Here is a 57671-nt window from a genome sequence, read left to right as displayed (position 1 = left end):
ATGTATTTGCTCGGGAAGGAGGAACAGCCTGTTATCGCGGAAGCGCTCAAGCAGTATTATGAGCGGTCCGTGTATTTATCCAGGAAGTGGATTGAGACCGGCCAACTGCGCGGAGTTATTCCGGAATCGGTCGATGCGGATAAAAGCGCCGAAATGTTCGTTCTTCTGACATTCGGATTGCGTGTCCGTTCCTCCATTCCATTTGCGCCGGCTGCTTTTAAGGCGCAAGATTTCTCGTCGTTTATTATCGATATTTTGAAATCCCGATAATGGGAGCGGAAGGATAGATCTATTATGAACTTGTGGATAACGCTTCATCTGATTGGAGTCGTATTATTCGTTGGAAATATCGTCACGGCAGCCTTCTGGAAAGTGCGGGCGGATTTGACGAAAAACCCGGTTGAAATACACAGTGCAGTGAAGAATGTCATGTTTGCCGATTATGTATTTACGATCCCGGGTCTCGCACTCATCATCGTCTCGGGCAGCGTAATGGCCGCACGAGCGGGATTTTCGCTGTCGGGGTTAAACTGGCTTACTTTATCGCTGATTTTACTAGCCGTTACCGGAATCATCTGGGCGGCCGTTCTTATTCCGCTGCAGCGAAGAATGATCTGGTACAGCGCCGAATGCATCGAGATCGGCAGCATCTCCATGTCATACCGTGATGCTTCCCGTTCTTGGGCTATCTTCGGTATCGCCGCTACACTGCTGCCGCTCGTCATTTTGTACCTTATGGTTATGAAAGGTTTCTAATAGCCCAATCCTAAAGGGGGAGATCCGGATGCTGCCATTCTATGTGCTTGTTGCAGCCTTTCTGCTGTTCAAGGTTCTCGGCCTAGTCGGCCTGTCCTATTTCGAAGGCTGGCATACTTCGCTTCAAGGAGCGGTCGCCGTCATGCTGCTTCTTACCGCTTCCGCTCACTGGAGAACCAGACGCCCTGACCTGATCCGCATGGTTCCGCAGGCTTTTCCAAGGCCGGATTGGATCGTGACGGCCACAGGGTTGCTTGAAATTGCCGGAGCTGCCGGCATTCTGTTCCCTGCCACCTCTAGAGTGGCTTCAATTGGTTTGGCGGTGCTGCTGATAGCTATGTTCCCCGCCAATGTTCGGGCGGCCAGGGAAAGATTAACGATCGGGGGGCGGCCGGTACCTGGGCTGTTTGTCCGGACAGTGCTGCAGCTTGTCTTTATTGCGGCGGTCCTTTTGGCGGGTTAACGACGCACAATATATGGGGAAAGTTTTTTTGCCGGATCGTTTGCGATTCGGCTTTTTTATTATTATGACATCACCTGTCACTATTAGAATTTACAATTAGAACCAAGCCAGCTAAACATAGTTGGAGAACAAAATATAATTTAAGGAGCTGTTAATCATGACATTGCAGTTGATCCCCTTTATCATGCTGGACGGAAATGCAAAGGAAGCAATCCTGTTTTATGAAGGATCGTTAGATGCAAAAGTCGCCTTTAAGCAAACATTCGGAGAAGGACCGGAAACCGTACCGGAAGAAGCTAAAGAACGTATATCCCATTCCGTCTTGAAAATAGGCGAGGCGGAGCTGTTTATTGCCGATACTTTCCCAGATGAGCCCAATCAGCCGGGACATCGAGTTCAAATCTGCATCACATCTCCCGATATGGAAAAATCAAAACAATTTTACGATGCTTTGCAGCAAGGCGGGCAAGTCATAACACCTCTTCAAGAAATTTACTTTAGCCCGGCCTACGGTGTGATAACGGATAAGTTCGGTGTTACGTTCCAAATCTTCACTCGGAGATGATAGGAGATCGAAACTTCAACGGCTCTGCTCGCACTGCTTGCGATAGAGCCGTTGGTTGTTTTTCACGAATTATTCAGCTTTACTCGGAGGTTTTTCGTACTTTCGTTTCATCGTCATCGGTGGAAGCCGCCGGAGCACGTCAGGGTCCCTGGCGAAAACCGTTCGCTCACTATTCCCTAGCCTCAGAATCACACCAGTTTTGACACCAGTTTTATGCCCGAATTAATTCCGGAGGGGAAAATACGGGTCTAATCCAGGTTTGATTAGAGGTTGATTCAAGGTTTGGCTGAAGTCGATTCTAGATTTGGTACGAGGTTGATGCGGGGGTGATGCAAAATTTGAATTTCACGTGATTATTTTCTGGTCCTGAGCGAACGGAAGAGTGAGAGAACGCTTTTTTGACAGGTCCCCTTCACTTTCTTTGATGTAGTTAGTATGTTCAATTGTTCACGAAAGTGATAGCCGGCCGGTTTCAATCAGGGTCTCCGCCTCGGTTCGCCTTACCTCGCATCCGTCCGCACTTCACCTTCGATCGGAATAACGATGACGCCCTTGTACTCTTGGTTATCGTCTCTGTTAATAAGACCCAATTGCGTTTCGACGCGATCCTCGTTGATCGTTCCATATGCCAGCGAATTCACGATAAAGCTATCCGTGAAATATACCGCTTCGCCAAACGGCTCCGGCGTAGTCCCGGTCTCCCGCTTTTCGCCGAGATTGTCCTTCTGCCACCTCACGACCAACAAACCGTCCGAATCGACCTCAGCGTACCAAGTCATCCCCTTGTAGTCTTGCTTCACGCGAAGCGCCTCGCCTTTAGGGAATGTTAGCTTGGTGGTAAACCCTTCCCCCGTCAGCGGGAGCCGCTCCACACCGTTCTCGTAGACGAAAAGCAGACCGGTGACGATTTCGCGCGCCTTCGTCAAGTCTCCGCTCATCAGTGTTTCGTAATCTTGCTGGCCGGACGGCGTGCGGATAACGGCGCGCTTCTTCATCGCATTGTACGCGACGCGACCTCCAAGCGTCTCCGAAATAAAACGCAGCGGCACGTAAGTACGGTCATGGAATGCAATCAACTGTACCATCGTTCGCCCTTTCACGAACAATACGTCTCCTCGCAAAATGGATTCCAATGGATAGAAACAAAGTTACACGAGAACATTTTTATCCTGTAGTAGCATTGTCGCTTATGTCTATTTATGATAGTTTTGTTAAAATTCGATGAAGATTTAGTCCGCTGTCTGGTACGGGAGAGTGATCTATGAGTTCCAAATGGCGTATGATCGGAAAGGTATGGATAGCTTCGGCTTGGTGCGGCGCGGCACTGTTCACCGTGTTTCTTATGGCGTCTTCTTGGCCGCGTTATTGGCTTTACATCATAGCGGAGAAGTCAACGATGGGATGGCTGCAAAGCGTTCTTTTGTTTGCATGCGCATTCGCGGCAGCAATGCTTGCTTCCCTTGCCTGCGCCGGTGAAAGCGCGAGACAGCGCCAATGGCTGTGGTCGGCGATGGCCGTTGCATTCGCAATGCTGATGCTGGATGAAAGATTGATGCTGCACGAAAGGCTGCGCGAACGATTTCTGGAGAGGAGCGGCATGAAACTTTTGCCCTGGATGGCGGCGGGGGACCTGGTAATGCCAATATATGCGCTGTGCGGATTGGCCGTCTTTTACTTTTTGTTCCGTGAAATGTCGGCGTACCGGTGGCCGCGAATTTTTTTAATGGCTGGGGTCGGATTTGCCTTGGCAGCGGTTGCGATCGATTCCTATCACACCGTCGCAGTATTGCCGCAGACCGTGGAGGAGCTGCTGGAGACGGGAGCTAACCTCTCGTTTTGGTCGGCGATGATGAAGGCGGTGTTTCACGAATTGGAAAACTGGAGCAGGACGGGGTGACATTTCCATAAGTCATCGCCTTACAATGGAAAAAGTCCGCTTAGCCTTATTGACGACTAAGCAGGCTTTTTTGTTGTTAGTTCCGGCCATTTTACTTTACACTCTTAATAGCCGAGGGTAAGAACGATTTTACCGCGGCCGTGCCGAGTCTCGATCATTCGGTGAGCGGCTTCGACTTGCTCGAGAGGGAACGTCCGGCGAATGTGAGTGCGCAGCTTTCCGCTTGCATGCAGTTCGACCAACTCTGCAAGCCGGGCCGCAGAGCGCTCACCTCGAACGAGACGGAGGCCGAGCTCTTCAATAAGGTCGTATGCGACAAATGTGCAGATACGGTTCCTATCCTTAACGAGCTCCACAGATGCACGGACGGCATCTGCTCCGGCCGTATCGAACGCGGCGTCCACGCCTTCCGGCGCAATAGCCCTCACCCGTTCGACCAGCCCTTCCCCGTACGTGACCGGTATAGCACCAAGCGAACGAACATACTCATGGTTGCTCTCGCTGGCTGTGCCGATGATTTTTTTGGCCCTCCACTCTTTTGCCAGTTGGACGGCGTAGGAGCCCAATGAACCGGCTGCGCCATGGATCAAAATCGTATCTTCCGGCCCGACTCCAATTGCCTTGAGAGCGATATAAGCGCCTTGACCGTTGCCTGTCAACCCGCCGGCTGCTTCCCAAGACATGGACGCGGGTTTGCTTACGATTTGATCGGCTGAGACTACAACATATTCCGCGTAGCATTTGAACATTGAGAAACCGAGCACTTCGCTTCCTACGGAAACACCGGTTACTCCATCCCCTACCTGGTCCACAATGCCGGCGAATTCATTCCCCGGAATTTGCGGAAGTTCAATCGTCACACCTTGCGGTTTCCAACCGCTTCGCACCGCGCAATCGTAATGTTGCACACCGGCCGCTTTTACCCGAATCCGTACTTGACCCGGTCCGGCCTGCGGATCCGGAAATTCCATCACCTTCATGACTTCCGGCCCGCCGATGGAAGCAAAGGCAGCAGCTCTCATATAATAATGCCTCCTTGAATAATGGAACAAAAATAAATTTATTGAGGAACTCTTTCACGTCTCGAGGCTTCTCTTCTCAGGAAGACTTGCTGATTTCCTCTTGTGTAATGCTATTTTATTACGATAGATTAATAAATAAAAATATATTTTTATATATTCTTATTATTCCTTTAAGTATATAAGTAAGTATCCACGCAGCCTGCTCAAGCTAGACATGATCGCAAGTTTGGCTGTGCCAAGTTTCACTACGGCACAACGTGGTTCATTCGTGCACCACCGTGTTTCACTATGAAACAAGCCGCCCGGTTTACCCTGTTCTTGTTTCACTGCGGCACAACGTGGTTCATGCGTGCACCACCGTGTTTCACTATGAAACAAGCCGCCCGGTTTACCCCGTTCTTGTTTCACCGCGGCACAACGTGGTTCATTCGTGCAGCACCGTGTTTCACTATGAAACAAGCCGCCCGGGTTACCCCGTTCTTGTTTCACCGCGGCACAACGTGGTTCTTTCGTGCATCACCGTGTTTCACTATGAACCAAGCCGCCCGGTTTACCCCGTTCTTGTTTCACTGCGGCACAACGTGGTTCATTCGTGCACCACCGTGTCTCACTATGAAACAAGCCGCCCGGTTTACCCCGTTCTTGTTTCACCGCGGCACAACGTGGTTCTTTCGTGCATCACCGTGTTTCACTATGAAACAAGCCGCCCGGTTTACCCCGTTCTTGTTTCACCGCGGCACAACGTGGTTCTTTCGTGCATCACCGTGTTTCACTATGAACCAAGCCGCCCGGTTTACCCCGTTCTTGTTTCACCGCGGCACAACGTGGTTCTTTCGTGCATCACCGTGTTTCACTATGAACCAAGCCGCCCGGTTTACCCCGTTCTTGTTTCACTGCGGCACAACGTGGTTCATGCGTGAGCGGGCGAGGGAAATCCACAATGAACCGAGTTCGGAAGCGGTCGGCGAGAGGCTTAAACAGTGCATTTTGCCAGGGGAAGATTGTGTGCTTATCCTCAACCGGACAACATGCGGCGAAATTTGCGAAGGATGACGATACCCAGTTCAACCCATATGAAAGCGTAGACGAAACAAAAGAGATAAATATATACAAGTGCGGTGAATTTTATCGAGGTGGAAACGGACGGCCCCAACAACGGGAAGCGCAAGCCGTAAAGAACTGCGGCAATTCCGGCGAATAACGACGCGGAAGCCGCCAAAATCAAACCGATCCTCTTCTCCAGTTTGATAAAGGCGGCGCCCAGCACCAGTCCCAGCAATCCCGTTGTGAAAGGAAAGACCGCCAGTTCAGAAGGCTGCAATACAAGCAGAAGAATGATCGTCAAAAAATACGCGGTTATCCCGGAGCGAATCGAATAAACCGCCGCCATAAGCATGGGGGCCGTAGCCAAGGGGCTGATGATGTAACCGATCCCCGGCAGCAAGCCTCCGGCTGATTGAAGGACGGCGGCTAAAGCGCCCAGAAAGGCGATATGGATGATCTCTCTAGCATTGGTGTTTGCACGCTGAAAGTGGCCATGAACGGCACGTGCGTCCTGAGTCACAGCTTTGAAAAGAAACATCGTCATTATTCCACAGCCTCCCGCAGCGCAAACCGAAATATATCGTTTACACCTTCTTGATCCGCCACAAAGCGCCAGTATTCGGTTGGGGAGGTTTCCCGGTGATCGGACTTCCCAATATCCCGAAATCGACGACATAGAGTACGCTGCCTCCGGGATTGAACTTCGCTTCCACCGGACGGATCGGTCCCCGCTTGTTCGCTTCGCCCAGCGGATTGACGAGAAAATCGCGGACTTGGCCCGTATCGATATTTGCCCGCACCACTTTATAACCGTATAATTTCTCATGCTCCTCGAACCCCAATCCTCCCAGCTGCGCAACGAATATTTGCCCCGCGTAACCGAAATCGCGATTCGTCGAGAAATCGAACTTATGCGAAGCGCTGTGATGCTCAAAGCGCACCTGAGGCTGGCCGGCAAGCGCCGGATGCCGCTTCAGCACGAACGTGGGCTTCGGCTGGCCTTCGACATGGAAGTGCGGCAGCGTAACCGGCAGCCCGCTGTAGAAATCCGGCCACCCGTGCCACCCGAACGCGGTTACCTCCCAGAAATTGTCCCAATCCATGCGGATTTGCCTGCTTCCGCGCGGATCCGCTCCGTTATCGGTCAAATACAGTTTGCCGTTGAACGGTGAAAATTTAAGGCCGAACGGATTGCGGAACCCGTCGGACACGATTTGCAATCCGCTTCCGTCCGGATTGCAGCAGTAGAGTACGCCGTTCGCCAGCCCCTTTCCCCGAACGATCTCCCCGTCGTAGCTTGGCGTGCCGAACGGTTTGTACACCCCGGTCACCGCGACGTCTTTCTCCGGAGTCAATGGATTGGGACTAACGAAATTTGTGCCGTTGAGCACCACATCTCTCGCCGGCGTATCATGAAACCGCGGGTGCATCTTCAGCCACTCCGCGTTGTCGGCGCCGACCACCGCCGAGTTCGTCGCGGTGCCGACCGTGAAATACAGCCTGCCGTCCGGACCGAATTCGACATCCCCCGTGAAATGATCCCCGCATGTCGGAAGCCCCGACACGATGATGTCGCGCCTGCTTCCGTCAACCGATATGCGCGTAATCTTCCCGCACCCCGGTCCGTCTCCTCCTGCGATCGCTCCCTCAGCCACATAGAAATATCCTCCGCGACAGATGATCCCGGTTACCGGTCCTTTAAATCCGCCGGCTACCGGAGTTAATTGGCCGCCTCTTCCCAATCTCAAAATTCTTCCCTCTCCCGGAGGGGCGCCGTACGCATAACCGGCCTCCACGATATATATATTGCCTTGGTCGTCGAAGGCCATCGTCGTGGGATAGGTTAATCCTCCGGCGACCTTTTCCAGCTTGTATCCTTGCTCGAGAAAATAACTTCCGTACTCTTGTTCCCGGTAGCCGGCCTGTTGTTCCGCGCCTTCCAATTGCTGCAAAGTGTTTTTCAGCGCAAGCAAAGCGTTGACTTGAGCCGTTTGGCTTTCTACAAGGAACTGCAAGCCGGAGTCAAACGCATGGGACGGGGTAAAATAAACGGAGTAGCTCATATATTCCTGAAGCAGCTGCTCTTCCCTGTGAAGCAGCTCTTCAACCGTCTTTGAAAACGGCTGATATTCAACGTGCATCGGAAATAAGTGCGGACGTATTCCGTGCGCGGAGGCGAGCCGCATCAATTGGGACAATTGCGCCTCCTGTTTTTGCAGCAAGCCGGACATCACGTTCTTCAAATTCGCGTGAGGGTTCGTTTGATTCAAATAATGGTAAAGCTGTGTGTTGACCCACTCCCAGCGGTATTGTTTTTCGATCATTCCGTGTGGAATATAACCCGCCATCGCCGTGCCTCCTTCTCTAACTTCTTTCGCGAACACCATATAATGTATATTCCGGCCTATTGCCTAATATGTAAGGACCAGAAGCAATGCAATAAAACATACTGCGAGCCCGTCCCGCCACCCCGGCTTCAACGCATTGCGACGTGTTCTCCCTTCCCCTCCCCGGAAGCAGCGGGCTTCCATAGCGGTGGAAAGATATTCTGCCCGCCGGATCAGCCGGGCAAGCAGAGGGACTATAAGACCGGACCATTCGGCCGCCAGGCGGATGATATTTCGGCTGTGGAAATCCGCCCCTCTGGATGCTCGCGACATGATCAGCTTATCGATTTCTTCAAGCAGGATTGGAATAGAACGAAGTGCGATGACAAACGTAAATGCGAAATCGTAAGGGGAAAATCCCAAACGGCGCAGCGGCTGAAGAAGCGACTCAAGTCCTCCGGCCAATTGCGCGGGCGAGGTGGTTAAACTGAATAAAGATACCGCAATGATGAGCAATACGAACCGGACCGACATGAAAAATGCTTCCCGCAATCCCGCGTCATAAATGTCCACCCATCCCCAAGACCACAACAGCCGGCCGTCGTTCGCCTGCAGCTGCACCAGACAGATGATAAGTACGAGGAACAGGACGCTTTTCACCATACGTAATACATACAAAATAGAAGTGCGGGAAACCCAAATCGCCGAAAATGCGGCCGCCGCGTGCAGACCAAGGTTCAGAGCCGTATCCGCCGCAAACAAGCCTGCGACATACAGGGGCAGGATGAACAGCTTAGTACGCGGGTCAAGCAGGTGAAGAAAAGTTTTCCCCGGAACATACAGTCCGACCGGAAATTCGCCGAATCGAGCCACTTATTCGACTCCCTTCAACATTTGCGCCAAATAGGTAATGAGCTGCCGTTCTTTAACGATGCATTCGACATTACCACGCTCGGGGAGGACCGGTTCGAGCCGATCAATGAGCTTTAACAACGGTGTGTCCTGCAGTCCCGCTTCCCTCAATTCCCGCAACCGGTGGGGCGCTTCTGCCGGGCTAAGATCCGCGTGCACCTTTCCCCCGTGCATCGCCACGATCCGGTCCGCATGCTCCAGCGCCTCTTCCAACCGATGTGTGACGTAAACAATCGTCAGTTTTTTCTTCTCATGAAGCGACCGGACCAGTGCAAGAAGCCCGGAACGGCCGGCCGGATCCAAACCCGAAGTAAGCTCATCCATTACGAGGATGCTCGGTTGTCCGATCAAAGCTCCGGCTAGAGCGACTCTGCGCATTTGCCCTCTGCTCAGGCGATAAGGGGAACAATCCGTCAGCCGGTCGGAGGACAATCCGACTTGCTCCATCGTTTCCATCACGCGCGTGCGGATGACATGCTCAGCCATCCCCCGCTTCCGCAGCGAATAGCCGATATCGTGTAAAACCGTCTCCTCGGTCAGCTGGTGTTCGGGATACTGAAACACGTACCCTACATGCTCCCGAAGCTCCCGCAAATTCGTACGATAATGTCCGGCCATCCGGTAAGCGCCTACCCGCACCTCTCCCTCTTGCGGCAAAATGAGCCCGTTGATCATCTGCGCTAATGTGCTTTTTCCCGAACCTGTGCGCCCCATGACAGCGACAAATTGCCCGGATGGAATGTGCAGAGAGATTCCGTTCAGAGCCGCCGATTCGAAAGGCGTCCCTCTCGCGTGCCGAAAGCTTACTTGCTCGAAAGCAATGTCCATAGTTCCTCCCGAAGCCGATCTTCCGTTGTCATATCCGGAGAAAGGCGGATGCCTTCGCGGAACAGCCCGTCTCTGATTCGTACGGCAAAAGGAGGCAGCAACCCGGCTTCGTACAACCAATATGAATTTTCCAGCGCCTCCCGCACCGTTCCGTTCGCGAAAACAGTTCCTTCGCGGAGAATGACAATCCGTTGGGCCCAATATATTTCCTCGGGCTCATGCGTAATATGGATGATCGCCATCCCCTGCCGGTGCAGTTTACACATTGCGCGATACACGTTCTGCGCCGCCAACGGATCGAGCATGGAACACGCTTCGTCGAAGATGACCGCTTTCGGCTCCATCGCCAACACCCCGGCAATCGCGAGCAGCTGTCTGCGCCCCGGGGATAAACGGGAAGGATCGGTGTTTTTGTAATCCGCCAGTCCGAGCTGCTTCATAACCGCTTCGGACCGTTCTCTTATTTCAGGCTCCGGAACCCCAAGATTCTCGAGCCCGAAGGCGATGTCATCCGCTGCCGTCTGCCCGACCGATTGCTCGTCGGGATTTTGGAACACCATTCCTGCTTGGCGGCGTATGTCCCATACATCTTTTTTGTTAAAGGGATTCTTGCCGAACACGGTCACTTCCCCCTCGACAGGAAAGAGCAGAGCGTTCATTAACCGTGCCAGGGTGGATTTACCGGAGCCGTTGCCGCCCGCCACCGCGACCCATTCCCCTTGGTAAATGTCAAGGTCAATTCCCTTCAGCGCCCACTTCTCTTGATTGTCATACCTGAAAAATACGTTTCTCATCGAAATAATCGGCTTATCGGCGCCCTTTTCCATCTTTCCTCCCCTTTCTCACCGCTATATATGCCTGAGGGGACGGCAAAAGAACCTCAAACAAAAAACGTTTGTCATACCGGAAATCAGGAGTTGCATGGCAAGGTCACGCCGGTATAAAATATATTTAAATTAACACTGTTTATTTATTGGAGGTTTTCGTGCCCGAGAAAGACACATCAGACGCAGAGGCCCGCCGCAATGTCACCCGGCGGAGCCGCCGCAAAGAGCAAAAAGAAGAGCTTCGAAGCCATATCCTCCGAACGGCGAGCGAAATGTTCCTGGAATCGGGATACAATCACTTTTCCATGAGGAAGCTCGCTGAACGGATCGGTTATTCCGCGGCAACGCTGTATTTGTATTTCCGCGACAAAGACGATCTGCTGTTTACAGTCGTTGACGACGGGTTCGCCCGGTTTCAACGGCAGCTTGAGGTAGCCGCGGAGAGCGGGGACCATCCTTGGGAAAGACTCGGACGGTTGGCAGAAGCGTATGTTCTCTTCGGAATAAACAATCCCGCCTATTATCAATTGATGTTCATGTGGAGAAGCGATTATTTGACCCAATCCCGCATCGGAGAGGACGCGCCTCGCGTTCAAACCTTCGAGATTCTGATCGATGCCGTGCGGGACGCTATTGACCGGGGCGTTATGCAAGAAGGCGATCCGAAAGTATACAGCGACATCCTTTGGGCCATGATGCACGGAATTGTCGCGCTTTCGATCCAGATGCCCATGTTTGATAACGAACGTACGGAGAAGCTGACAAATCAAGCGAAGCAAATGATTTACAGGGCCTTTCACAAATAGGCCCTATTATCTCGACTTTTAGTTAACACCGTTCAGTAAAATTCGATTATTTGTTAAGGAGTTGGTCAAAAATGCAGTTATTTTCGTTGTTGCTCATCGTTCATATTGCGGCCGGGACGGTTTGTCTGATTACCGGAGCGTTGGCGGCCTCGGCAAGAAAGCGAAAAGGTGCGCACACATTGGCCGGTGAAGTATACCATCTGAGTTATGTGGTCGTATTCCTCACATCCGTAGTGATGTCCGTCATGAAGTGGTCGGAGATCGCCTTTCTTTTCTACATTGCCTTGTTCTCGTACGGGTTAGCCCTCTATGGCTACCTTGCGCGGAAGATGCGATGGAGGAACTGGCTTCGGCCGCACATAAGCGGCATGCTCGGTTCCTATATAGGCATTATTACCGCGGTGCTCGTAGTAAACGGCGAGGCCGTCTCTTCGGTAACCGGCATTCCGCCGCTGTTTCTATGGTTCATTCCGACGATAATCGGATCACCGCTAATCCGCATGACGATTGCCCGTGCCACAGGCGGCCGCGCGAAGAGAGAAGTCTGAGGGCTTTTTGACAAGGGGTAGTTTAGAAAATATATTAAAGGCATGGATAAGGAAAAAGTTACATCGACCAACAAAACGAGCTGGCGGCGCGCCTGGGAATTACGAAAGGCGCGGTGACGCAGCTCATCGCGCGTCTGGAAGCGAAAGAACTCGTGATTCGTTCGCCGCACCCGCATGATTCGAGAGCGACATTGATTTCACTCACCGAAATTGGAAAGGACGCTAACGCAGCCCACGAAGAAGCGCATCTCCGATTCTATGATCAGCTTCGCTCCCAATTGGACGAACAGGAGATTCGTATATTCGAAAAGTGCATAGATAAATTAAACGAATTTTTGCGAAAGTAAATTTTTCTTGTTCGTTATAGTCAGATTGCTTCCGGTGAGCCCAGCGAAAACGGTAAAATTCACCGCTAGTTTGTTAAATCTAGGGGATTCGGGATTATTTCAGCGCCTGAATCCGGCATTCGTATCAAACGTATCCGGACATTAATTGTCCGAATATAGGTGATCTTCACGAAACTTATTTTTCAAACGTGTGATACATTTGTCCAGCGAATGATCATTATGGCAACGGAATGTACACAAATGGTCGTTGTTTCGCATTCCATCGGGTGAGTTTTTTCGTACTTCTGCGACTATGGCAATAGTCTGTACGTAATCTGTCGTCTAAACAACCGTTTATGAACAGAGTATTGCCATAATAGATCCCGATCGTCGGAATTCGCTACAATTATGGCAATCCGACGACCATTTGAATACAACCTATTTCCATAAAAGTTATCCGACTACCGCACGACTCCTTCGACATATCACTTTGGCAATGGAATGTACATAAACGGCTGCGTCGTTTCGTACCGAAAGTCTGTTTAAATGGTTATAAAAACTGAACGGAAATTTGAACACGTGCCCGAAATCCCAATCATGATGCGCAAAATCGTTATCACGGTATTCATGTTCGACTGGCGCGGTTCCGAAATGCTGCATCGCCTGTGTTGCTCTTGCATTGAAAAATAATCGACAGTCCGCCTTCGAGAACCTTTTCCATCCCCTGCTCATAGCCCCTTCAATCGCTTCCATTCCTCGTGCTTTGCCACAATCTTCTTCCATATATCGTCCCGTTCTTGGTTGCTGTAGTTGACCAGACGCTCGCCGAAAACATCACCCAAAACTTCAAGCCATTGCGATTTCGTCCGAATCTCTATCTTTTCGATGCCGCTGCCGTCCCGTTTGCTCCAAATGCAGCCTCTAAGTTCATTACTTCCGGAAGCGTGCCTATGCCGGACAAGAAACAAATTAATCCATGGCGACTCCGGCGAAAGGCTGTAATGATCATGCTTCGGCTTAAACTCATCCAATTCGTATACGGCCTCAGGAGCGTAATCCACTCCGGTGAACGAAGCGAGAGGGTCGTGCACCAAGCGCCATCCGTTCTTAGCGACGCCGGATTCCGTAACCTTGTAATTTAACGGACCCTGCTCATAATGTCCCGATTGAAGCGGCACCGGTTCATAAGGCATATCGCCAAGGCCGACATCAATGATCCATCTCTCTTCCTGTTCTTCAGGCAAGCTTACCGTTAATCCGAGATGAAAAGAATTGATCCGCGGCTCTTCTCCCAACGGCTGGACGCCGGCCCTGTGCCAACTAACGTTATACCCCAAGGAACGGAGAAGAGCGCTGAACGCTCCGTTCAGATGAAAGCAATAACCGCTTCTGCCGCTGATAATAAGCTGCACGGATTGATCAATATCGATGGAAGCCGGCCTTCCCGCAAAAATATCAACCGTTTCCCAGGGAACGTTCTCCACATGAGCTTTATGAAGCTCAAATAAATAAGCTTTGGTAGGAGGCTGAACATCTGGAACACCGATTCTATGTAAATAAGCTTTTATTTCCTCGTTCGTTAACATTGCGCATACCTCTCCCTTGAATTGGAATTGATGCTTTCCTCTGCCACCTATAATAGGTTACCTTTAGGTAACGTGTCAACAATATTTTGCCGATTATTTACACGCAATATTTTATGTTATATAATAATTACGTAATTACGTATTTAGATGAAATGCTTCGCTATTACGATTACAAAAGGAGACAACAACTCTATGACCGTAGAGGCAATTCATAATGTGCAAGATTTGTTAGATATGCTGGACTCTCTCTTTAGAGAAGAAGGGCAGTGGTGGGACACGTTTTATTCCGACAGAGGTAAAGGCATCCCCTTTTTCGTGAATGCTCCGGACGAAAACTTAGTTCAATACTTCCAGGATCAACATATTAAAGCGGGAAGGGTTCTGGAATTAGGCTGCGGCGCCGGCCGAAATGCTTTCTATATGACGGAACAAGGGTGTACCGTGGATGCCGTAGATATTTCACAAGAGGCTGTCAATTGGGGAATGGAACGTGCGAAGGCTAACAATAAGCAGGTTAATTTTCTTTGCAAAAATATTTTTGACCTTACTATTGAACCGGAATCCTACGATTTTATTTACGATTGCGGATGCTTCCATCATATTCTCCCTCACCGGAGAATCACTTATCTTGACATGTTGAACAGAGGACTGAAACCGGGCGGACACTTCGGCTTAGTATGCTTCGCATTAGGAGGCATGGGTGCGGACATGACCGATTGGGAAGTATACCGGCAGCGAAGCCTGAAAGGCGGATTAGGTTATACGGAGGAAAAAATAAAAGCGATATTTAGGGACTTCGAGGTAATCCAATTCAGACGCATGCGAAAAATCGAACAACCGGACTCATTATTTGGCGAGTCATTTCTATGGACTGCGTTATTCAGGAAGAATAAATAAAAGTCCATCCCGCAAAGGATGGACTTAAATAATAATCGCTTCTCTACAATAATTTATTTGATGCCGCGAATTCCCATTATTTCGCTGCTATCGTCAAAGGAGCGTCATAAATTTTGTTCAACTGTTGTTTGCCGCTCTCAACAATGAAAGATGCCCGCGTTGCAATCGGTGCGCCAGGACGGCTCACATAAGGAACTGTCCGGTAATCGGCCAGCCAAATTTCGGGAGTTACCGTGCAGCGCACGTACCCGCGAAAGTTGTTATGGAACTTGATATGCGGATTTTCCGCCATAACCGTCTCACTTACAGCGTTGGCTTCCGATCCGTCACCTCCTGAAGAGATGGAGGTTCCGACAAACTCAACGCCGATGCTTGAAGAGGACGGATCGGCGAAATCGGCTTTGATTTCATTCGCCCAGCTGTTATGGACGTCGCCGGTCAGAACGACAAAATTGGAAATCCCTTTCTCCTTAATGAAGTTTAGAATGCGGTCACGGTTGGCCGGGTAGCCGTCCCATGCATCCATGCTTACTTCCTCTCCGGTTCCGCCCTTAAAATCCCGCTTCGCAAAGAATACCTGTTGAGCCATCACATTCCAATGCGACTTGGAATTACCCAGTCCTTCCAGCAGCCACCGCTCCTGCTCCGCCCCCATAAGCGTTCTGTTCGGATCCATGGATTCCGGACTTGGAGGCTTGCGGCCGTCTCCGTTTGCTTGGTCATCCCGGTACTGGCGGGTATCAAGAACATGAAAATCCAGCAAATTGCCAAAAGAAAGCCGTCTGTACAATTGTATGTAGGCTCCTTGAGGCAATGAGGAGCTCCTTAGGGGCATATGCTCATAATAGGCTTGGTAGGCGGCAGCGCGGCGCTGTATAAACGGCTCGATCGGCTGGTCCTTTTCCGGAATTAAGCCGGCGAAGTTGTTCTCCACCTCATGATCGTCCGTTGTGACCACCCAAGGAAAAGCTTCATGCGCCGCACGCAAATTTTCGTCGCTTTTGTAGAGAGCATAGCGGTTGCGGTAATCTTCCAACGTGATGATTTCATCGCTGTTATGCGCTCGAACTCTCGGGTTGATGCCGCCTTCATAGATGTAATCTCCAAGATGAAACACGATATCAAGCTCTTCCTGGGCCATGTGTTTATAAGCGGTATAATACCCCTGCTGCCAATTCTGGCAAGAAGCAAAAGCAAATGACATCTTGTCCACTTGGCTTCCGAAAGCCGGCAACGTCTTTGTACGCCCTACCGGACTGATATCCGCTCCGACCTTAAACCGGTAGTAATAGACGGAGTTCGGCTCCAAGCCGTCCACCTCAACATGCACCGAATGTCCTAACTGTTGTCTGGCGAACTCAACCCCATGCTTTACGACATTGCTAAAGCCTTCATCAGCTGCGATCTCCCATCTTACCGGCACGTCGTAAAACGGCATTCCGCCTCCGTTCAGCGGCTCGGGGGCCAACCGGGTCCATAACACCACACTGTCCGGCAACGGATCTCCGGAGGCGACACCAAGGGTAAACGGATACGATCTTATTTCCTCTGCCGCCCCGAGGACAACTTTGCCCTGAAGCGAGCTGGCGATGGTTAATCCGAGCGAAAGCGCCGCATACTTACTTGTCGCACGCAAAAATTTTCGCCTGTCCATTCTCTCCGAGTTCAATTTTTCGAAAACGAATAGACCGTTTGATTTTCTCTTATCCACTATTTATCCCTCTTTCCCTGTTCAAATTGTTTTTCTAGTAGACTGTAAACGGTAACTGTTATTTGTCTGTTAAATGTATATAAAAAATTTATGAATATGGGATGCTAGCGGGACAAAAAAAAGCCTGCAGACTCTGTTCCAAACGGAACTTTGTCTACAGGCTGAGTCCTTCCCAGCGCGCGCTATTAAGGATCAAGCGACGGTATGCCGCCGGTTTGAATGACGGGGCGTGATGCCCCGGCTGCAAGTAAACCACTTTCCCAAGGCCGTAAGCGCGCTCCCATCCTGCGGGGATCCGTTTTCCTTCGAATTCGTATTCGAGGAAAATCCGAATGTTGGCGAACGGGTCGAACTCGAACATGTACGGCTCTTCATCCACTGCAAAATCCTCCACGCCCTCGAGCAGCGGATGGTCCTTCGCCGTTCCGTAGTAGTTCAGCGGTTGGTAGGGCGGATGCCCCGTAAACTTCGCGCCGATCAACTGAGCCAGTACGTCGCTGCGCTGCACCGAAATGCCGTTATGGATCGCGAGCAAGCCGCCGCCGCCCGCCACATACCGCAGCAACCCGGCAATTTGTTCCGGCGCAAGGTCGCGGTTTCAGCAGTCCGTATAGCTGATGCATAACGGAAGCTGTTCGGGGTCCAACGCTGCGAAGCGGTTATAATCTTCCGAGCTCTCCAGCCGAAACTCTCCGCCAAGTATCGCCTCAAGCTCCAACCGCGCGGGCTCCAACGGGTGCCACGGTGCGTTAGCGTTGTCGCCGATCAACAGTACGTTCGTCTTCTCGTTCATATGCTCTTCTCCTCCCGTTTCGTTCGTCCGGCTCACCATGTCAGCTCTTTGCCGGTGTCCGCTTCGATGTAAACCGGCTTTTCGCGGATCTCATCTTTGTATTCCTCGATCCGTCTCATAATGTTGGCCGCCGCTTCTTCCGGCGTATAGGTCGCGGCGGCGTCAAACGTGCCTCTCATATACGACTTGACCCAGCCGGGGTGAAGCAGGATGACCCGTCCGCCGTTCTTGCGAATTTTGTTATGGATGATTGCGGATCCCATATTCAACGCCGCCTTCGCCATGCAGTAGCCGAACCATGCTTCGCGGTAGCTTTGCCCGATGCTCCCGGCTTCCGACGAAATGTTGACGATCAACTTGCCGCCGTTCATTATCGGGCGGATGAGCGCGTTCGACATCCGGATCGCTCCGACGGCCGTCACGTTATACACGCGCTGGACTTCATCGAAGTCGATGTCGTCTTCGATCGTATTGTTCGTATCACCGAGTATCGCCGCGTTATTGATCAAGAGATCCAACCGGCCGGTCTTGCTCTTGATAAAATCGGCTGCTTCCTTCACGCTCCGGTCGCTTCCCACATCCAATACAAATGCGTGCAGCATGCCGGGGAACTGCTGTGCAAGCCGGTCCGTCTCTTCATTCTCTTTCATGATGCCGCCCGCAAAAACCGTATACCCCGCATGCAGCAAATGCTTGACAAGCGCAAGTCCGACCCCTCTGTCCGTGCCGGTTACGCACGCCGTTTTGTCCTTCGCCATGTTCATCTTCTCTCCCTTATACAAAAAACTCCCTTAGTAGGGAGGATTTCATCAACTGCTCTGTCTATGGTTGACCAACTCCATGATTCGGTTATAGATGGCTTTTGCCTCTCTCGTACTCCGCGCCCGGTTCAATTGTTTGCGAAGTTCACGGTACGTTTCCATCTCATTCGGGTTCAGCACAATCGGTTCTTGAGTCTGCGCTTCTTTTTCTTTTGATTCCCACATGGAATAACTCACTCCTTTTTTCCCTCTGAGTTTCTTCCTGCTTCCTTCAAACGTTTCTCCATATCATCCAGCCGCCGATTGTAATCTATGATTGCCGTATTCGTATGTTTTTCTGCAAGTTTGTTTAGATATGAACCGCCGCTGATTCCGGTTAGTATAGCATACAAGACGATCGTCCATATCGTCGGCTCCGAAGTCGCGATTGAAATAACGCAAGAGACGAAACCCGCTGCAGCGCCCAGGACTACTTCCCTCCAACTGCCGATCGACCATCGCTGCCGTTGGTTTTCATCTTCAAATATGTACGGAGGAAGAAAACCTTCCGACGAAAGCAGCGTGTTTAAATAACCTCCGAAAGCCCCGATAATGAGAGACAGGATAACCCAGATCACTTGATCTTGCACGCTGTTGCTCCCTTTGTTTTCTATCATTTTATCACGAATTGGCTGTATTTGGAACAAAATAAGGCTCAAAGAGCCGACAAGCGCTCTTGAGCCTTTCTCAGTATGTCTTGAGCTTTTACATAGTATCCCTTTGCTTCGGCCGATGACCGCGAGACGTTTAATTTCCTTCGAAATTCCACATAAAGCCGATACTCTTCCAGGGATAGTAATTCATAGATCTCCACATTGGCTTGATCCATTCCAAACCTCCTTTTTTATAACATAAGATTTTCAGGGCATGAAAAGGTAAATTCTTATGTATATAATTATTCATTACACGCGCTATTCTATACCCCTACTCCGAAAGTAAAATGCCTGCCGGCAAAACCATACGAATTACCGCTTCGATCTTGGTTGCGATCAAGATTCGGCCTTTCGCCATACCGTCCTTTGTTTCAATCGGACGTCTTACGATCAAGTAGTCCGAATCGTCTTGCCGGTCCAGCCACTGCAGCGTCTTGAAATCGCTGGCTCTTACGTTGGCGAATCTTCTTCCGGATGCGTTTCACCAAATCGTCGACAAGCCGGTCGTCGCCTAAATAGTCGTAACCCCATATTTTTTGCACGAGCTGCACTCTCGTGAACGGCAAATTCCGGTGCCCGGCCAAAAATTCGAACAGCTCATACTCTTTCGCCGTCAGTTTGATTTCCTGCCCGTCTTTTTGCACCACTCTGCGATCCTTGTACAGCTCTATATCTTTAATGGCGATGCTAGCGTTATTCGGATGCGTTTTTTCCAGTCTCTTAAAAATGTTCTTGAATCGCGCCAACAGCTCCCGCGGGCTGAACGGCTTCGTCAAGTAATCGTCCGCTCCCAACTCCAACCCGAGCACCCGGTCGATCTCCTCGCCTCTGGCGGTGACGAAAACAATCGGAATGTCGCTCGTTCTGCGAATTTGTTTGCACAATTCCATTCCGTCGATCCCGGGCATCATAATATCAATCACAAGAAGGTCGGGTTTAAGCCGCCCGATTTCCGGCAGCACCGTGCTGCCGTTGTCGAACATGGTCACTTTATAGCCTTAGTTTTCAATATACTTTTTCAAAATATCTCTAATACTCTTCTCGTCATCCACTACAAAAATGTGCTTCACGCCGACACTCTCCTTCTAACATCTCTATTATAGCACCGCCAAGTGGGAGTGAGGGATTGTACCGTTTACTCTTCTTTTATCGTTTCTTTCGCTCGCTCTCCCCTTCACTCAGACGCAGCTTCATGATTCATTCCGCAATTGATGCTGCCATTATATAAGCCTGTCCGGAACTCTATTACGAGAGTTTCCTGAACGAACGGGAGAGTGAGCGAACGAAAATAGGACAGGGTTACCCCTGCCCCTTGTGTTCGTGCGTTGAACTCGCGCAATCAGTTCAAGATCGCAATAATCTTATCGAGCAAGACGATCTTGTACCCGAGTTTCGCGTTAATGTCGCCGAAGATGGCGATTGCTCCGTTAATGTGAAGCTGCGCCTTTTCCTTTTTGCCGTCTTTTGCCGTTAACTGCATGCAGCTCGTCGCGGAACTCCTTTAACACTTCAAGCTTTTGGACCTGAACCGCCGTTTCGTCGACCGCCTCCACCGCGCTTTCGTTCACCGGCGGGACAGCCGGCGCCTCTTGGGCGAGCGCGCTTCCGATTCCCGCGAACATCATCACACAAGCCAACATTACTGCAACCTTTTTCTTCATTTTCCGTCTCTCCTTCAATTGGTGGATTTTGTTTACGAGTTCAGTCTAGTAGGAGAGTGTGGAATAACCCGGATAAATTTGTGGAAGAAGTGTGTGAAAAAATGTTCGCGATTGGAGAGGCAAAAGTCAAACAAATCGATGCTGCCACCGGTGCAGCGGTAAAACTTACCGCTGAACGCCGGTGGCCAAAGGCGGCAGACTTACGCCTGGCTTCTGATCCAGACGGTCATTTCGCCCGGGCCGCGGTTGCTCCATGCATAATACGGGATCGCCCGGATGGAAGCCGGGACTGTTCGCCTGGCCGCAGCTCCGGCGATATACAACGCGTCATCGTCGATGTCTTCGGGATCGGTTCGCAGCGCCTCGCCGGTTATGACGGTGACGCCGCCAAGAAGCCCCTCTTCGAAACGCGCCTCCAACCGCGCATCCGCGGGCAGAACGATGTCCTGCAAATTCGCTCCGTTATCCGCCTCCTCCAAGCAGAACACGATCGGCCCGCGCTTCAAAGCGACTTTGCCCGCGTTCTCCCGAACGTTCGGATGCGAACGCACGACCGCCACTTCCATCGCCATCGACAGCTCCACCCGGTCGCCGTCATGCCAGACCCGGCGAATATACACGTAGCCGTTCTCAGCCGGTGCAGCCGCAACATCTTCACCGTTGACGGTTACAACCGCTTTCCCGCACCACGAAGGCACCCGCAGCGCCAAAGCGAATTCGACCGGCTGCTCCATGCCGCCCAACGAAATCGAAGCGCGTCCGTCCCACGGATAGTTCGTTTCCTGAGTCAGCTGCACAGACCGGCCACCGATGTCCGCAGAAAGCTTGCTGCCGACATAGAGATGAACGTACAACTCCTGCCCCCCGCTATTTACCGAGTACGCGTATTGTCCCAGCGACGCGATAAGACGGGCGATGTTCGGCGGACAGCACGCGCAGCCGAACCATGGCTGGCGGGTCACCTTCACGCTTGACATATCGTGGCGGAAGTTTGCCGTATCGGGCCACACTTCAAGCGGATTGACGTAGAAATAGCTTTTCCCGTCCAACGAAATGCCGCTTAACACGCCGTTGTACAAAGCCAGCTCCATCACATCCGCATAATCGCGGTCCGCCTCGATTTGCAGCATCCGCTGCGCCCAAAACATCAAGCCGATCGATGCGCACGTTTCCGCGTAGGCGCGGTCGTTCGGCAAATCGAACGGAACCGTAAACCGCTCCCCGTGCGAGGACGAACCGATCCCGCCCGTCACGTACATCTTTCTTCTCGTTACGTCCTTCCAAAGCTTCTTGCAAATATCCAGCAGCTCCGGATCGTTATAATCGGCGGCCAAATCGGCCATTGCGCTGTACAAATACACCGCGCGTACGGAGTGTCCTTCGGCCGTCTCTTGTTCGCGTACCGGGAGATGCGCTTGGAAATAATCGTAGAAGCGCTTCGGACGGCTCTTCACCTGCTTCTCTTCGCGCTCCTCGGCTTCCTTGTCGAAGAAATGCGGCTGCCGCCCCCGCTCGTCGACGAAAAACTTGCTCAGCTCCAAGTATTTCTCGTTTCCGGTCGCCTGGTACAGCTTCACCAGCGCCAGCTCCACTTCGGGATGACCGTCGTAACCGGGCTTCTTGCCGGGCTCGGCGCCGAAGACGGCTCCGATGTAATCGGCGTAACGGCACATGATATCGAGAAATTGCCTTTTGCCGGTAGCTTCGAAATAAGCAACCGCCGCCTCCATCAGATGGCCGGCGCAATACAATTCATGGTTGTCGCGCAAGTTCGTCCAACGAGCGTCCGGCTCCTTCACCGTGTAATACGTGTTCAAATATCCGTCAGGCTGCTGGGCCCGGCCGAGCAGCCCGATCACTTCGTCGGCGATCGCCTCGAGCTTCTCATCCCGATCGATCGAAAGAACGAAACCGACGGTTTCCAGCCACTTCCCAAGGTCGCTGTCCTGGAACACCATCCCGTAATACTCGCCCTCGGCTTCCCCCGCGGCGATGCGGAAGTTTTCGATCGTATGGCTCGGCTCGGCGCCGGGAATCGAATCGTTCAACGCATCCCACTGATAAGGAACGACGGTGTCGATAATGTTGCGCTGCCGGGGCGACCAGAACGAGTCCTCGATTTTCACCTGCCGCAAAGACACGGGTTCCATACGCTTCTTCAACGCATTCTCTGTATTTTCCATGTTCATCTCTCCCAACTCTGATTCATTCGCCTTTGAGGCCCGACAATGTGACGCCTTTAATAAAGAAATCTTGCGCCAACAAAAAGATTACGATCAACGGAAGTATCGCGATAACGGTACCGGCCATGAGCACCGGCCAATCGGTGGAGTACATGCCCTGCATGGAGGCGAGCCCCAGCGGAAGCGTCATTTTGCTTTGCGTGTTGATGTAAACGAGAGGCGCCAGGAAATCATTCCAAGTGCCCATAAACACGAAGACGCCTAATGTAGCGACGGCCGGCTTGGACAACGGGACGAAGATGCGCCAATATACCCCGAACGGCGTGCAGCCGTCGATCTTGGCGGCGTCCTCCAGCGAAGCGGGAATCGTCAAGAAAAACTGGCGCAGCAGGAACGTGCCGAACGCAGATACGAGCGCCGGCAGCACGAGCGACCAATGCGTGTCGACCAGATTGTAATACCGCATAATGATGAAGTTCGGAATCATCGTCACTTGCGCAGGCACCATCATCGTCGCTATATATAACCCGAACAGCAGCTCCCGGTACCGGAACCGGAGCCGCGCGAACACGAATCCTGCCATCGAGCTGGTCAAAAGCTGGGCGATCGTAACGATGACGGTAATTTTCAAGCTGTTCAGAAAATAGATGTCGAACGGGAACCGGTCGGAAATGCGCAAATAATTTTCCCACCGGAACTGTTCCCCCGCGAACGTCGGCGGAAACACGAACACTTCGCCGATATGCTTCAATGACGTGCTGACCGTCCATATGAAAGGCAAAATCATCGTAACGGCGCCGGCGAGCAGTATGAGGTGCGCGGAAATTCGCAATGACACTTTCGTTCTCACTGATGAATTCCCTCCTTAATACACGCCCCATTTTTTCTGATGCCAAAATTGAACCAACGTAATGAGAAACACCATGAAGAATAAAATGTACGCCATCGCGCTCGCATAGCCCATATAGAAGTACTTGAACGCATTTTCATACAAATAGTACACAATAACCGAGGTCGAGCGGGCCGGTCCGCCTTGCGTCATCAGGAATACCGAATCGAACACCTGGAACGAGCCGATGAACGACATGACGCTGACGAAGAACGTCGTCGGAGAAAGCAGCGGAACCGTGATATAACGAAACTTCTGGTGCCATTTCGCTCCGTCGATGTCCGCCGCCTCGTAATAGCTTTCCGGGATCGACTGCAATCCGGCCAAGAAAATCAACATATTGAAGCCGAGATTTTTCCACACGCTGGTGAGGATGACCGCCGGCATCGCCCATACGGTGCTGGTCAGCCAATCCGGCCCGTCAATCCCGAACCACCCCAAGAAATAATTCAGGATGCCGTACTCAGGATTATATATCCATTGCCACACGACGGCGACCGCGACCATGGAAGAGACGACAGGCAGAAAATACGCCGCTCGGTAAAACTTCTTGAATTTGATGTTTTGATCGAGCGCAATGGCCAGAAACAATGAAATGAAGATACCTGCGGGAACGGAAACCGCCGAAAAATAAATCGTGTTCCACAACACTTTAATGAACGTTTCGTCTTTCCACAGATCGTAGTAATTTTGCAATCCGACCCACTCAATCGGCTTCAACATATCCCAAGACGTGAAACTGAGCAAAAAGGACGCGATCACCGGAAAAAACGTGAAAACGAGAAACCCGGCAATGTTGGGCAGCAGCAGGAGGAACGCCCAGGTCGCGTCTTTGTAAAACAATTTCTTGACCTGCCCTCTACTTTCCAAAATCATGTCATCCCCCCAATGAGGAAGCCCCAGAATGATCTTCCGGGGCGATTCCCGCGTTATTTTGCCAGTTCTTCGTTTGCTCTCGTTTCGATGTTTTTCACCGTATCGTCCGCGGATTGGCCGGAGTACCATAGCTTATCCGTCTCTTCCGTGATAATGGAGTTCACTTTGTTGTGGCGGATGAGTGCGAACGGATAAGGCTCGGCGTCCCGGAAGAACGGTATGAGCTCCTTGAAACCTTCGGGATGAACTTTATCGTTATACCATTTCGCAATGCCTTCTTCCGTATAAAGCGATTTGCGGTTAGGCATCCACAGGCCTGCGGAAATCAAATCGATCTGATATTCTTCAGAGGAGAGAAACTTCACGAGCTCCCACGCCTCTTTCGGATGCTTGGTTTTCGCCCATGCGGAATGCACGTGCGCTTGGCCGTGCGTCTTCGCCTCTTGGAACTTCGGAAGCGACGCAACGCCGACCGGAAACTTCATGGCCGCGAGCTCTTGGAGCGCCCAGGAGCCGTCGACCATCATGGCGACCTTGCCGGTTTGCAGCATTTGGGCCGGGCTCATGCCGATGCTTTCCAATGTTTTGGCGGTTGGGGAGGCGCCGTCTTTCAGCCTGAGATCGAGGACGGCCTGAAGCACTTCTTTCGCCTGCGGGCTATTGACGCGCATTTGCGTTCCGTCTTCGTTAAACAGCTCGGCGCCGTTGGAGAACAGCATGGCGCCCGTCATATAGAAACTCTCCAGTCCGAAGAAGCCGTATTGCGTAACTTTGCCGCCTTCCGTCACTGTCAGCTTCTTGGCGGCGTCCCGGAACTCGGACCACGTCCATGCTTTCGCCGGGTCGCTGGGCGGGTATGGAAGATTCGCCTTATCAAAGATGTCCTTGTTGTAATACAATACAGGAGAGACGGTACAGCTGCTGACACCATAAATTTTGCCGTCGATGGACATGATGGTTGCGGAGGAAGGAATGAAATCGTCGATGGACATTTCCGTTTCGAACATCGGGGTCAGATCAAGCAGCACGTCGCGTTCTTGGAATGAGCGGTAATCGGTCGCTCCGAGGAAGAACACGTCCGGAGCCGCATTGCCGGCCAACATCGTCAGCAGCTTCTGGGAGTACTGCGCTCCAGGCACCGGCTGGTATTCCACCTTGATGTTGGGGTGCTCCTTCATAAACTTGTCGAGGCCCTTCTTTACGCTTTCGGTCTCCAGCGGACTGGCTTCCCATCCCATAAACTTCAAGGTGACGGTTTTGCCGTCGCCTCCGCCGGAGCCGCCCTCATTGGTGTTCGTTGCGGTGCTTCCGCCGCCGCCGGAACATGCCGAAGCTATGAGCGCGCAGAACAAGACGGCAGCCAAAGTTCGTAATCGCTGCTTTTTCAATCCATAACCCTCCTTCGACTTTCTTGTTCAGGTTACTAATGCAAACTGCAGTTGCATGCTACTGTCAAACGCTTGCAAACGCTTGCAAAAATATCATATCATCCGGCTGTTTGCTTGTAAGTAGCCCAACCATGATATTTGGTGGATAAAACTGACTATATCTTCAGGATCGATATTCGCTTATTGGAGGGATGGAACCTTGTTATATTTGAAGACCGGCATCGAACGCCCGCTTGAATTTATTTCGTCCGGACAATTTATTTCCAATGTGCCTTGGACGCATTCCCGCAGATCGATCGACGATTTCGAAATCATTATCGGCGTGAATAAATGTCTGCACATCAGCACCGAAGATACGGATTACGAGGTGCGTCCCGGAAATGTGCTCCTGCTGCTGCCCAAACGGGTTCACGGCGGAAACAAGGTTTGCGAGAAAGAGGTGTCTTTCTTCTGGTTTCACTTCGCTCCCGCTTCGTACGAGCTGATAGACGATGCGGCGATGGAGCAGGAAGTGGCTGAGATCAAAAAACCGGACTCCGAAAGGCGCATATCCAACATATATATCCCTTTGTTTTTTACGCCGCAAGGGATTGAGAAAATCAATATCATGTTTCAACAGCTGCAGCATGTCGTCAACTCGAACTACTACACGCTGCAAAGCGCAAACTACGTAATGACTTCTCTGCTCATCGAGCTGTCGGAACAGACGATCACCGACTACTTTCTTACGCAGCAAAAATCCGAAGGAGAGCGCCATATAGCCGAAATCATCGAATGGATCAGAATTCACGCGATGAGCGACATTTCGGTTTCGGACATTGCGGAGAAATTCAATTATAACCGCGACTATTTGTCCAGGGTGTTTAAAAGACGGACAGGCATCAATCTTCAGGAGTATATTCATCTGATGAAAATATCGAAGGCGAAGGATATGTTGTCGAGAAGCAGAAAGAGCATCAAGGAAATCTCGAAGATTGTGGGCATCGACGACGAGAAGTATTTCATGAGGCTGTTTAAGAAGTACGAAAATATTACGCCGACCGAATACCGGACCGCGTTCTACCGCACTCATTTGAACAATCACTAGAATCGTCGGCGCAGGAGGACAATTTTGTACATTTGGTGGATAAAACTGATGTTATGGGGAGGCTTCGTGCGACGCGATTGCACCACGTTGTATCAATGTGAAACAAGAGCAGTGAGTTAGCTATCTGCGATCAAAAGCAAGTCGGGCCGCAAGACCCGTCAGCACGCTTGCCATAAGCCACTGCTGCATACGAAGCCACATCGGGCGTGTGCCAAACCAAGAAGCGACATTACTTGCTGCAAGAACAATCAGCAGGTTCACCGCAAAGCTGACGACAATTTGCGTGAGACCTAATGTTGCGCTTTGCAACAGCACCGATCCTCGCGAAGGATCTACAAACTGAGGCAGCAGCGACACGTACAAAACGGCAATTTTCGGGTTTAGCAGATTTGTCATGAATCCCATTAAGAATAGCTTTTTCGGAGGTTCAACTGAGAGCGTGTGAGGCTTAAAAATGGAAGCGGCACCTGGTTTCACCGAATTCCAAGCGAGCCAGAGCAAGTAGACGGCCCCCGCCCACTTTACAGTTTCATAGACGTACGGGACTATCAGGAATAGCGCAGATAGGCCGAGCATGGTTGCGATGATATAAAATACGAATCCAAGAATAACTCCTAGCAGCGAGACCACACCAGCCGCCCGTCCCTGCGAAACGGAACGGGAAAGCAGGTAAATCATATTAGGCCCCGGAGAACAAACCATGCCGAGTGAAACGATTGCAAAGGCAATCAACGTACCGGAACTCACCATTTCACATCACTCCTCTCGGCTCCGCATTTTTCCACATCGTATGCAACTCTTCCCGCAATACCAAGCTCTTTTTCCATTTCGCAAAAACTTCCCTCTGAACGTTCTACTGCATACACTGTACCAGAATCCTGGGTGCGGCGCCGCAATAGAAAAAGTTCCTTCACGTTTCGCAACCTCTTTCGCACGCTCTCCCCTTGTTTCAGATGTTCCGTTCATCCGTTCTAATATTTCCCCGACTTCACATTCGTCTCCTCCTCATGCGCACACATCCCTTAGTTTCAGATCGTTTGATCCTCGCTTTCCCCGACTTCGTGTTCCGGCTCTCCTCATGCGCACACTATCCCTTAGTTTCAGATCGTTTGATCCTCGCTTTCCCTGACTTCATGTTCCGTCTCTCCTCATGCGCACACTATCCCTTAGTTTCAGATCGTTTGATCCTCGCTTTCCCCGACTTCATGTTCCGTCTCTCCTCATGCGCACACTATCCCGACAGCTCATACATTGTTAGTTTGTCCCTGTATTGACGACCTTTGCGCATTTTCTGAACCAAAGGGACAGTGCTCGCACGAGAGTGTGAGAGTATCGGGGAGGGGAGCCATGCACATATCGGAACATAGGGATCCCGCAAGAGGGTGTGTGTGTCAAGGGAACCTCTTGGATCGTCCCTATAGTAAAAAGCCCTGTCCGATCGGAATTCACTTTATAAACGTTTGCCGGGTGATGACGATAACCTCATTCAGCTGCTTGCTGAGCTGTTCCATCTTCGACGAAAGCTCGTTGCATTGTTGAATCCACCTGATTTGTTCATCCGAGAGCGCCGATACGTTCTTTACGCTGTCTGCGACATTCCCGGATGTTTGGGTGATGTCTTCGAAGGTGGCCGTAATCTCTTGCGTGCTTGAGGAAAGCTGCTCGGATGTGGAAGCTACCGTATTCATCCCGTCGACGACCGATAGAATCGATTGCGAGATTCGTTGGAAGGCGTCTCCCGATGACAATACCGCGCGATTTCCTTGTTCGACCTCCGCCAACACTTTCTCCAGCGATTGCTTCGCCACCTGAATTTCCAGTTGAATTTCGCCGACCACTTGCGCAATTTGGTCGGTTGCCCGGTTCGACTGATCCGCCAGCTTCCGGATTTCCTGCGCAACGACCGCAAAGCCCCGCCCGTGTTCGCCCGCTTTCGCCGCTTCGATCGACGCATTCAGCGCCAACAAATTGGTTTGTGCGGCAATATCGTTATTTATGGCGGTTATGCCTTCAATCTCCGACGACCTCTGTTCCAGAATGCCGAATTTTTCCGTTGCGGATTGCATGACTTCGCTGACCTCCGCCATTACGGCAATGGCGGATTGAATCGACTGGCTGCCTTTCTTCACTTCCAACGACGATTGCACCGTCTCCTCCGTGACACGGCCGCAAGTGTCCGCTATCATGGAAATGCCGGCCGCCAACTCCCCCATCGCTCTCGAGCTTTCCCTCGTTCCCGCATCCTGTTGCTTCGATACATCCGACAGTACTTTCATAATACCCAATACTTCGGCAGACAATTGGTTCAGCCGGGTGGACGTTTCGAGCAGCTGCTTCGAGTTTCCGGTGACCTCCGCGGACGAGGCCGATATATTTTGAATGATCGTTTCAACCGTATGCCGCAGCTTCTCGTTCTGCGATTTTTCGGCTGACTCGGATACTTTTCTCCGCACTAAAATCTGATATATTACTCCGGCGTCAAACAGCACGACAAATAAAATATGTATGATTACCATGGAAAACGAATAGTCCGCGGTTCCATAAACCAACTCTCTGAACGAGAGATAGCCGATGAGGTGCTGCGCCGCAAATAGAACGGTACTTACAAGCAGCAGCGAAATTTTATCGTAGTATACAATGATGGCGAGCACCATAAAGATGGAAAAATGATACTCCACCATCCCACCGCCGCCTGCAATCATCGAAATGCTCGCCATAGTCAAAGAGAGCGTATTCAACAACGGGACGGACGGGTGGCTCGAGCTGATACGCATCAGTGCAAATGCGACGGCGGCAGTGACCGCGGGAATAATCAGAAACGAGTTTTGCAGCCACGACAAGGACCCGTCGGCCGCATGGCCCGTCCCGCTGAAAAGATGCAGCCCGCGGTGCAGCCAATGAACAATTAATGATAACGCAACCACTAATACAGAAATAATAAGCATGACTCTATTTTTCTCGCTAACCATAATACACCTCATTCAACTGGGAGACTTTTGACCTACCTGATTAATTTACAATATAAATCAATATATTTCCAGAATAATATAAACCTCACACGAAAATAAAATCTCCACTGACACGGTCTGTCATGAAAGTATTTATATAATAGGATTATTAAATATTAGAGGAGAATCACATTATAATGAGAACTGTCGGTGTCGTATTCATTCAGGGAGCAGGGTTGAAAAGCGAAATATGGGAGCAGGTTGCCGCCGGAATAAACGCCCCGTTTCTGCTGATTGATTATCCTCAGAACAGGCGCAAGCTTACACTGCAAGATTATGCCTCGCATATTAAACGGCGGCTGGAAGCGTGGGAAGTTGAAAAATTCATTATCGTGGCGCATTCATTGGGCGGTGTAGTCGCCCTTAAGGTTGCCGGCGATATGCCGGAACGGCTGGCCGGCTTTGCCGCGGTCGGCGCCGCTATTCCCAAACAGGGGGGCTCGTTTCTGTCGGTTCTGCCTTTTGCCCAGCGTATGTTAACGGGTGTCCTTATGCGCATATTCGGGACGAAACCGCCCGAATCGGCCATTCTTAAAGGATTATGCAGCGATGTTACACCGGAGCAAGCGGCGGAAGTCGCGGGAAGCTTCGTGGCGGAATCGATTCGCGTTTATACGGACCGGTCGGAAGCGACGGCTCCGAACGTGCCCAAACTATATGTAAAGTTGGCGAATGACCGGGAGATGAGCTCGTCTTTGCAAGATCAAATGATTTCCAATCTTGCTCCGCAGCATGTCGAAGCGCTGGAAACAGGACATTTGCCGATGTTGAGCAGACCGGACGAACTGGCTCTCGCTCTTAATAAGTTTCTGTCCCAATGTTAATGAAAGCGGCCGGCCGCGGTGCAGCACCGCGACCATTCCGCAGCAGTTGTTCTCGAGCTTTCACCGATCGGCAAACTTGACCAAGAACGTCTTGATTTCATACGGCGTTATATCGAATTCAGCAACCGGACCGGAAACCGGTTCGGCGATGGCGCGCTCCATCAGATCGCACTCGGTCCATGAGACGAACGGCAGCCCGCCGGAGAGCTTCACCCGACCGCTCGCTCCCGAGAATTCGTGCAGCCGGATCAGTACCGCGTCTTCGTCTTCCGCTTTCTTCACCGCATCGATCATCACGTGGTCCGCGGACACCGAGAACAACGACATTCGGCCGAAAGGACCCTCCCCTTCAACCCAGGACAACGGGTTGTTTAACGACCAAGCTTCCTGCACCGTTCGCCCGGTGAACCAATCGCCTTGATGCGGCAGCAAGGCGTATGTGAATTCGTGCTCCCCCTGATCGGCCGTTTCATCGGGTACCATGGCGGATTTAATGAGCGAAAGCCGCAGCGTGAGGTCCTTCACATCGTAACCGTACTTACAGTCGTTCAGCAGGCTTACGCCGAATCCCCGCTCGGACAAGTCCGCCCATTGATGAGCCACCGTCTCGAAACGAGCGTAATCCCAGCTCGTATTCCAATGCGTCGGGCGTTTGACGTTGCCGAACTGGATATCGAAGGTCGCTTCGGTCGCCCTGACAGCGACCGGGAATGCGACCTTGAGCAGCTGCCGCTGTTCGTGCCAGTCGACATTCGTCTCGAAGTCGATCCGCTTGCTATGCGTGTAGAGAATCATTCGCTGGCGGATGACGGAATCCCCGTAGCACCACACGAATTCGACGGCCGCCAGCAGCGGCCCCGATTCGGCCAATCGCATCTCAACCAAATCCGTTACAAGATTCATCTTTTCCGAATAAAAAATATCGATATCCCACGCTTCATGACGGCTTTTCGGCTTATCTTCGAACACCTGCAGCTCATTGCCCAAACCGCCCGCAGCCAGCACATCCCGGCGGGCTTGCTTGTCGTAGAGACGGCTGATGTGCCCGTTCCCGTCCCAGGAAATATCGTAAAACGGCGTTTGCATCGATTGTCCGCTCCAGACGAACGGCGTATCCGAGTGCTGGTCGGACGGCGCCTGCGCCTGCGCTTCATACCGGATAGCGGCGAAGCCCATCGGAGGAATGCCGCCGACCCGAACGTACCAGCCGTCGCCGCAACGCTGCGAAGGAAGCTTTGCGCCGTCCGGCGCATGCCAGCAGCCATGCTCCGCCATGTCCGGCCCCCGCTCGATGCGGACGATGTCGTCCCGCTCCCACGGAGCGCCGTTAAACACCGTATACGTCCGCATCCCTTTCCCGCCGTCCGGAGTCGGACCGGAAACCGCGAGACGCGCAGCCGCCTCGTTCCAGACGCGGCGGCCTATCCGTTCCGCCTCCCCGTACTCCCGGCGGCTGTCCTCGTACACTTCCCGAATGGACGATCCGGGAATTATATCGTGAAACTGATTGCGCAGCACAATCGTCCAACCGGAGCGGATGTCCTCGGCCGGATACGATGACCAGTCCCGGCCGAGCACGGCGCCGAAAGCGTGCAGCCATTCGCATTCCCTGTACAGCAGCTCCAGCTTGCGGTTCGCCCGCTTGTTGTATGCCTGGCTCGTATACGTGCCGCGGTGCAGCTCCAGATACAGCTCTCCGTCCCAAGTGTGAACGTAGCGGCCGGCGCTGTCCACCGTTTGCTTAAGCTCGGTGAAATACGCATCCGCCCGGCCGGCGGTCACCTTCGGCAATCCGGGCAGCCGGTCGAGCCTTCGCCGCATCTCCAGCATCTCCCGGTTCACGCCGCCGCCTCCGTCACCATAGCCGTACGCGAGAAGCAGATTGCGGTTAATCGGCTTATCCCGGTACGCCTCCCATATCCCCGTCACCGTCTCCGGTGTGATGACTCCGTTGTATGTGTAATAAAACCGCCCTTCCCGGCCGCCGGGATCGGGCGTGGTGATGAAATGCGCAAGTATCTCGGAGCCGTCGATTCCCCGCCAATAGAAAGTATCATGAGGCATGCGGTTATACTGGTTCCAGCTGATCTTCGTCGTCATGAAGGCGGTAATTCCGCTTTTCACGAGTATTTGCGGCAGCGCCCAGCTGTAGCCGAATACGTCGGGCAACCACAAATATGCGCATTCCACGCCGAACTGTTCGCGAAGGAACCGGGTGCCGTACAGCAGCTGTCTGACGAGCGACTCGCCGGAAGGTATGTTGCAGTCCGCTTCCAGCCACATGGCGCCGGAAGCCTCCCACCGGCCTTCTCTGATGCGCTCCTTGATTGCGGCGTAAATTTCCGGATAATCCGATCGCATGTAATCGTACAGTTGAGGCTGAGTTTGCAGGAACACATATTCCGGGTATTGCTCCATGAGCCTAAGCACGGTCGAGAACGAACGGGCGGCTTTCTCCCTCGTATGCCGAAGCGTCCAAAGCCAGGCCACATCGATATGCGTATGACCTACGCAGGTCACGGTGTAGGAATCCGATTTGCTCATCTGTTCGAGCTGCTCGTTCAGCACACGCCGCGCCTCCGACACGGAGGCATAAAACGTGTCCGAGCCGGGCCGGGACCAATCGATGCGCAGGAAGGAGCGGTCCAGCGCATCCAGCAGCGCATGCCGGATCGGAGCGCTGTCCCCGAGCACCTTCACCGTATCCAGCACCGCTTTGCCGGTATAATACACATCGTCGGCCGCCCGGTCCAACCAGCAGACGGAAGCATGCTGCAGCTTATGCGCGATGTCTTCCCTCTTGCCGTAACCGTTCAGTCCCGACCAAAGGCGAAACCGGAGAGCGATCGTTTGACCCGCTTTATGATCAGGCAGAAAAACTTCCGTATGATTGGAATCGACGCCCTGATAAGGGTGCCCGTCGACAAACAAGAGGGATTCGAATCCGCTGTTGTTCCCCCCGCCGGTCGTGCCGTAATCGAACCGGCCGACAATCTGCCGCCCCCGCCACTCCGAAGGAATGAACGGATCGGCCGCCAGCCACAAGTACTTGTCGCGCCCTTTCCATTCATCCGATATGCGCATGTTCGCCCACGATCCGCCTTCGGATGGATATGCGCCGATCGTCCCTTCCGGATCTTCTTGCGCCCGGAATCGTTCGATCATGATCGCATCCCGGTACCGGTAAGGTTCCAATTCGGCAATTCTCGCCTGCAGCTTCTCTTCTGTCCAAAACATGCGCCGTTCCTCCACTATCGTATCGGTATTACTTTACAAGAGCTCCGCGAATGGCGTTCACATCGAAATCGGGCATCGGTTGTATCGTCGTATCGCCGTTGTCTCTCGCCTTCTTCAACGCGGCGATGTACCGTTCGTTCAGATCGGCGATGATTTTATCCAAATCGCCGCCCTGGAATATATACTTGGTCAGTTCCACCTGATAATCCGGACCTTCCAGCACGGCTTGGGCCGCCCCGGTCGGATGCGGCGGATACAAGGCATCGTCGGCGCTCGGAAGAAATCCTTCAATGCCCGGAATATCGGGATTGACGTCCTTGGCCAACACAGAAGGAACGATCGACAGTCCGAATCCCCCTTCGAAGTAGCCCGTCAACACTTCGTCGCCGTACATATATTCGAGGAACTTCCACGCCTCTTCCTTATGCTTCGATTCCTTGCTGATCGCAAGCCACGTTCCCCCGCGCACCAGCGATGCTCCCGGCACCGTGCCGTCCAGCGACGGAAGCGGCGCCGCAGCCCACTCGATTTTGGACGGAAACTGGTTTTTATATACGCCGGGCTCGCCCGAATGGTTCACATACATGCCGATTTTGCCTTCCGCGAACAACGCCCGCATCGGATCGATATCGAGCGTTTCCACGCCCGGAATCATGCTGCCGTCCAAGAACATTTGACGGTACGCCTCGGTAATCGGTTTCATCACGGAGAAGTCGAATTGTCCCGACTTGTAATCGTATCCTTCCATCGTTCCGTTCAGCACCGCTCCGATCGTCATGCCGAACCGGTGGAAGGCGCCTCCGCTTTTGAAGTTGTTCGCAATGCCGTAAGCTCCGTCCGCTTTGCCGGCCTCCGTCAGTTTCTTTGCCGTCTCGACCATTTCATCCAACGTCTTCGGCGGTTCCACGCCGGCTTTGGCGAACAATTCCTTGTTGTAAATCAATCTCCAGGAGCTTCCCGAATTCGGCAGCGAATAGATCTTTCCTTGCAGCATGTTCGATTCTTCATGCAGAAGCCCGTCGAACTTCGCTTTCATCTCGTCGGATACATATTCGTCAAGCGGTTCCAGATACCCTTTCAACATAAAATTGGGATCAAATTTCAAGATGTCCGGCGTTTGTTTGCTGGCATAGGCCATATCGACCGTCTGCGCGTAATTGTCGGCCATAATCTTGATCTCGACTTCAATATTGTCTTTATTCGTCTCGTTGAATTGCTTGATCACCCGCTCGATATAATCCGCGTCATGCCGGTCGATCGTCCAGTACTGCAGCTTCACTTTCTCCTTCGCGGCGCCGCCGTTATCCGAACCGTTCGCCGCTTCACCGCCGCCATCCGCGCCGCCGTTCGACCCGGTGTCCGCGCCGCCGGACGAGCATGCCGCCATAGCGAAGGCCAGCATAACGGCCAGTGTCGTTCCAAGCCACTTTTTGACCATGAATCGCCCCTCCTTTTGTACTTGCTTCACGACCATTATAATTTAGCGCCTGACCGGTGGGAGCGGGGTAATCCTACTTTTCGAGAGGAAGATGCAACTTTCGGGCTGAATATGCTCCCGGGACGTCCCGAGAGATTACTTTATTTATACTGCTGTCTGAATTCCGTTGGCGTCATCCCGGTGTGCTTCTTGAACACATCGCTGAAATAAGGCCGGTCCACATACCCCAATTCGAAAGCGATGTCCTGGATTTGAATATCTTCAAGCAGCAGTTTCTTGGCCCGCTCGATTCTCTCCTTCGCCACAAACTGCATGACGGACATGCCGGTTTCTTTTTTGAACAGATTGGCAAAGTAGCTCGGACTTAAGTGAACCTGATCCGCGTAATCCTTGACCGTACAGTTCGTATTCAGATGCCGCCGGATGTAGTCCGCGATGCTGCCGATGATTTGCCTCGCATCCGTCGTGCGGCATTCATTAATGCGCCGGCATCCTTCTTTGACCGAATTAACGATGCGGTCTTCGATCTCCCTGGCGGTCGACACGCGATCCTGCATCGCTTCGTGCAAGGCGAGATCGATGCCGGTTTGCTCCGTATCCAGCTTCTCCTTCAACACTTTATTAATGGCGATAGCAAGCTCCATATAGACGGCTTTCAACTGCTGCGGAAACAGCAAAGTTTCGCCCGACCTGTACGCCGCAAAGATTTCTTCCAGCGTGTCCAAAGCTTTGCCGCTGTTGCCCGCCCGTATGCTGTACATCAACTCCTGCACGTTATCGGACGAAGCCGGGATGGCGGCCTGGCGGTTGTGCGGCGGAATGTCCCGGAACGAAAATACGCTGTTCCCGCCCGTGTAGAAGTTGTACGTCAGGGCGTGCATCGCCTGCCCGTAGGCAAGTGGAAGCTCGGTCACCGACCGCACCGGATTGCCCAGTCCGAGCGATATCGTATGCCGCGAATAGCCCGCCACATTTTCCCGGCAGCGCTCGGCGCACATCTGTGCACGCTGCAGGTCGATTCCGTTCATGATGCATACCAGACGCTGTTCTCCGTCCCGAAACGTCACGTTTTTCGTTTCTTCGTTTACGGTTTCTTCCATAATGTTCTGCACCGCGAAACGCGCCGTTTCGACTTCCTTCATGCGCATTGTCGCCTGTTTGGCGATCAAATTGTCGATTTCCGCGACCATGACCACGAAGTGTTCCCAATCGAGATGAATGCTTAAAAATTCCCATCGTTCTCTGGCGTAATCGAGCGGCATCGTGTACCGGACCAGCGCGCCCAAAAATTCCTGCTTTAGAAGCGGCATGCTCTCGCGCATCCTGTGCTCCATGGCGATCATCCGTTCATTCCGGGACAATTCCTCCAGCAGCGCCGATCTCGCTTTCAATACGACCTCCACGATTTGTTTCGAAGTGAACGGCTTGAGAATATAATCGAAGGCGCCGAGCCGAATGGCATCCCGGGCATGATCGAACTCGGTGTACCCGCTTATAAATATGCATTTGCTTCCCGGGCAAACTTCCTTGATATACGAGGCCATTTCGACTCCGTTCATCTTCGGCATGCGGATATCCGTCACCACAATGTCGGGTTTGAGCTCCTTGATCAGCCTCAACCCTTCTTCTCCGTTGTATGCCGTGCCGATCACTTCGATGTTGTACTCCGCCCACGGTATGCGCCGGGATATCCCTTCCACCACGGAACGGATATCGTCGATGACGCAGAGCGTTACGGTCTTCTCCACGGCGGTCATAAGGTCACACCCTCTCCTCGTTGTTCACGCTCGGCAGCGCCGCGTCCATCGGGACCGGAACGCGCAAGGCGACGCTCGTTAAACGATAGGGCTCGCTTTGAAGGACCAACGCCGCCGATTCTCCATAAAACAGCTTGATGCGGCGGTACACGTTGCGCAGAGCGAATCCCCCCTCTTGCGGCGGTCCCTCTCCATCCGTTTCCTCCAGCAGGGAAGCGACGCACTCGATATCCATCCCTCTTCCGTTATCTTCGACGATCAGGTGCAGAAAGCCGTCTTCATATCGCACGGTAATTCGAATGAGGCCTCCGCTTTCCATGTCCTTAAAGCCGTGCAGGATCGAATTTTCGATCAACGGCTGCAGCAGCAGCTTGAGCACAGGTAAAGACAACAATTCCTCGTTCTGGACTTCTATTTCGTATTCGAACAAACGCTCGTAGCATTGCTGCTGCAGCTTAAGGTACTGGATCGCATATTCGATTTCGCGCTGCAATGAAGTGAGCTCGTAACCGTTGTTCAGACCGAGGCGGAACAGCAGAGACAATGAAACGATCATCTCCCGCACGTCATCCTGCCGATCGTCTTCCGACTTCCATAGAATCGTGTTGAGCGTGTTATATAGAAAATGAGGCTTGATTTGCGCTTGCAGCGCCTTGATTTCAGCGGACCGCTTGTCCTTCTCCGCCTCCTTCACTTCCCGGATGAGTTCATCGATCTGCGACAGCATGCGGTTGAACTTTCTCCCTACCTGGGCAAACTCATCCTCATACTCGCTTTCATAGCGGACGGACAGCTTGTTCTGCCCCGCTTCCAGCATCAACTGCTGCAGCCGCTTGAGCGGTTTGTACAAATGACCGGCCAGCACATTGGCGAACAAGACGGCAAGCAGCACACAAATCCCGATAATAAGCAAGGTTGAAGATTTGATGGAACGGATTTGCCCAAGCAGCTCCGATTTGGACTGCATGCCGATGATCTTCCACTGCGACGGGAGTATCAGATTCGTCGAGTTCACCAAATAATCCGTATCTTTGTAACGATATTCAAAACTGGCGCCGTTGTCCGATAATTGCCGCAGGAAGGAGGTTTCCTTCGCCAGAAGCTTCAGCTGCTTGTCCGTGCTCAGCACAGGCTCATTGCGTTCCGTCAACACAAGCAGTGAGCCGCCGCCTCCCTCCAAATTGCGCAAAAGGAAGTCGCGGATGTCCGAAGTTTTAATATTGACGACAACATATACATCCTTAACCGACGGAATAGAGGAGATCGATTCCAAGATGAGGCTGACGACTTCGTTTTTGCCTGCGAACAGGACATCCTCGTGCGCCCCCGTCCAGACGGACGCGCCGTCGTGTTCCTTAATAACCTCATAAAGCGGAGTCGCCGAAAAAGCGGCCCCGCTCTGACGATAATCGCTCGTCGGATAGAAATCTCCGATAGGAGAGCTGATCAGTATCGAATGGATCATCGGATCGTTGAATTTCACTTGCGAAAACGGACTTTGCAGCGCCGAGAGGTGGGAGTAGTAAGAATTCGAATTGTGCCGGGAAACATCTTCGGTCATGTCGATAAAGGAGTCGCTTAACATGAGCGAGAGTGCGGAAACGGTAATTTTGCGAAATTTTTCTTCAAGCGCCTGCGCCGATTTATTCAGTGTGTTCTGGTTCAATTCAAGCGAATTCGTCTTGATGACGCGCGAGGCGATATTATAGGACGTAACGCCTGAAACCGCGATCGCCAGCACGATCAGAACGACGAAGCAAAGAAAAATACGCGCTTTGAAGGATGTTCGATAAAGAAAAGGCTTCATGAACGGATCAACCTTTCACCGAACCCGCATTCACCTGCATAAAAGCTTTATTCGCTACAAAATAAACAATCAGCATCGGGATGATCGACAAACAGGCGCCGGCCATCATCAGATGATTTTCCACCGCCGCGCTGATGCCGTAGCGAAGTCCCGCCAATCCGACGGTCAACGTCTGCAGATGCGGCTGATTCATCGTAAACACGAGCGGCAAAATATATTCGTTCCAGGCGTGGCGAAATGTGAACAAGGCGGCGACGCCGAGCGCCGGAGCGAGCAGAGGCAGGATGATGCGCACATAGATATAGAAGAAATTGCATCCGTCGATCATCGCGGCCTCGTCCAAATCGCGGGGAATCCCTTTGAAGAAGCCGATTAGTATGAAATAGATCATCGCGTGTCCGCTGATGAGAATGATGATAACGCCCCACAGAGACTGGTGCAAGTTTAATTTTACCATCAGATCGAACTGCGGGCGAAGCACGACCGCGCCGATGGAGACGAACAGCGTCGCCGCCTGAAGCCCCGTATACAGCTTCTTGCCGGGAAAATCCCGGCGGTCCACCGCGTAAGCGGCCATGGAAGTAACGACGAGCGTGGCGACAGTCGTCACCATGCTGATAAATATGCTGTTCCAGGTAAATCTCGCGAAATTCGCCTCGCGCCACGCGGTCGCGAAGTTCCCGAACTCCCATGAGTTCGGCAATATCGTCGCTCCGAGCGTAAGCTCGCTATTCGTCTTGAATGCTCCCAGTACGGCCATGACCACGGGAAAAATCGTAAATAACGCGACGGTCAGAAGAAAGCTCCAAAGAATCGCCCGGGATACGATGGCGGTTAGCGGATATTTGCGGCGATTGGCCTGATTGGTGCGCATGGCGTCAGCCTCCTTGCTTTGGTATAAACCTTCGCGGACAACCTTCGGTTGCCTCCTTCATCTCGATGGATTAATACATTCTGTTCAATTTACGGGACAAGTAGAAATACAACGTCGTGATCGCTCCTACGATTAACGCCGTGACGAAGCCCGCCGCGCTGCCGTAACCGATCAATTGTTCGGCCGAGCCCCCGCCGTCGGTAGAGACGGGAAACAATTGCTTGTAGACGTATAGATACATGACCTCCGTCTTGCCGAACGGACCGCCCTCCGTCATAACCATGATGCTCTCGTAACCTTTCAGCGCGGCAATGATTGCAAGCATAATAATCATCTGCAGAACGGGACCGAGCATCGGAACGGTGATATGCCAAAATTTTTGCGTTTCGTTCGCGCCGTCGATCGAGGCGCTTTCGTACAGATCGTTCGGAATATTTTGAAGACCGGCCAGGAAGAGGATCATATAGTTGCCGAGTCCCCCCCACACTGCAACGATGATGACGGTCAGCATGGCGTATTTAGGGCCAAGCCACTCGATGCTTTGCCCGATGATGCCGTATTTGATCAGAAGCTGATTCAATATGCCGTTATACGAGTTGAATATGATGTAGAACACAATCGACATGACGGCCATGCTGATTACCGTCGGCATGAAATAGACGGCGCGCAGAAGCTGGCGGCCCGCGATCGCGCGATTCAGGATGACGGCCAAAATCAAAGCCAGCGGCAGGGTGACGGCGATTTTGCCGATCGAATAAACGAACGTGTTGACGACGGCATCCCAATACAGTTGATCGCGAAACAGCCTTGCGAAATTTTGAAGACCTATGAATTGCGGAGTGCCGTATCCCCGGTAATCGTAAAACATATATCTCATCGCCCAGACGATCGGATAAATTGCCAGAACGACCGTCAGAAATAAACTGGGGAAAATAAAGGCGTAGGCTTCAAAAAGCTTTCGCGTTTTCGACATGACCGTTCCCTCCTTGCCGTACTATCTGCATCTTACAACAAGGCCGGCGGACGGCAGGAGGAACAATCCTACTTTTCAGGAGGGGGAATCGACTTTTATCACGGAGCGCAATGTAGGCAGCCGCCAAATATGATAAGGAATCAGCGCATCACCATACCAACCTGCGCCTAAAACATATCATGGCTAATAACCTGAGTGAGGAGGTGCCGAATGCCCATCGTACATTTGCACAGCTTACCGGTAAAAGCCCGATACAAGCGCAAGAGAAGAAGGAGGAGAAGAAGAGAGCCGGCAGCTTCAAAGAAAAGGTTGGCAAAACGTTCCGAAGGCAAGCTCATTCGAAGACGAGCGAAGCTACAGGACAAGAAGAGGAGCGGGAGACGCCGCGGTTTACGCTCGAAACGTCTAAGACGACGGCGCAAATCGCGATTGAAACTGCCGAGACGCCGCCGCATTGGAAGAACGCTGCGGAGACCGCTGTTGGAGCTTTCGCCGCCGATCGGATACACCTCCACGCAAGATTGGCTGAATCAAGCCAAATTGACGGGATATATACCCGACCCGGTTTACATGGAGTTCCATGCCGGGGAAACGGCGACGTTATCGGACTCAAGATCGGCGGACGGATCCGTTGTATTCCCCGGACTTCAGGAGACGATTGCTCCGGCGTACGCCGGAATCATTCCGAACGGCCGCGTATGGGGCGCCGACGGCGCAGTCCTGACGCCGGACAATTTGCTGGTGGCCGATGTGTCCATCGATTTCTCGAAGAGCGGCTATGACAATCATCCCGTGTTTCACCAATGGCAGCCGCACCCTGTCACGTATGTTCCCGGCACCGTGGCTTGCGTTACTTTTTGCGGCAGCGATAACTATTTCCATTGGATGTACGATGTGCTAACGCGCTTTCATCTGCTGCGGTTGAGCGGCATTCGGATCGACAAATACATTATCAACCATAAGGGCAACTTGCAGTTCCAATATGAAACCTTGAATTTGTTGGGAATTCCGAGAGAACGGATCATCGAAACGCACGATCGATTCCATTTGAAAGCCGACAGGCTTGTTTTGACTTCGATTCCGGCCGTTAGACAGTATGCTAAATGGTCCGCCGATTTTTTGCGGGATGAGCTCATGTTAAAGTACGGATTGAACAACCCGAATGCGGGGCCGAAACGGATCTTTGTCGGCAGAGGGAACGCAGGGCAAAGAAGGCCGGTCAATGAAGCGGAAGTTATGAATTTATTGGGTCCTCGAGGCTTCCATTATTATTCTTTGGATGATATGTCCGTCCGGGATCAAATTCAACTGTTTCATTCGGCCGATATCATTGTCGCGCCGCACGGAGCCGCATTGACGAATCTGACCTTTTGCCGCCCCGGCACGACTGTCGTCGAATTGATGAACAACAATTACGCGCCGGGATTCTACTGGAGAATAAGCAATTATCAAGGGCTGAATTATTATTGCATTTTGTGTGAAGGGTTCGCGCGTCCGGGTGAAGACTGGGCCCAACCGGGGGCACTCTGGATAGGAGGCCAAGATTTTGTAGTTGATATAAACAAGCTCGATAGCACTCTAAAGACAGCGGGGGTGTAAGACACTAATAACCGGCTCCGATGCATGCGATTTTCATAGTTTCCCCTTCTCCGCCAACCGCTGCCGATAGTCTTTGATCATCCGTTCGATGCCTTCCTCCAACTCTATTTGCGGTTGCCACCCGAGCAGCCGTTTCGCTTTGTCGATGGACGGCCGCCGCCGCTTCGGGTCGTCCTTCGGCAACGGCAGGAATACGATCGGACTCGCGGATCCGGTCAACTGTTTGACTAGGCGGGCCACCTCCAGTACGGTGTATTCTTTCGGATTGCCGATATTGATGATTTCGCCGTTCGCCGCATCTTTCTCCATCATCAACTTTAACCCCGCAACCGTATCGTCCAAGTAGCAGAACGAACGCGTTTGCATCCCGTTTCCGTAAACTGTTATTTCCAGTCCGGTCAACGCTTGCGAGATGAAATTCGAGAGGATTCGTCCGTCATCGCTGCGCAAACCCGCGGAGTATGTGTTGAAAATACGCGCCACCTTCACCGCAACGCCGAATCGCGTGAAATATTCATAACAAAACACTTCGCCGAGACGTTTCGATTCGTCGTAACACGCCCGGGGTCCCCACGTGTTAACATTGCCGCTGTATTGTTCGTCCTGAGGATGCACCAACGGGTCTCCATACGCTTCGCTTGTGCTGGAATAAAGCAATTTGGCGCCGGTTGTTCTCGCAAGCTCCAGCATATTTTTCGTTCCGAGCGTATTAACCGCAATCGTATCGAAAGGCATGGACTGGTAGAATTTGGGGGATGCGGGAGATGCCAAATGATAGATTTCATCCGCGCGGTCGAGTTCTTCCCGGAGCATTATGCTATTAGAGCTCACATCGGCGCAAATAAATTTGAAACGGGGATGATCGAGTAAATCTTTCATATTGGCCATCAGACCGGACTGAAGATTATCGATTCCGATCACGAGGCATTGTTCCGGAATCAATTGGCGAGCTAAGCGGCTGCCAATAAAGCCCGCGGCTCCTGTGATAACGATTTTCTTCACGGTGCGTCGCCCTCCTGAACGATGTTGTACAAATGATGCTTAAACGTTCGACCGATCTGTTTATGGCGAAGCCCGCGTAGGCTACAACCGCTTTTGCGTATCCCAGCTTGTCGCCTACGTCGTGCATCGGGCGGTAGGAAATAGTCAATGAATGGTTGCCTGCGGTTGCCGTTGCCGACGACGATAATCACTTCATCAATGCCGGAACGGGCGGCCTCCTCCACAATAATATGAATAGAGCGGGAATGACTGCTTTTCTGGATAGATTGCATCATTTCCTCCTTGCCAGTTACTAACATAGAATATGGCAAGCCAATCTTTCAGGTTTGTACTTTTCTGCCGCTGCGGGAAAATAGGCATTTTCCGTACAGAAAAAGCGGCCGCCCCCCGGTATATACCGCGGAACGGCCGCTGCGACGGACGCCTATCCGTCAATTGCCGATATAACGATCATATAGAGTTCTAGCTCTTGCAATATCCTCCGTCCCTTGGACGAGCACTCGGCCGTCCGGGAACAGCACCAGCCGTTCGCCTTCCGGGACCACCGCCTTCAGCAGAAACGGATTGCGGCTGACCCGGCATACCGCGGCCAGCTTCCGTTCGATTCGGTCCATGTCGATCGGCTTGGAGCCTTGAAACTGTACGGTCTCCCGTCCGCACATGACCGCAAACGGACTTGCAGCTTCTTCAAGCGCCGGGTACAGCTTCAACCCGCACGTAGGACAATCCGCTTTCGGCGGAGGCAGCTTGGCGTCGAACACTTGATGCCGCCATATCTCGATCGACAGCAAGCTGCGCCGCCTTGCCGAATCGGCCCCCACCAAATATTTAAGAGCTTCCACCGCCTGAAACGACGCCACAATGTCCACAATAGGCGAAATAACGCCGATCGTGTCGCACGTTTGCCCGGTACCGTCGGCCTCCCCGATCAAGCAGCGGAAGCAGCAGGTTTCACCCGGGACAAACACCGCCGTCATCCCTTGAGAGCTAACGGCGCCGCCGTAAACAAACGGAATTTCCCGTTTGAAACACACATCGTTTAACAGCAGTCTCGTCCGGAAATTGTCCGTTCCATCTAATATCAGATCGACGCCGTCGGACAGCGTTTCCGCATTATCGGCCGTCACGTCTGCTGCAATCGCTTCGAGACGGATGTCCGAATTGATCTTCGCCAGCTTGCGGGAAGCGGCAACCGCTTTCGGCAGGGCAAGCTCGGCATCCCCTTCGTCATAGAGCATCTGCCGCTGCAGGTTGCTCTTCTCCACGTAATCGCGGTCCACGATCCGCAGCATGCCGACGCCGGCTCTGGCCATATGGTTGGCCAGCACCGTTCCGAGCGCTCCCATTCCGACAATGAGCACGCGGGCGGCGGCGATTTTCCGCTGTCCTTGTTCGCCGATCGGAGGAAAGAGCATCTGTCTGGAATATCGTTCAAATAGCGGTTCGGACATCGCGATTAACCTCCGGATACGGCCTGCAGCACACGCAGCTTGTCCCCCGGCCGGAGCGGAAAGTCGAGCCGCTCCAGCCAGGCGATATTGTCATCGTTGTAATAGATGAGCACATGTTTGCGAATGTCACCCTGCTCCTTATACAAGTGAACTTTCAATAACGGGTAAGTTTCAATCAGCCGTTCCAACGCCTCGGCAAGCGTATCGGCTTCCAACGTGAAGCTGGACTGCCCGTTCGTGCAATCGCTGAGAAGCAGAGGAACAGTAACGCCAATCCGCATGCTTTCTAATCCTCCACAATCCACGGTTTTACCGACAGGATGCGCGACAGCTGTCCGGGAAGCCGGTCCCACGTCTTGCCGCGGTCGATCGAGCAGAACACCTCTCCGGACGTCGTTCCGAAGTACAGCCCGTACCGATCGAGCGAATCGACCGACATCGCGTCGCGCAGTACGCTCACATGCCGCTTCTCCTCCGGCAGCACGTCGCCGATCGGCTCCCAGCGATCGCTCCCCTTCGGCATTCCGTAGACGAGCAGCCTGCCGCCTTTCATCGAACGCTGCTCGCTGCTCTCGAGCGGAACGAGAAATAAATCGCCGTTTGGCGCGACGCTGATCGGAAACCCGAAAGGCGCGTCATCGCCTTTCAACGTTAACCCGTCTTCAATCGGAAACCAGTTGTCGCCGCCGTCGACCGTCTTGAATACGCCCCCGTGCTCCTGCATATAGAGCGTGTCCGGATCGTGCGGATCGATCGCCATCTTGTGAATGCAGTACCCGATTTCTTCGTAAGGCTGCCCGGTCGGGACCCGCGCAAGTCCTTTATTGCACGTTTGCCATGTTTCTCCTCCGTCGTCCGTGCGGAACACGCCGACCGCGGACATCGCTACCCACATCCGGCGCGGATTTTCCGGGTGGATTATAATCGTGTGCAAGCACATTCCGCCGGCGCCCGGGAACCAGCCGGGCCGGGTCGGATGCTTCGTCAAACCGTCCAGCTCCACCCATGTCGTCCCCCGGTCGCGGCTTACAAACAATCCCGCTTCCTCGGCTCCCGCGAAGTAAGTGTCCTGCTCCGCGCCGGGAATCAACTGCCATATCCGATTTAACGAAAATCCGCTTTCCTTGCTGTAAGCCGGCCCGTGCTCGATTTGCGTCCATGTCTCTCCGAAATCGTCGGATACCCGAATCGTTGCGCCATACGCCGCATGAGACGTTCCGGCGAAAATCCGGTGCCCGTGCCGGCTGTCCCCCAACAAGCTGTATGCTTCCCATCCAGACAAGAAAGGACCGTGCAAATTCCAAAGGCGCCGCTCCAAATCGGAAGTGTAGTAGAACACCCCTTTGTTCGTGCCGACGAGCAAAACAACCCGTTTACCCATGCTTCTTCTTCCTCCTCTTATCAATCAACGATTTTGCCGAAAATCCCGCACGGCCCCGATGGGAGCGTTTACACTTTTCCGGACGCATTGTCCTATGGATTCTACATTTTGGAAATAAACCCTGCCGTTTAATGAAACTTTATTTTTCGGTTTGCTCGCCCCCGACTTTATTCGATTAAAATCACCTTACGGTCATCATTGATCCGTCTCCTGGGGATCAACTATATGCTATTTCCCGTGCGCACACTCTCCCCAAGTCTCAGATCTTCCGTTCCTTCGTTAACTCTCCCATTGCTTCCGTATCGCGCTCTCCCATTGGTTTTGTATTCTCTTGCGAACACTATCCCTTCGGCTCATATTTGAATTTTATCCCTATTATGAATTGATATGCAAACACTTGTTTGGTATAATGAGAATGAAATGATTCGTTTGGTGGTGACTGATCATGGTTTCTACTGAAGCCAACGTCGTTGAACCGGTTTTTTCGGAAGAGGATTGTATCGATTTCTTCTTCTCCAAGAAGTGGCCGAACGGATTTCGTTGTCCGCAGTGCGGGCATTCCCGTTACTATACGATTCGTACTCGCAGACTTCCACTTTATCAGTGTCATAATTGCCAGCACCAAACCACTCTTACCGTCGGTACCGTCATGGAACGAAGCCGCACTCCGTTGTATAAATGGCGCATCGCCTTTCATCTTTTTTCGCAACCGGAAGGCGTGAGCGCCGTTCATCTCTCCGAGATTATCTCTGTTACATATAAGACAGCATGGGAAATGCTCAAGAAGCTCCGACTTGCCCTCAGCGACAAGGATACACAGCGTCCGCTCACCGGCAGGGTTCGTGCAGGAGTCAGCATCTATGGGAAAAGAACGCTTCAGCCGTTTTACCGCCACCCGAAAGAACGTCCGGTGATGGTGAGCGCTTCTTTTCAAGCGGATGGACAACCTTCATACGTCAAACTAAAAATGATTGCTGATGAGCACATGCCAGGGAAAAGAACGTTGCTTTATTCGGGAGAAGTTGCGTTCACGAAGCAACACGTGCAGCCCGGCACCTTTGACGTGCGATTTCTGAAGCGAAGCTAGTTTCATGATACGCCTCTGCCTCGCATCTTTGATCAGGCCAAGAAGTGGATCGATCGTACGTTCCACGGAATAGGCATCACTTATTTGCAAGCCTATTGGGACGAGTTTTGTTTTCGCCTCAATCAGTCCAATCGCAAGGAATCGGTCATGGAAGCTCTATGCGCAATCTGTATGTCCTCTTCGGCGCAAAGAACCCAGATCCTGGATTTTTCCGCATTTCCTGCGTGAGTAAAGATCCTGGCTTTTTCCGCATTTCCTGCGTGAGCAAAGATCCTGGCTTTTTCCGCATTTCCTGCATGAGTAAAGATCCTGGCTTTTTCCGCATTTCCTGCGTGAGTAAAGATCCTGGCTTTTTCCGCATTTCCTGCGTGAGCAAAGATCCTGGCTTTTTCCGCATTTCCTGCATGAGTAAAGATCCTGGCTTTTTCCGCATTTCCTGCGTGAGTAAAGATCCTGGCTTTTTCCGCATTTCTTTGCGTGGCAAAGATCCTGGCTTTTTCCGCATTTCTTTGCGTGGCAAAGATCCTGGCCTTTCCGCACTTCTTGCGTTTTTGCCGCGGCCTTTGCCATTTTCTGAACGAGAGGGATAGTGCACGCAAGGGTTGCAAAGGGCAAGGATGTCAGTAGAGGAAAGTGCCTCTCATGGCTACAAGTGTCTCCGTAAGGAAAGTGGCCGCATGGCTACAAGTGTCTCCGTAAAGGAAAGTGCCCGCATGGCTACAAGTGTGTCCGTAAAGGAAAGCCCGCATGGCTACAAGTGTGTCCGTAAAGGAAAGTGCCCGCATGGCTACAAGTGTGTCCGTAAAGGAAAGTGTCCGGATTGCTACAAGGATGTCCATAGAGGAAATTGCCCGATTTCAGTAGAGGGATTGTTTCCGTATAGTGTAGTTTTAGGTGAGAGCTGTGACCCAAGTTGCGATATTCGGAACATCCGGACAGGACCTGGATAAGAAGGCATGCAATAGAGGTCATAGCTGCATCCGACAATCCGATTTTTCTGAACCAAAGGGATAGTGCTCAAAAAGGGAGTTCGAGACAAGGTTGTCGCGCGAGTAACATACCATGGAAACCACAAGGAAGGGATTGTACCTAGAAAAAGGCAACCTGTTCAGGCTGCCCTTCAGCTTCGTGTAATGTATCCCCATTCACCTTACAAACTAACTGCGATACCGGTCAACGCGACGCCGAAAGCTGCCAATGAAACGGCGAGGTGCGGCGCAAATCGCACCCGTTGCCGCCGGCACCGCCAAATGTTGACAAACAGCCGGACGGCAAAGTACAAGGTCAAAGCGTTCGCTCCCCACCCGAGCCAAAGCGTCCATACTGCGCCGCCGACACCCTGAGCCGCATAATGGTGGGAATGCGCCCCGATTCCCGCCGCGCCGGCAGCTCCGGCCGCCGCCATGACGGCAGCCAAGTGGATGCCGTGAAGCGATAAAGATAAGACGGCGGAAATCATTGATGGCAGTGCGTCTTTCCATCTCATGGGCTGCAAGCGTGTTTGCCGCCGCAGTGCCCCGCACCCGCAGCCGCAGGTTTAACGGAAGGCGGAACGTCGATCCCCGGATTCGCATTGAAGAAGCCGACCGGTTTCAACATGAAGCCGATGTAGTGCGCCGGCATGACCGGCCAATCTTCAGGGCGCGGAATGTGGTTATGTCCCATCGTGTACCAGAGCACGACATCGGTATTCGCGAGCGGACGGTCGGCTTCCGTCCATACCGCCAAACCGTCGTCACCGGCGCTTTGATTCGGATACTGCCCGCCCGCGTGCATTTCCTTCCGGTTGTACGGCGTTACCCAAACGTGGTTCGTAATAAACCCGGCGCGCTTGAGCAAGCTCGATTTCGGGCCGGCCATCGGCGCGCAATTCTCACCGGTCATTAATTTGTAAGAAACCGGCTGTCCCATCTCGTTCAACGACTGTTCATTGACGACTTTCCAATACCTCGCCGTGGACAAATCGATGTTTCGCTTCGCGTTCGATTCCCGGTCGAGCAGCGTCGATTCCGCATAGAACGCGTTCCCCCACGGATTGTGTTCCCCTTCCGTCTCCGGAACCGTATTGACCTCGTATACTGAGTTGTTCTGCCCGTCCACCATCATATCGAGCCTCATATTGAAAAAATGCTGGTGATTCGGCGCATACAGCTGCGGAGCGACAAGGGTTCCGTACTTCGGCTTCTCGTCCGGCATAAATCCTCCCGTAGACAATATGCCGGTCAGCTTCACTTCGAACTGGATCGTTCCGTCCTGATAGAAGTACCAGAAAAACCCGTACTCGTAATTCGCCACCGTGGAAATCGAAGAGATGACCAGGCGGCGCGAACGGCGAACCTCCACGTCGTTCGTCCGCCAATCCGTATGCTTCCACAGGATTCCGTAATCCTCTTCATGCATGCATATCGCATTCTTTATTTTCATAATTTCGCCGCGGCTGTTCGTCATGACGGCGTCGAAATATTGGATATGCCCGACGCAATCGCAGCCGTACTCCAAGCTGTTGGCCAACGCGCCAATGCCGTACTCTCCCGCGTCGAACGCATTTTTCGTATATTGGGTCGGGCCCGGATCTCCGTACGGAACCACCATTTCCGAAAGCGACGCCCGGTACAGGACGGGACGCTTCTTCCCGTTATCCAAATAATTGACCGTATGTATCACGAGGCCTTCCCGCGGGTTGAAGCCGAAGCGGAAATTCCATTTTTGCCAGTTGACCTCGTGACCTTCGAATGTAAAGCTCGGCCCCTCCGGCTGTGTAATTTCGAGAGGCTTTATATCTTCGCGAAGGCTGCCTACCCGGTCGGGGCTGTAGTTTCCGGCATTGGGAGGCAGCGGCACCACACCGTAATCCTCCACCCGAATGACTTCCATCATGTTCAAATCGACAACGGCGATGACGCCTTCGATCGGGCGGGCGTAACCGTTGTCCGTCGGATCGCTTCTCACCCAGCTTAATGTGCGGGACAAGCGGGTCGTCTCTTCCTCGCTTCTGCCGAAGTTGCCCGCAGACCAAGGGTCCACCATTACCAAATCGAGATCGGTAATGCCTCTTTTGGCAATGGCCTCCCGGAACTCGGGGCTCGCTTTCACCGCCGCCTCGCATTCCTCAAATTCGTCGAGCATGATGTTCGGATGAGCGCCGGGAATATATTCCCAGGATGTGACCGCATTTCTGGTCAAAGATACGATAGCCTCATAGCAATTCCCGTCGGCGTTATCCAACAGCACAAGGAACGCTTCCCGCTCGAACGGCTCATCATCTTCATAAGCAAGAACAACCGATTTTTCCGGCTCGTGGAGCGCAACCGATACAAATCGCACCCGCGGTCCAAGCTTGCCGCTCTCGCGCACGATGCGGACGGCCTGTTTAAGCTCCGCTTCGGATAACGGCTCCAATGGGTGAATAACGCTGCTCATCAACATTTCGGCTTCATTGACGCTCATCGGCGGCGGCCTCCTTTTCCATATTAAACAGATTCAATCTTGCTTTGTACTTGCGGCACGGACATATATGCGAGGCCGGGCTTCTCCTCCGGAGCGGAAATCCGGGAGGCTTCCACCTTCCTCTTCAGCTCCGGATACTTCGCCACGCTGTCGGCAAAGCTATGATTTTCATGACGCACGGTGTAAGCGATAAAACCGATAAACAGCGCGACCGCCGCTATAAAAATAAACCATACCCCGAACGAATTCGGGCCGAACGTATAATAAGCTTCCGCACCTTCCCATGTCGTAATCGGACTTGTATTCATTTTGCATTCTCCTCCCTAATTGTTAATTGCCGGCCGTTTCAGGCCGCAGCGCCGGACTCCCTTGATAAGACGGACCGCTTTCCGGCGTCGGCGGAATCCCTTCCGGATAAGCGGAGCCGGGAATTTCCACGATATCGAGTCCCAACCGCTCGATTTCCGGCGGGATGCGCAGCGCGTTCATCTGCTTCAATATCCACGAAACCCCATACCCCGGAACAAATCCAAGCGCGATCATAACGGCGGCGCCGACGAGCTGGCCGAGCATGGAAATCTGCGGACCCGCAACGTTCGGGTATCCGGAGGCGAACAATCCGACGGCGAGCACGCCCCATACTCCAACAAAGCCGTGAACCGTTACCGCGCCGACGGGATCGTCAATTTTGTTTTGCTCAAGCCAGGAGCCGATCATTGGGCCGATCATGCCTCCGATTGCCCCGATAATAAAGGCGAGACCCGGATAATAAAGATCAAGGCCGGCCCCGACGGAAATGAATCCTGCGAGTCCGCCGGAAATCGTCCAGAGCGGGTCGCTCTTCGAAGTCAAATACGCTCCGATAATGCCGCCCGCAAAGCCCATCAAAGCGTTAAAAGCGAACGCGGACAAAGTCATCGGCGTGCCGTAAATCGTAATCCAATCGCTGCCCACCATGAAAATCGCGCAGCCTCCCAGGAAACCGAAGAAACCGAAGAAGATGAGCATCAAACCCAAAAACACATTCGGCATGTTATGACCGGGGATAGGCAGCGGTTTGCCGGAGCCGTCATATTTTCCGATCCTCGGCCCGAGATTGATGAGGACACCAAGCGCGAAAAACCCGGCAATCGTATGGACGACACCCGATGCCGCCGTGTCATGGTAACCGAGCCGGGTAAGCATCCAGCCTGAGCCGTGCCACCCCCAAGCCGCACCCAAAATCCATACCGCAGACCCCAACACCGTTGCCAAAATGAGGAACGCGCTCATCCGCACCCTTTCAATAATCGATCCGGAAAGAATGGATGCCGTCGTTGCCGCAAACAGAGCGAAGGCTCCCCAAAACACGCCGCTGGCATGGTCCGCCATATTCGGCCCCATATTGGCGCTCCAAGGCAGCGCGCCCAAGGCCAAACTATCCGTTCTTGGGACGAAGCCGTCCGGGAAGGCGTTATAAATCCACCACCCTACGAAGAAGAAAGACGGGATGATGACCGCCAGCGTCAACAAATTTTTCATTGCCGAGGCGAGCACGTTCTTTACACGGGATATTCCGACCTCCAACACGAGAAATCCGGCATGAATGGCAAACATGATGGCGATGCACCACCAATAAAACACCTCGACATTCATTGTTCCGTGAAGTTCAAATGCTTCTTTCAGCTCCTCCATCCCATCCGCTCCTCTTCACGAGTTTTATGTAGATTTTCTTAACGCAAATTTTGCTTGCCCCTATTCCTCCAGCCGAGCTCACTCGATATTTCCCGCGCCGTTCTTATCGCTTGAAAGCTGATTTCCGAAATTTTGCGCGGGGTAAACCGGCTGGCCGGACCCGCCACGCTGATCCCTCCGATCACCCTGTTGTCGAAAGAAAAGATCGGCGCCGCGATACCTGTCGTGCTTTCCGTCGCTTCGCCCGTAGTCACCGAATAACCGAGCCGCCTTATGCTACGCAAGTCCTCCATCACCAGTTCATAACTTAACGGCTTTAAACACGGCACCCGGCTCCAGTCCGTCTTGGCGAGAAGCTGCTGCTGCGTCTTCTCCGGCAAGTATGCCAGGATAATCCTGTTTGAAGCCCCCACGCACAGCGGAAGACGCAGACCGATCGGCTCCGATACGCGCAATATTTGCGGCGAATCCACGGCGTCCACATATACTCCCTCGTCCTCGCACCGCATCGACAAATATACGCTTTCTTGCGTTTTGGCCGCCAATTGCTCCATGAAAGGCCGGGCGACCGCGCGAAACGAAAGATTGTTCCAGACAAGAAAGCCGAACTCCAAGAAAGCAAACCCGAGCCTGTACTTCTTCGTTTCTTTGTCCTTCTGGACAAACCCGTGCTTCTTCAAGGAATTGAGGAGACGGTGCGCGCTCTGCACCGGTATTTCAAGCTCCCGGCTAATTTGTGTCGCGCTTAACTCTTTCTCCTCTCCCGACGGGCTTAAAGCGTGTAATATTTTTACTGCCTTATCGAGAACATCCGACATACACCTACCTCCATTGCGTCATGTATGCGTCACATCAATCTCGACATCCCGTTATATTTGTTATATTTATTATCATTATACTTACATATAACTCGCCACATTTTCAATTGTATTTTCCCGAAGAATGAGAACTCGCTACATTTTTCTCTGTCGTATAGCACATACTGAAATGGAACAATTTACAAGGAGGTTGCAAAGTGAACATACAACGTGCAAAAGAGATCGCGGATTCCCCGGTAATGGCCAACGTCACTTACGAAGGGATGCCGATCTACATCCAACACGTGGACGAGGAGCATGAGACGGCGAGAATTTTCCCGCTCAATCAACCGGAGAACGAACAAGAAGTTCCTTTGAACACTTTAACAGAGCATTAGATGCAGAAAACGGGCTGCCCCAAAAGCAGACGGTAGATCATATCTACCGAAGGGGCAGCCCGCCGGTTTGCGGGTAAAGCATATAAGAAACCATTCAGGCACCAAGAAATCGTTGAAAATACCACATCAGCCCGACAAGGACTTGCCCCGCGGTCAGTCCCAAAGTCACGCTGTGCGCCAGAGTGAACGCCGTGACCACTTTTACTATGTCCGCAATTTTTTGGCCCCCAAGATCAATGCGATAACAAATAAAATATGATCGTAGCCATTACAACGATTCCCGTACGTACACCTTCCCCTAGTGTCAGACGGTCCGATCCTCAGTTGTTGCTCTCCCCGAATTCGCGTTTCGGCTTCTCTTGCGCACATTCTCCCCGTAGCTCATATATTGTAAATCTGCCCCTGTAATCATTTTAAAAGCGAACATGTTTGGTATAATCCGACATCCGGTTGCTGAAGCGAACCTGGTTTCATTCCACGCCACTGCCTCGTATCTTTGAAGAGGCCAAGAGGTTGATCGCCGGCATCACTTATTTGCAAGCGTATTGGGACGAGTTGTGCTTTCGCCTCTTTTTCTGAACTAAAGTCCTTTGCCAGTTTTCTGAACGAAAGGGATAGTGCCCGCAAGAGAGTTAGTTGGGAAGGAGCGGCGGCCATATTGCTCTGGAGCATGGGGATAGGACCTGCAAAGTGGGGTCGAAAATAGAGGTCATAGACCAATCGGTCAATCGGTTTATCTGAATTACGGGTATAGTGCTCATAAAGAGTTCGAAAGGGGACTGCCTCCCCTTATATTTACAATTTTATCAACATCCACTCACTCACTGCTTGAATGCTGATCCTATAACCAGTAAAATATGGTAAACATCCATTATTCTTGTTCAATTATATATTAATTTTTACTGGAGGAACGCAAATTGAAAGACACCGGCATGATCCGTAAATTAGATAATCTAGGTCGCGTTGTAATACCGAAAGAATTGCGGGATGTGTTGGAGATCGATATTAACGATCCCATTGAATTTTTTTCCGACGGCAAAATCATTATGCTTCGAAAACATTACGGAGTGGCTTGCCGCTTCTGTTCCAACGCCGATCACCTTACTATGTTTAAGGGCTTCTTCCTGTGCAAAGAGTGCCTAGACGAAGCTAAGAGAGAGATCGGACAGCAATTGGAGCAGCTCGCTTCAGATCAAGTCGCCGCAACGAAAGAGCACCCCGGCGCCGACACGACGCCCAGCCGGCAAAGAAAATCCCAGCACCACGATCGAATCAAAACACTTATTAGCGAGCAGCCGAATCTTACTCAGAAAAAAATTTCGGAGATGCTGGGAATAAGCCAACCGAGAGTTCATCAAATACTCAAAGAAATACGGCGCGAAGCCAAATAAGAAATTGAAGTAAATTCGTGGAAGATAGACAACGGCTAGAGGAAGCTTTTGAACCTCTTGTCAATTCGTTCCGCAACGAGCGTCCAGCCAATTCACAACATCCTGCATGACTTCCTCGCGGTTGACCTCATTCAGCATTTCATGACGTCCTTGCGGGTACAGCTTGCAAGTCACATCTTTTATACCGATATTCACGAACGTTCTGAACAACTCGAGAACGCCTTTGCCGTTCTTGCCGAGCGGATCCCGGTCTCCTGACATGAGATGGACGGGCAGCCGCTTCGGAATGTTCCGCAGCAGCTCCGGCTTGTAGTTGTCTCTTTGCCAGCGGAACAGCTCATAATAAAATTCCGCCGTAACGACCGCGCCGCAATACGGATCGGCGATGTATTTGTCCACTTCGTCCGGATCGGCGCTCAACCAGTCGAAGTCGGTTCTGGCGGGACGGAAAGCGTTGTTGTACTGCCCGAACACCAACGCGTTAAGCAGCTTGCTGCGGCTATGTTTACCCCGCCTGCGCATCTCGCGTTTGGCCAAGTACACCGCAAGATGAATGAGAGGCCCGACTTTCCCGCTCGTGCCGGAAAAGACGGCGCCTGCGATCGTCTCGCCGTATAAGCAGCAATACCGCTGCGCCAAGAACGACCCCATACTGTGCGCGAACAGAAACACCGGCACGTCCGGATACGCGTCGCGAATGATGCCGTTTAACTGGCGCATATTGTTAACCATCCAGTTGAAGCCGTCTTCGCCGATCACTCCCACATTGTCCGGCTTGCCGGCGGTCATCCCGTGCCCCCTGTGGTCGTTGGCGTACACCACGTATCCGGCCTTCGTCAACATCTCGGCGAACCGTTCGTATCTGGCCGCCGTTTCCACCATGCCATGCGCGAGTTGCACGACTCCTCGAACGGGCGCCTCCGCATCTTCTTCCGGAGACCACTTATACACGAATATATGCGACCCGACCGGATCCTCGAATGTGAAGGTTTCTCTCAACAAAAACAACACCCCCGCTCCCTGTTCTGCAACATAACTATCTCATATTTCGTCTACAGGGGAAAATATATTTTTCGGGGGATTCCTATGAGAAAATGGTCCACAATGTGCTGCATCTGCGTGCTGTTGACCGTCATCACCGGATGCGGAGACGCCTCCGCTCCGATGTTCGGCGGCTTAAAGCCAGAGTATTCCGCCGCCGATGCGGATACAAGAATCGTAACCGCGAACAACCGGTTCGGTCTGAGCTTGTACAAGGAACTGTTTCAGTCCGATGGGGACGAGAATGTGCTCATCTCGCCGTTAAGCATAGCGACCGCCCTGTCCATGACGTACAACGGCGCGGCGGGGAGCACGAAGACAGCGATGGAGGAAGCGCTGCAGCTGAAAGGCTTAACGCTCGATGACATCAACGCCGGGAACCGGATATTAAAATTCGTACTGGAGCACACCGATCCGGACGTGGAGCTGTCGATCGCAAATTCGTTATGGGCAAAAGAAGGCATGGCGTTTCACAAAACGTTCCTTGACAATAACCGAACCTATTACGACGCCGAGGTAACGTCACTTGATCTCACGGCATCCGGCGCACCCGGCAAAATCAATTCGTGGGTGACAGAGAAGACGAAGGGAAAGATCGAGAATATTGTAGAGGGGCCGATCGACCCGTTGACGGTTCTATTTCTGATCAACGCGATCTACTTCAAGGGCGATTGGACCGATCCGTTTCCGGAGAACGCCACGTCGGACGGCGATTTCGTCACGGGTTCCGGAGCTTCGGTCCAGGTACCTATGATGGGCCGAGAGGGAGAATTTGAATATAAGGAGACGGACGGCTATCAAGCTGTGCGCCTGCCTTATGGCAAGGAGACGCTCAGAATGGTCGTTTACGTTCCGAAGGAAAGCTCCGGTCTTGACAGCATGATGTTCGCTCTGCTTGCCGCCGATCCCGGACAGCTTGCGGACGGTTTTGCCAAGACGGAGGGGCATCTGCGCATGCCCCGCTTCAAGCTCGAGTATAAGAGCGCGCTGAACGACGCGTTGGAAGCGCTGGGCATGGGGATCGCTTTCGATTCGGAACAGGCGAATTTCGAGAACATGGCGAACATTCCGCCGAATCTTTACATCGCCAACGTGCTGCATAAGACCTTTATTGAAGTAAACGAGAAAGGCGCGGAAGCGGCCGCGGTCACGTCGGTGGAAGGGAGGGCGGAATCGGCCCCCGCGAACTTCTTCCGAATGGAAGTGAACAGACCTTTCTTCTTTACGATCGAGGACGGCGCGACCGGTTCCATGCTGTTTATGGGCTCGGTTACGAATCCGGCGAAGTGAGACGGGACTCAACTTATGTATATTCGCCGCGAGGCAATGCAATATTCCCGATATGTGAATTACCGTTCAAGTATTCGGCTCAGGTGGTTCTTTATTCTATCTTAACATTATCCTTACATTGAGATAACAAATAGAGTCTATCCTCTAGTAGAATCTAAAAATGCTGGGAGGGAATTTAATGTTGCTCAAGAAATCGCTTAATGTCGCTCTCGCTTTGTCGCTGCTTTTGATTCCCCTGCTGTTGAACGGCGGCAATGCAAAAGCGACTGAAGCGGCAATGCAGGGTGAAGGGAAAGAAAGCTCCGTTAAAGTCATGTCGTACAACATCCATCATGGAGTAGGCGAGGACG

General features: G+C 52.4%; 59 protein-coding genes and 1 pseudogene (1 of these 60 running past the window's edge). 18 read left to right on the top strand and 42 right to left on the bottom strand.

Features of this window, described 5'->3' with window-relative positions; genetic code table 11:
* The 4 genes from JET16_RS25410 to JET16_RS25395 all read left to right on the top strand — a co-directional run.
* Positions 1 to 270 carry the 3' end of a TetR/AcrR family transcriptional regulator gene (locus tag JET16_RS25410; RefSeq protein WP_199621953.1) on the top strand. 324 nt of this gene lie to the left of the window's left edge, so the window shows 270 of its 594 coding nt (coding positions 325-594); the start codon falls outside the window, past its left edge; it ends in the stop codon at positions 268 to 270.
* A gap of 24 nt (positions 271 to 294) precedes the next feature.
* Positions 295 to 756: a DUF2269 family protein gene (locus JET16_RS25405; protein ID WP_199621951.1), complete on the top strand. Its 462-nt coding sequence runs from the start codon at positions 295 to 297 to the stop codon at positions 754 to 756.
* A gap of 28 nt (positions 757 to 784) precedes the next feature.
* A complete protein-coding gene (locus tag JET16_RS25400; protein WP_199621939.1) occupies positions 785 to 1219 on the top strand; it encodes a DoxX family protein in 435 nt (144 codons plus the stop codon).
* Between the two features lie 157 nt (positions 1220 to 1376).
* A complete protein-coding gene (locus tag JET16_RS25395; protein WP_199621929.1) occupies positions 1377 to 1784 on the top strand; it encodes a VOC family protein in 408 nt (135 codons plus the stop codon).
* A gap of 500 nt (positions 1785 to 2284) precedes the next feature.
* On the opposite strand, the gene JET16_RS25390 is transcribed toward JET16_RS25395, so the two are convergent.
* Positions 2285 to 2884 (bottom strand): stalk domain-containing protein, encoded by a 600-nt coding sequence (locus JET16_RS25390; RefSeq protein ID WP_199621926.1) that lies wholly within the window; start codon positions 2882 to 2884, stop codon positions 2285 to 2287.
* Between the two features lie 161 nt (positions 2885 to 3045).
* On the opposite strand from JET16_RS25390, the gene JET16_RS25385 reads away from it, so the two are divergent.
* Complete coding sequence (locus JET16_RS25385) at positions 3046 to 3681, top strand: hypothetical protein (protein WP_199621923.1); 636 nt, start codon at positions 3046 to 3048, stop codon at positions 3679 to 3681.
* Positions 3682 to 3785: 104 nt separating this feature from the next.
* On the opposite strand, the gene JET16_RS25380 is transcribed toward JET16_RS25385, so the two are convergent.
* Positions 3786 to 4703, bottom strand: a complete 918-nt coding sequence (locus JET16_RS25380; protein WP_199621920.1) for an NADP-dependent oxidoreductase — start codon at positions 4701 to 4703, stop codon at positions 3786 to 3788.
* A 288-nt stretch (positions 4704 to 4991) separates the two neighbouring features.
* Here JET16_RS25380 and JET16_RS25375 point away from each other — a divergent pair, with 288 nt between their 5' ends.
* A complete protein-coding gene (locus JET16_RS25375; protein WP_199621897.1) occupies positions 4992 to 5756 on the top strand; it encodes a hypothetical protein in 765 nt (254 codons plus the stop codon).
* On the opposite strand, the gene JET16_RS25370 is transcribed toward JET16_RS25375, so the two are convergent.
* The 5 genes from JET16_RS25370 to JET16_RS25350 all read right to left on the bottom strand — a co-directional run bounded on the left by JET16_RS25370 (position 5719) and on the right by JET16_RS25350 (position 10641).
* Positions 5719 to 6291 (bottom strand): hypothetical protein, encoded by a 573-nt coding sequence (locus JET16_RS25370; RefSeq protein ID WP_199621894.1) that lies wholly within the window; start codon positions 6289 to 6291, stop codon positions 5719 to 5721. The genes JET16_RS25375 and JET16_RS25370 overlap by 38 nt on opposite strands.
* A gap of 40 nt (positions 6292 to 6331) precedes the next feature.
* Positions 6332 to 8095: a PQQ-dependent sugar dehydrogenase gene (locus tag JET16_RS25365; RefSeq protein ID WP_199621891.1), complete on the bottom strand. Its 1764-nt coding sequence runs from the start codon at positions 8093 to 8095 to the stop codon at positions 6332 to 6334.
* A gap of 63 nt (positions 8096 to 8158) precedes the next feature.
* Positions 8159 to 8947, bottom strand: coding sequence for an energy-coupling factor transporter transmembrane component T family protein (locus tag JET16_RS25360; protein ID WP_199621889.1), 789 nt, complete (start codon positions 8945 to 8947; stop codon positions 8159 to 8161).
* Positions 8948 to 9814, bottom strand: coding sequence for an ATP-binding cassette domain-containing protein (locus JET16_RS25355; RefSeq protein WP_199621887.1), 867 nt, complete (start codon positions 9812 to 9814; stop codon positions 8948 to 8950). It lies immediately after the preceding gene.
* Positions 9790 to 10641, bottom strand: coding sequence for an ATP-binding cassette domain-containing protein (locus JET16_RS25350; protein WP_199621885.1), 852 nt, complete (start codon positions 10639 to 10641; stop codon positions 9790 to 9792). The genes JET16_RS25355 and JET16_RS25350 overlap by 25 nt, the downstream gene beginning before the upstream one ends.
* A 158-nt stretch (positions 10642 to 10799) precedes the next feature.
* Here JET16_RS25350 and JET16_RS25345 point away from each other — a divergent pair, with 158 nt between their 5' ends.
* From JET16_RS25345 to JET16_RS25335, 3 genes and pseudogenes are all read left to right on the top strand, one after another.
* Positions 10800 to 11447 (top strand): TetR/AcrR family transcriptional regulator, encoded by a 648-nt coding sequence (locus tag JET16_RS25345; RefSeq protein ID WP_199621883.1) that lies wholly within the window; start codon positions 10800 to 10802, stop codon positions 11445 to 11447.
* A 71-nt stretch (positions 11448 to 11518) separates the two neighbouring features.
* Positions 11519 to 11995, top strand: a complete 477-nt coding sequence (locus JET16_RS25340; protein ID WP_199621881.1) for a DUF2306 domain-containing protein — start codon at positions 11519 to 11521, stop codon at positions 11993 to 11995.
* Between the two features lie 74 nt (positions 11996 to 12069).
* A pseudogene (locus JET16_RS25335) lies at positions 12070 to 12342 on the top strand (MarR family winged helix-turn-helix transcriptional regulator); the annotation flags it as partial.
* 707 nt (positions 12343 to 13049) lie between these two features.
* Here the strand turns inward: JET16_RS25335 and JET16_RS25330 are convergent.
* A complete protein-coding gene (locus tag JET16_RS25330) occupies positions 13050 to 13907 on the bottom strand; it encodes an arylamine N-acetyltransferase family protein (protein WP_199621879.1) in 858 nt (285 codons plus the stop codon).
* 192 nt (positions 13908 to 14099) lie between these two features.
* On the opposite strand from JET16_RS25330, the gene JET16_RS25325 reads away from it, so the two are divergent.
* The gene (locus JET16_RS25325; RefSeq protein WP_199621876.1) at positions 14100 to 14804 is read left to right on the top strand and encodes a class I SAM-dependent methyltransferase; all 705 of its coding nucleotides are present in this window, start codon (positions 14100 to 14102) and stop codon (positions 14802 to 14804) included.
* A 76-nt stretch (positions 14805 to 14880) separates the two neighbouring features.
* Here the strand turns inward: JET16_RS25325 and JET16_RS25320 are convergent, their stop codons facing one another.
* The 13 genes from JET16_RS25320 to JET16_RS25265 all read right to left on the bottom strand — a co-directional run bounded on the left by JET16_RS25320 (position 14881) and on the right by JET16_RS25265 (position 25758).
* Complete coding sequence (locus JET16_RS25320) at positions 14881 to 16458, bottom strand: alkaline phosphatase D family protein (protein ID WP_199622012.1); 1578 nt, start codon at positions 16456 to 16458, stop codon at positions 14881 to 14883.
* Between the two features lie 211 nt (positions 16459 to 16669).
* Complete coding sequence (locus tag JET16_RS30345; RefSeq protein WP_325176778.1) at positions 16670 to 17089, bottom strand: ThuA domain-containing protein; 420 nt, start codon at positions 17087 to 17089, stop codon at positions 16670 to 16672.
* A 24-nt stretch (positions 17090 to 17113) separates the two neighbouring features.
* Positions 17114 to 17308 carry a hypothetical protein gene (locus JET16_RS30340; protein ID WP_233532237.1) on the bottom strand — a complete coding sequence of 65 codons (195 nt, stop codon included), beginning with the start codon at positions 17306 to 17308 and terminating at the stop codon, positions 17114 to 17116.
* A 32-nt stretch (positions 17309 to 17340) separates the two neighbouring features.
* Positions 17341 to 18066 (bottom strand): SDR family NAD(P)-dependent oxidoreductase, encoded by a 726-nt coding sequence (locus JET16_RS25310; protein WP_199621873.1) that lies wholly within the window; start codon positions 18064 to 18066, stop codon positions 17341 to 17343.
* Between the two features lie 51 nt (positions 18067 to 18117).
* Positions 18118 to 18294: a hypothetical protein gene (locus JET16_RS25305; protein WP_199621860.1), complete on the bottom strand. Its 177-nt coding sequence runs from the start codon at positions 18292 to 18294 to the stop codon at positions 18118 to 18120.
* 8 nt (positions 18295 to 18302) lie between these two features.
* Positions 18303 to 18698 carry a hypothetical protein gene (locus tag JET16_RS25300; RefSeq protein WP_199621857.1) on the bottom strand — a complete coding sequence of 132 codons (396 nt, stop codon included), beginning with the start codon at positions 18696 to 18698 and terminating at the stop codon, positions 18303 to 18305.
* Between the two features lie 65 nt (positions 18699 to 18763).
* A complete protein-coding gene (locus JET16_RS25295) occupies positions 18764 to 18937 on the bottom strand; it encodes a hypothetical protein (protein ID WP_199621854.1) in 174 nt (57 codons plus the stop codon).
* A gap of 195 nt (positions 18938 to 19132) precedes the next feature.
* Positions 19133 to 19750 carry a response regulator transcription factor gene (locus JET16_RS25290; protein WP_199621851.1) on the bottom strand — a complete coding sequence of 206 codons (618 nt, stop codon included), beginning with the start codon at positions 19748 to 19750 and terminating at the stop codon, positions 19133 to 19135.
* A 438-nt stretch (positions 19751 to 20188) separates the two neighbouring features.
* Positions 20189 to 20422, bottom strand: a complete 234-nt coding sequence (locus JET16_RS25285) for a hypothetical protein (RefSeq protein ID WP_199621848.1) — start codon at positions 20420 to 20422, stop codon at positions 20189 to 20191.
* 200 nt (positions 20423 to 20622) lie between these two features.
* On the bottom strand, positions 20623 to 22605 hold the full coding sequence (locus tag JET16_RS25280) for a glycoside hydrolase family 127 protein (protein ID WP_199621845.1): 1983 nt from the start codon (positions 22603 to 22605) through the stop codon (positions 20623 to 20625).
* A 22-nt stretch (positions 22606 to 22627) separates the two neighbouring features.
* Positions 22628 to 23455, bottom strand: coding sequence for a carbohydrate ABC transporter permease (locus JET16_RS25275; RefSeq protein ID WP_199621842.1), 828 nt, complete (start codon positions 23453 to 23455; stop codon positions 22628 to 22630).
* Positions 23456 to 23470: 15 nt separating this feature from the next.
* Positions 23471 to 24370, bottom strand: a complete 900-nt coding sequence (locus tag JET16_RS25270; protein ID WP_199621839.1) for a carbohydrate ABC transporter permease — start codon at positions 24368 to 24370, stop codon at positions 23471 to 23473.
* A gap of 53 nt (positions 24371 to 24423) precedes the next feature.
* Positions 24424 to 25758, bottom strand: a complete 1335-nt coding sequence (locus JET16_RS25265; protein WP_199621836.1) for an ABC transporter substrate-binding protein — start codon at positions 25756 to 25758, stop codon at positions 24424 to 24426.
* Between the two features lie 199 nt (positions 25759 to 25957).
* On the opposite strand from JET16_RS25265, the gene JET16_RS25260 reads away from it, so the two are divergent.
* A complete protein-coding gene (locus JET16_RS25260) occupies positions 25958 to 26845 on the top strand; it encodes an AraC family transcriptional regulator (RefSeq protein WP_199621833.1) in 888 nt (295 codons plus the stop codon).
* A 120-nt stretch (positions 26846 to 26965) separates the two neighbouring features.
* Here JET16_RS25260 and JET16_RS25255 read toward each other — a convergent pair whose 3' ends face one another.
* From JET16_RS25255 to JET16_RS25245, 3 genes are all read right to left on the bottom strand, one after another.
* A complete protein-coding gene (locus JET16_RS25255; RefSeq protein ID WP_199621830.1) occupies positions 26966 to 27595 on the bottom strand; it encodes a LysE family translocator in 630 nt (209 codons plus the stop codon).
* Positions 27589 to 27759 carry a hypothetical protein gene (locus tag JET16_RS25250; protein WP_199621827.1) on the bottom strand — a complete coding sequence of 57 codons (171 nt, stop codon included), beginning with the start codon at positions 27757 to 27759 and terminating at the stop codon, positions 27589 to 27591. The genes JET16_RS25255 and JET16_RS25250 overlap by 7 nt, the downstream gene beginning before the upstream one ends.
* 531 nt (positions 27760 to 28290) lie before the next feature.
* Positions 28291 to 29814 (bottom strand): methyl-accepting chemotaxis protein, encoded by a 1524-nt coding sequence (locus JET16_RS25245; protein WP_199621824.1) that lies wholly within the window; start codon positions 29812 to 29814, stop codon positions 28291 to 28293.
* Positions 29815 to 29990: 176 nt separating this feature from the next.
* Here JET16_RS25245 and JET16_RS25240 point away from each other — a divergent pair, with 176 nt between their 5' ends.
* Positions 29991 to 30677: an alpha/beta fold hydrolase gene (locus JET16_RS25240; RefSeq protein ID WP_199621822.1), complete on the top strand. Its 687-nt coding sequence runs from the start codon at positions 29991 to 29993 to the stop codon at positions 30675 to 30677.
* Between the two features lie 60 nt (positions 30678 to 30737).
* Here JET16_RS25240 and JET16_RS25235 read toward each other — a convergent pair whose 3' ends face one another.
* From JET16_RS25235 to JET16_RS25210, 6 genes are all read right to left on the bottom strand, one after another.
* Positions 30738 to 33914 (bottom strand): alpha-mannosidase, encoded by a 3177-nt coding sequence (locus tag JET16_RS25235; RefSeq protein WP_199621820.1) that lies wholly within the window; start codon positions 33912 to 33914, stop codon positions 30738 to 30740.
* A 28-nt stretch (positions 33915 to 33942) separates the two neighbouring features.
* The gene (locus JET16_RS25230; protein ID WP_199621818.1) at positions 33943 to 35352 is read right to left on the bottom strand and encodes an ABC transporter substrate-binding protein; all 1410 of its coding nucleotides are present in this window, start codon (positions 35350 to 35352) and stop codon (positions 33943 to 33945) included.
* A 140-nt stretch (positions 35353 to 35492) separates the two neighbouring features.
* Positions 35493 to 37109 carry a helix-turn-helix domain-containing protein gene (locus tag JET16_RS25225; protein WP_199621816.1) on the bottom strand — a complete coding sequence of 539 codons (1617 nt, stop codon included), beginning with the start codon at positions 37107 to 37109 and terminating at the stop codon, positions 35493 to 35495.
* A 4-nt stretch (positions 37110 to 37113) separates the two neighbouring features.
* The gene (locus JET16_RS25220) at positions 37114 to 38916 is read right to left on the bottom strand and encodes a cache domain-containing sensor histidine kinase (protein ID WP_199621814.1); all 1803 of its coding nucleotides are present in this window, start codon (positions 38914 to 38916) and stop codon (positions 37114 to 37116) included.
* A gap of 7 nt (positions 38917 to 38923) precedes the next feature.
* Positions 38924 to 39790 carry a carbohydrate ABC transporter permease gene (locus tag JET16_RS25215; protein ID WP_199621812.1) on the bottom strand — a complete coding sequence of 289 codons (867 nt, stop codon included), beginning with the start codon at positions 39788 to 39790 and terminating at the stop codon, positions 38924 to 38926.
* Positions 39791 to 39860: 70 nt separating this feature from the next.
* Positions 39861 to 40763 carry a carbohydrate ABC transporter permease gene (locus tag JET16_RS25210; protein ID WP_199621810.1) on the bottom strand — a complete coding sequence of 301 codons (903 nt, stop codon included), beginning with the start codon at positions 40761 to 40763 and terminating at the stop codon, positions 39861 to 39863.
* 210 nt (positions 40764 to 40973) lie between these two features.
* Between JET16_RS25210 and JET16_RS25205 the strand changes: the two genes are divergently transcribed.
* Positions 40974 to 42362 (top strand): glycosyltransferase family 61 protein, encoded by a 1389-nt coding sequence (locus tag JET16_RS25205; protein ID WP_199621808.1) that lies wholly within the window; start codon positions 40974 to 40976, stop codon positions 42360 to 42362.
* Between the two features lie 33 nt (positions 42363 to 42395).
* Here the strand turns inward: JET16_RS25205 and JET16_RS25200 are convergent, their stop codons facing one another.
* The 5 genes from JET16_RS25200 to JET16_RS25180 all read right to left on the bottom strand — a co-directional run bounded on the left by JET16_RS25200 (position 42396) and on the right by JET16_RS25180 (position 46196).
* Positions 42396 to 43364, bottom strand: a complete 969-nt coding sequence (locus JET16_RS25200) for an NAD-dependent epimerase/dehydratase family protein (RefSeq protein WP_199621806.1) — start codon at positions 43362 to 43364, stop codon at positions 42396 to 42398.
* Entirely contained in the window at positions 43361 to 43639 is a 279-nt protein-coding gene (locus JET16_RS25195) for a hypothetical protein (protein ID WP_199621804.1), read from the bottom strand. Before JET16_RS25195 ends, JET16_RS25200 begins: the two co-directional genes overlap by 4 nt.
* Positions 43640 to 43795: 156 nt before the next feature.
* Complete coding sequence (locus JET16_RS25190; protein WP_199621802.1) at positions 43796 to 44815, bottom strand: ThiF family adenylyltransferase; 1020 nt, start codon at positions 44813 to 44815, stop codon at positions 43796 to 43798.
* A gap of 5 nt (positions 44816 to 44820) precedes the next feature.
* The gene (locus tag JET16_RS25185; protein WP_199621800.1) at positions 44821 to 45096 is read right to left on the bottom strand and encodes a MoaD/ThiS family protein; all 276 of its coding nucleotides are present in this window, start codon (positions 45094 to 45096) and stop codon (positions 44821 to 44823) included.
* Positions 45097 to 45101: 5 nt separating this feature from the next.
* Positions 45102 to 46196 (bottom strand): WD40/YVTN/BNR-like repeat-containing protein, encoded by a 1095-nt coding sequence (locus tag JET16_RS25180; RefSeq protein WP_199621798.1) that lies wholly within the window; start codon positions 46194 to 46196, stop codon positions 45102 to 45104.
* A 445-nt stretch (positions 46197 to 46641) separates the two neighbouring features.
* Here JET16_RS25180 and JET16_RS25175 point away from each other — a divergent pair, with 445 nt between their 5' ends.
* Positions 46642 to 47283: a transposase gene (locus JET16_RS25175; RefSeq protein ID WP_199621796.1), complete on the top strand. Its 642-nt coding sequence runs from the start codon at positions 46642 to 46644 to the stop codon at positions 47281 to 47283.
* 158 nt (positions 47284 to 47441) lie between these two features.
* Positions 47442 to 47873, top strand: coding sequence for a hypothetical protein (locus JET16_RS25170; RefSeq protein WP_199621795.1), 432 nt, complete (start codon positions 47442 to 47444; stop codon positions 47871 to 47873).
* A 560-nt stretch (positions 47874 to 48433) separates the two neighbouring features.
* Here JET16_RS25170 and JET16_RS25165 read toward each other — a convergent pair.
* From JET16_RS25165 to JET16_RS25145, 5 genes are read right to left on the bottom strand one after another with little or no spacing between them, the layout of a single operon-like run.
* The gene (locus JET16_RS25165; RefSeq protein WP_199621794.1) at positions 48434 to 48778 is read right to left on the bottom strand and encodes a hypothetical protein; all 345 of its coding nucleotides are present in this window, start codon (positions 48776 to 48778) and stop codon (positions 48434 to 48436) included.
* Positions 48766 to 50730 (bottom strand): primary-amine oxidase, encoded by a 1965-nt coding sequence (locus JET16_RS25160; protein WP_199621793.1) that lies wholly within the window; start codon positions 50728 to 50730, stop codon positions 48766 to 48768. The genes JET16_RS25165 and JET16_RS25160 overlap by 13 nt, the downstream gene beginning before the upstream one ends.
* Before the next feature lie 23 nt (positions 50731 to 50753).
* Positions 50754 to 51038, bottom strand: coding sequence for a hypothetical protein (locus tag JET16_RS25155; RefSeq protein ID WP_199621792.1), 285 nt, complete (start codon positions 51036 to 51038; stop codon positions 50754 to 50756).
* Positions 51039 to 51060: 22 nt separating this feature from the next.
* Entirely contained in the window at positions 51061 to 52404 is a 1344-nt protein-coding gene (locus tag JET16_RS25150) for an ammonium transporter (RefSeq protein WP_199621790.1), read from the bottom strand.
* 38 nt (positions 52405 to 52442) lie between these two features.
* On the bottom strand, positions 52443 to 53222 hold the full coding sequence (locus JET16_RS25145) for an IclR family transcriptional regulator (protein ID WP_199621788.1): 780 nt from the start codon (positions 53220 to 53222) through the stop codon (positions 52443 to 52445).
* A 197-nt stretch (positions 53223 to 53419) separates the two neighbouring features.
* Between JET16_RS25145 and JET16_RS30675 the strand changes: the two genes are divergently transcribed.
* Positions 53420 to 53599 (top strand): small acid-soluble spore protein H, encoded by a 180-nt coding sequence (locus tag JET16_RS30675; protein ID WP_199621785.1) that lies wholly within the window; start codon positions 53420 to 53422, stop codon positions 53597 to 53599.
* A 94-nt stretch (positions 53600 to 53693) separates the two neighbouring features.
* Here the strand turns inward: JET16_RS30675 and JET16_RS31190 are convergent, their stop codons facing one another.
* On the bottom strand, positions 53694 to 53816 hold the full coding sequence (locus JET16_RS31190) for a hypothetical protein (protein WP_407673191.1): 123 nt from the start codon (positions 53814 to 53816) through the stop codon (positions 53694 to 53696).
* A gap of 700 nt (positions 53817 to 54516) precedes the next feature.
* Here JET16_RS31190 and JET16_RS25130 point away from each other — a divergent pair.
* Positions 54517 to 54990, top strand: coding sequence for an AbrB/MazE/SpoVT family DNA-binding domain-containing protein (locus tag JET16_RS25130; RefSeq protein ID WP_199621779.1), 474 nt, complete (start codon positions 54517 to 54519; stop codon positions 54988 to 54990).
* Between the two features lie 60 nt (positions 54991 to 55050).
* Here JET16_RS25130 and JET16_RS25125 read toward each other — a convergent pair whose 3' ends face one another.
* Positions 55051 to 55992: an alpha/beta hydrolase gene (locus tag JET16_RS25125; protein ID WP_199622009.1), complete on the bottom strand. Its 942-nt coding sequence runs from the start codon at positions 55990 to 55992 to the stop codon at positions 55051 to 55053.
* Positions 55993 to 56076: 84 nt separating this feature from the next.
* Between JET16_RS25125 and JET16_RS25120 the strand changes: the two genes are divergently transcribed.
* Entirely contained in the window at positions 56077 to 57321 is a 1245-nt protein-coding gene (locus tag JET16_RS25120; RefSeq protein ID WP_199621776.1) for a serpin family protein, read from the top strand.
* Positions 57322 to 57671 lie beyond the last annotated feature (350 nt).

It is taken from the genome of Paenibacillus alkalitolerans, assembly GCF_016482785.1.
Taxonomy (GTDB): domain Bacteria; phylum Bacillota; class Bacilli; order Paenibacillales; family YIM-B00363; genus Paenibacillus_AE; species Paenibacillus_AE alkalitolerans.
The sequence above is the reverse complement of the archived record's forward strand: the minus strand, read 5'-3'. Positions and strand labels throughout refer to the sequence as shown.

Excerpts from the sequence above, each read along its gene's own strand:
- JET16_RS25405 (WP_199621951.1), top strand. The coding sequence starts at position 295 with ATGAACTTGTGGATAACGCTTCATCTGATTGGAGTCGTATTATTCGTT.
- JET16_RS25400 (WP_199621939.1), top strand. The coding sequence starts at position 785 with ATGCTGCCATTCTATGTGCTTGTTGCAGCCTTTCTGCTGTTCAAGGTT.
- JET16_RS25395 (WP_199621929.1), top strand. The coding sequence starts at position 1,377 with ATGACATTGCAGTTGATCCCCTTTATCATGCTGGACGGAAATGCAAAG.
- JET16_RS25385 (WP_199621923.1), top strand. The coding sequence starts at position 3,046 with ATGAGTTCCAAATGGCGTATGATCGGAAAGGTATGGATAGCTTCGGCT.
- JET16_RS25380 (WP_199621920.1), bottom strand. The coding sequence starts at position 4,703 with ATGAGAGCTGCTGCCTTTGCTTCCATCGGCGGGCCGGAAGTCATGAAG.
- JET16_RS25375 (WP_199621897.1), top strand. The coding sequence starts at position 4,992 with ATGAAACAAGCCGCCCGGTTTACCCTGTTCTTGTTTCACTGCGGCACA.
- JET16_RS25370 (WP_199621894.1), bottom strand. The coding sequence starts at position 6,291 with ATGACGATGTTTCTTTTCAAAGCTGTGACTCAGGACGCACGTGCCGTT.
- JET16_RS25365 (WP_199621891.1), bottom strand. The coding sequence starts at position 8,095 with ATGGCGGGTTATATTCCACACGGAATGATCGAAAAACAATACCGCTGG.
- JET16_RS25355 (WP_199621887.1), bottom strand. The coding sequence starts at position 9,814 with ATGGACATTGCTTTCGAGCAAGTAAGCTTTCGGCACGCGAGAGGGACG.
- JET16_RS25350 (WP_199621885.1), bottom strand. The coding sequence starts at position 10,641 with ATGGAAAAGGGCGCCGATAAGCCGATTATTTCGATGAGAAACGTATTT.
- JET16_RS25340 (WP_199621881.1), top strand. The coding sequence starts at position 11,519 with ATGCAGTTATTTTCGTTGTTGCTCATCGTTCATATTGCGGCCGGGACG.
- JET16_RS25330 (WP_199621879.1), bottom strand. The coding sequence starts at position 13,907 with ATGTTAACGAACGAGGAAATAAAAGCTTATTTACATAGAATCGGTGTT.
- JET16_RS25325 (WP_199621876.1), top strand. The coding sequence starts at position 14,100 with ATGACCGTAGAGGCAATTCATAATGTGCAAGATTTGTTAGATATGCTG.
- JET16_RS25320 (WP_199622012.1), bottom strand. The coding sequence starts at position 16,458 with ATGGACAGGCGAAAATTTTTGCGTGCGACAAGTAAGTATGCGGCGCTT.
- JET16_RS30340 (WP_233532237.1), bottom strand. The coding sequence starts at position 17,308 with ATGAACGAGAAGACGAACGTACTGTTGATCGGCGACAACGCTAACGCA.
- JET16_RS25310 (WP_199621873.1), bottom strand. The coding sequence starts at position 18,066 with ATGGCGAAGGACAAAACGGCGTGCGTAACCGGCACGGACAGAGGGGTC.
- JET16_RS25305 (WP_199621860.1), bottom strand. The coding sequence starts at position 18,294 with ATGTGGGAATCAAAAGAAAAAGAAGCGCAGACTCAAGAACCGATTGTG.
- JET16_RS25295 (WP_199621854.1), bottom strand. The coding sequence starts at position 18,937 with ATGGATCAAGCCAATGTGGAGATCTATGAATTACTATCCCTGGAAGAG.
- JET16_RS25285 (WP_199621848.1), bottom strand. The coding sequence starts at position 20,422 with ATGAAGAAAAAGGTTGCAGTAATGTTGGCTTGTGTGATGATGTTCGCG.
- JET16_RS25280 (WP_199621845.1), bottom strand. The coding sequence starts at position 22,605 with ATGGAAAATACAGAGAATGCGTTGAAGAAGCGTATGGAACCCGTGTCT.
- JET16_RS25270 (WP_199621839.1), bottom strand. The coding sequence starts at position 24,370 with ATGATTTTGGAAAGTAGAGGGCAGGTCAAGAAATTGTTTTACAAAGAC.
- JET16_RS25255 (WP_199621830.1), bottom strand. The coding sequence starts at position 27,595 with ATGGTGAGTTCCGGTACGTTGATTGCCTTTGCAATCGTTTCACTCGGC.
- JET16_RS25245 (WP_199621824.1), bottom strand. The coding sequence starts at position 29,814 with ATGGTTAGCGAGAAAAATAGAGTCATGCTTATTATTTCTGTATTAGTG.
- JET16_RS25240 (WP_199621822.1), top strand. The coding sequence starts at position 29,991 with ATGAGAACTGTCGGTGTCGTATTCATTCAGGGAGCAGGGTTGAAAAGC.
- JET16_RS25235 (WP_199621820.1), bottom strand. The coding sequence starts at position 33,914 with ATGTTTTGGACAGAAGAGAAGCTGCAGGCGAGAATTGCCGAATTGGAA.
- JET16_RS25230 (WP_199621818.1), bottom strand. The coding sequence starts at position 35,352 with ATGGTCAAAAAGTGGCTTGGAACGACACTGGCCGTTATGCTGGCCTTC.
- JET16_RS25225 (WP_199621816.1), bottom strand. The coding sequence starts at position 37,109 with ATGACCGCCGTGGAGAAGACCGTAACGCTCTGCGTCATCGACGATATC.
- JET16_RS25220 (WP_199621814.1), bottom strand. The coding sequence starts at position 38,916 with ATGAAGCCTTTTCTTTATCGAACATCCTTCAAAGCGCGTATTTTTCTT.
- JET16_RS25215 (WP_199621812.1), bottom strand. The coding sequence starts at position 39,790 with ATGCGCACCAATCAGGCCAATCGCCGCAAATATCCGCTAACCGCCATC.
- JET16_RS25210 (WP_199621810.1), bottom strand. The coding sequence starts at position 40,763 with ATGTCGAAAACGCGAAAGCTTTTTGAAGCCTACGCCTTTATTTTCCCC.
- JET16_RS25205 (WP_199621808.1), top strand. The coding sequence starts at position 40,974 with ATGCCCATCGTACATTTGCACAGCTTACCGGTAAAAGCCCGATACAAG.
- JET16_RS25195 (WP_199621804.1), bottom strand. The coding sequence starts at position 43,639 with ATGATGCAATCTATCCAGAAAAGCAGTCATTCCCGCTCTATTCATATT.
- JET16_RS25190 (WP_199621802.1), bottom strand. The coding sequence starts at position 44,815 with ATGTCCGAACCGCTATTTGAACGATATTCCAGACAGATGCTCTTTCCT.
- JET16_RS25185 (WP_199621800.1), bottom strand. The coding sequence starts at position 45,096 with ATGCGGATTGGCGTTACTGTTCCTCTGCTTCTCAGCGATTGCACGAAC.
- JET16_RS25180 (WP_199621798.1), bottom strand. The coding sequence starts at position 46,196 with ATGGGTAAACGGGTTGTTTTGCTCGTCGGCACGAACAAAGGGGTGTTC.
- JET16_RS25175 (WP_199621796.1), top strand. The coding sequence starts at position 46,642 with ATGGTTTCTACTGAAGCCAACGTCGTTGAACCGGTTTTTTCGGAAGAG.
- JET16_RS25170 (WP_199621795.1), top strand. The coding sequence starts at position 47,442 with ATGCGCAATCTGTATGTCCTCTTCGGCGCAAAGAACCCAGATCCTGGA.
- JET16_RS25160 (WP_199621793.1), bottom strand. The coding sequence starts at position 50,730 with ATGAGCGTCAATGAAGCCGAAATGTTGATGAGCAGCGTTATTCACCCA.
- JET16_RS25155 (WP_199621792.1), bottom strand. The coding sequence starts at position 51,038 with ATGAATACAAGTCCGATTACGACATGGGAAGGTGCGGAAGCTTATTAT.
- JET16_RS25150 (WP_199621790.1), bottom strand. The coding sequence starts at position 52,404 with ATGGAGGAGCTGAAAGAAGCATTTGAACTTCACGGAACAATGAATGTC.
- JET16_RS25145 (WP_199621788.1), bottom strand. The coding sequence starts at position 53,222 with ATGTCGGATGTTCTCGATAAGGCAGTAAAAATATTACACGCTTTAAGC.
- JET16_RS25120 (WP_199621776.1), top strand. The coding sequence starts at position 56,077 with ATGAGAAAATGGTCCACAATGTGCTGCATCTGCGTGCTGTTGACCGTC.